At 42.7% G+C, this 57671-nt stretch carries 58 protein-coding genes, 2 tRNA genes and 2 pseudogenes (2 of these 62 running past the window's edge); 58 read left to right on the top strand and 4 right to left on the bottom strand.

The window, feature by feature from the left end:
* The 7 genes from atpE to IGI69_RS12115 form a co-directional block, all read left to right on the top strand.
* Positions 1-97: the end of an ATP synthase F0 subunit C gene (gene atpE / locus IGI69_RS12145; protein ID WP_005228705.1), read on the top strand. The gene continues 116 nt to the left of window position 1, outside the view; the window shows 97 of its 213 coding nt (coding positions 117-213); its start codon lies beyond the left edge, outside the window; the stop codon is at positions 95-97.
* Positions 98-185: 88 nt separating this feature from the next.
* On the top strand, positions 186-710 hold the full coding sequence (gene atpF, locus IGI69_RS12140) for a F0F1 ATP synthase subunit B (RefSeq protein ID WP_005228706.1): 525 nt from the start codon (positions 186-188) through the stop codon (positions 708-710).
* Complete coding sequence (locus IGI69_RS12135) at positions 697-1239, top strand: F0F1 ATP synthase subunit delta (protein ID WP_010749797.1); 543 nt, start codon at positions 697-699, stop codon at positions 1237-1239. The genes atpF and IGI69_RS12135 overlap by 14 nt, the downstream gene beginning before the upstream one ends.
* A gap of 23 nt (positions 1240-1262) precedes the next feature.
* Complete coding sequence (atpA, locus tag IGI69_RS12130) at positions 1263-2819, top strand: F0F1 ATP synthase subunit alpha (protein WP_005228708.1); 1557 nt, start codon at positions 1263-1265, stop codon at positions 2817-2819.
* 15 nt (positions 2820-2834) lie between these two features.
* On the top strand, positions 2835-3737 hold the full coding sequence (locus IGI69_RS12125; RefSeq protein WP_005228710.1) for a F0F1 ATP synthase subunit gamma: 903 nt from the start codon (positions 2835-2837) through the stop codon (positions 3735-3737).
* Positions 3738-3763: 26 nt separating this feature from the next.
* Positions 3764-5170 (top strand): F0F1 ATP synthase subunit beta, encoded by a 1407-nt coding sequence (gene atpD, locus IGI69_RS12120; protein ID WP_005231864.1) that lies wholly within the window; start codon positions 3764-3766, stop codon positions 5168-5170.
* 31 nt (positions 5171-5201) lie between these two features.
* Complete coding sequence (locus IGI69_RS12115) at positions 5202-5624, top strand: F0F1 ATP synthase subunit epsilon (protein ID WP_005228716.1); 423 nt, start codon at positions 5202-5204, stop codon at positions 5622-5624.
* Positions 5625-5692: 68 nt separating this feature from the next.
* On the opposite strand, the gene IGI69_RS12110 is transcribed toward IGI69_RS12115, so the two are convergent.
* Complete coding sequence (locus tag IGI69_RS12110) at positions 5693-6994, bottom strand: ISL3 family transposase (RefSeq protein WP_438740869.1); 1302 nt, start codon at positions 6992-6994, stop codon at positions 5693-5695.
* A 302-nt stretch (positions 6995-7296) separates the two neighbouring features.
* Between IGI69_RS12110 and IGI69_RS12105 the strand changes: the two genes are divergently transcribed.
* The 16 genes from IGI69_RS12105 to IGI69_RS12030 all read left to right on the top strand — a co-directional run bounded on the left by IGI69_RS12105 (position 7297) and on the right by IGI69_RS12030 (position 17462).
* Entirely contained in the window at positions 7297-7530 is a 234-nt protein-coding gene (locus IGI69_RS12105) for a DUF1146 family protein (protein ID WP_008380880.1), read from the top strand.
* Positions 7531-7620: 90 nt separating this feature from the next.
* Positions 7621-8913: a UDP-N-acetylglucosamine 1-carboxyvinyltransferase gene (murA, locus tag IGI69_RS12100; protein WP_016608772.1), complete on the top strand. Its 1293-nt coding sequence runs from the start codon at positions 7621-7623 to the stop codon at positions 8911-8913.
* A gap of 20 nt (positions 8914-8933) precedes the next feature.
* Positions 8934-9110, top strand: a complete 177-nt coding sequence (locus IGI69_RS12095) for a DNA-directed RNA polymerase subunit beta (RefSeq protein ID WP_005228723.1) — start codon at positions 8934-8936, stop codon at positions 9108-9110.
* A 91-nt stretch (positions 9111-9201) separates the two neighbouring features.
* Positions 9202-9477, top strand: coding sequence for a membrane protein insertion efficiency factor YidD (gene yidD / locus IGI69_RS12090; RefSeq protein ID WP_438740954.1), 276 nt, complete (start codon positions 9202-9204; stop codon positions 9475-9477).
* Between the two features lie 39 nt (positions 9478-9516).
* Positions 9517-9975: a GNAT family N-acetyltransferase gene (locus IGI69_RS12085; protein WP_438740952.1), complete on the top strand. Its 459-nt coding sequence runs from the start codon at positions 9517-9519 to the stop codon at positions 9973-9975.
* 125 nt (positions 9976-10100) lie between these two features.
* A complete protein-coding gene (locus tag IGI69_RS12080; protein ID WP_438740950.1) occupies positions 10101-10982 on the top strand; it encodes an ROK family protein in 882 nt (293 codons plus the stop codon).
* A 284-nt stretch (positions 10983-11266) separates the two neighbouring features.
* Complete coding sequence (locus IGI69_RS12075; RefSeq protein ID WP_438740947.1) at positions 11267-12454, top strand: ABC transporter substrate-binding protein; 1188 nt, start codon at positions 11267-11269, stop codon at positions 12452-12454.
* Between the two features lie 108 nt (positions 12455-12562).
* Positions 12563-13441: a branched-chain amino acid ABC transporter permease gene (locus IGI69_RS12070; RefSeq protein ID WP_005228742.1), complete on the top strand. Its 879-nt coding sequence runs from the start codon at positions 12563-12565 to the stop codon at positions 13439-13441.
* Positions 13442-13450: 9 nt separating this feature from the next.
* Positions 13451-14428, top strand: coding sequence for a branched-chain amino acid ABC transporter permease (locus IGI69_RS12065; protein ID WP_005228744.1), 978 nt, complete (start codon positions 13451-13453; stop codon positions 14426-14428).
* Positions 14409-15185 carry an ABC transporter ATP-binding protein gene (locus IGI69_RS12060; RefSeq protein ID WP_015510179.1) on the top strand — a complete coding sequence of 259 codons (777 nt, stop codon included), beginning with the start codon at positions 14409-14411 and terminating at the stop codon, positions 15183-15185. The genes IGI69_RS12065 and IGI69_RS12060 overlap by 20 nt, the downstream gene beginning before the upstream one ends.
* Complete coding sequence (locus IGI69_RS12055; RefSeq protein WP_015510178.1) at positions 15185-15886, top strand: ABC transporter ATP-binding protein; 702 nt, start codon at positions 15185-15187, stop codon at positions 15884-15886. Before IGI69_RS12060 ends, IGI69_RS12055 begins: the two co-directional genes overlap by 1 nt.
* A gap of 3 nt (positions 15887-15889) precedes the next feature.
* Entirely contained in the window at positions 15890-16537 is a 648-nt protein-coding gene (locus IGI69_RS12050) for a CBS and ACT domain-containing protein (protein WP_010749788.1), read from the top strand.
* A 126-nt stretch (positions 16538-16663) separates the two neighbouring features.
* Positions 16664-16897 carry a DUF2969 domain-containing protein gene (locus IGI69_RS12045; RefSeq protein ID WP_005228752.1) on the top strand — a complete coding sequence of 78 codons (234 nt, stop codon included), beginning with the start codon at positions 16664-16666 and terminating at the stop codon, positions 16895-16897.
* Positions 16898-16982: 85 nt separating this feature from the next.
* Positions 16983-17066, top strand: a tRNA-Tyr gene (locus IGI69_RS12040).
* Positions 17067-17070: 4 nt separating this feature from the next.
* Positions 17071-17142: transfer RNA gene (locus tag IGI69_RS12035), tRNA-Gln, on the top strand.
* Positions 17143-17294: 152 nt separating this feature from the next.
* Positions 17295-17462 carry a hypothetical protein gene (locus IGI69_RS12030; protein ID WP_005228760.1) on the top strand — a complete coding sequence of 56 codons (168 nt, stop codon included), beginning with the start codon at positions 17295-17297 and terminating at the stop codon, positions 17460-17462.
* Positions 17463-17511: 49 nt separating this feature from the next.
* Here IGI69_RS12030 and IGI69_RS12025 read toward each other — a convergent pair whose 3' ends face one another.
* On the bottom strand, positions 17512-18117 hold the full coding sequence (locus tag IGI69_RS12025) for a TetR/AcrR family transcriptional regulator (protein ID WP_005228762.1): 606 nt from the start codon (positions 18115-18117) through the stop codon (positions 17512-17514).
* Between the two features lie 174 nt (positions 18118-18291).
* On the opposite strand from IGI69_RS12025, the gene IGI69_RS12020 reads away from it, so the two are divergent.
* Positions 18292-22518, top strand: coding sequence for an acyl-CoA dehydratase activase-related protein (locus IGI69_RS12020; protein ID WP_438740944.1), 4227 nt, complete (start codon positions 18292-18294; stop codon positions 22516-22518).
* A 198-nt stretch (positions 22519-22716) separates the two neighbouring features.
* Positions 22717-23424, top strand: a complete 708-nt coding sequence (locus tag IGI69_RS12015) for a GntR family transcriptional regulator (RefSeq protein ID WP_005228765.1) — start codon at positions 22717-22719, stop codon at positions 23422-23424.
* Positions 23425-23606: 182 nt separating this feature from the next.
* On the opposite strand, the gene IGI69_RS12010 is transcribed toward IGI69_RS12015, so the two are convergent.
* Entirely contained in the window at positions 23607-24248 is a 642-nt protein-coding gene (locus IGI69_RS12010; RefSeq protein ID WP_438740942.1) for a YigZ family protein, read from the bottom strand.
* A gap of 110 nt (positions 24249-24358) precedes the next feature.
* Between IGI69_RS12010 and IGI69_RS12005 the strand changes: the two genes are divergently transcribed.
* From IGI69_RS12005 to cls, 16 genes and pseudogenes are all read left to right on the top strand, one after another.
* Positions 24359-24652, top strand: a complete 294-nt coding sequence (locus IGI69_RS12005; RefSeq protein ID WP_005228767.1) for a DUF7662 domain-containing protein — start codon at positions 24359-24361, stop codon at positions 24650-24652.
* A 72-nt stretch (positions 24653-24724) separates the two neighbouring features.
* Positions 24725-25045, top strand: a complete 321-nt coding sequence (locus IGI69_RS12000) for a PTS sugar transporter subunit IIB (RefSeq protein WP_005228768.1) — start codon at positions 24725-24727, stop codon at positions 25043-25045.
* Positions 25046-25151: 106 nt separating this feature from the next.
* Positions 25152-26462, top strand: coding sequence for a DEAD/DEAH box helicase (locus IGI69_RS11995; RefSeq protein WP_438740940.1), 1311 nt, complete (start codon positions 25152-25154; stop codon positions 26460-26462).
* Entirely contained in the window at positions 26452-27135 is a 684-nt protein-coding gene (locus tag IGI69_RS11990; RefSeq protein WP_438740937.1) for a phosphoribosyltransferase family protein, read from the top strand. Before IGI69_RS11995 ends, IGI69_RS11990 begins: the two co-directional genes overlap by 11 nt.
* Positions 27136-27272: 137 nt before the next feature.
* Positions 27273-27830 (top strand): ribosome hibernation-promoting factor, HPF/YfiA family, encoded by a 558-nt coding sequence (gene hpf, locus IGI69_RS11985; protein WP_005231866.1) that lies wholly within the window; start codon positions 27273-27275, stop codon positions 27828-27830.
* Positions 27831-28014: 184 nt separating this feature from the next.
* On the top strand, positions 28015-28962 hold the full coding sequence (locus IGI69_RS11980; RefSeq protein WP_438740935.1) for a LacI family DNA-binding transcriptional regulator: 948 nt from the start codon (positions 28015-28017) through the stop codon (positions 28960-28962).
* A gap of 156 nt (positions 28963-29118) precedes the next feature.
* The gene (locus IGI69_RS11975) at positions 29119-30384 is read left to right on the top strand and encodes an extracellular solute-binding protein (RefSeq protein ID WP_015510171.1); all 1266 of its coding nucleotides are present in this window, start codon (positions 29119-29121) and stop codon (positions 30382-30384) included.
* Positions 30385-30544: 160 nt separating this feature from the next.
* Positions 30545-31834, top strand: a complete 1290-nt coding sequence (locus tag IGI69_RS11970; protein WP_142964651.1) for a carbohydrate ABC transporter permease — start codon at positions 30545-30547, stop codon at positions 31832-31834.
* Positions 31835-31836: 2 nt separating this feature from the next.
* The gene (locus IGI69_RS11965; protein ID WP_016608756.1) at positions 31837-32670 is read left to right on the top strand and encodes a sugar ABC transporter permease; all 834 of its coding nucleotides are present in this window, start codon (positions 31837-31839) and stop codon (positions 32668-32670) included.
* A 10-nt stretch (positions 32671-32680) separates the two neighbouring features.
* Positions 32681-33496 carry a DUF1189 family protein gene (locus IGI69_RS11960; protein WP_010749776.1) on the top strand — a complete coding sequence of 272 codons (816 nt, stop codon included), beginning with the start codon at positions 32681-32683 and terminating at the stop codon, positions 33494-33496.
* A gap of 248 nt (positions 33497-33744) precedes the next feature.
* Positions 33745-36129: pseudogene (gene secA / locus IGI69_RS11955) on the top strand (preprotein translocase subunit SecA); the annotation flags it as partial.
* 45 nt (positions 36130-36174) lie between these two features.
* Positions 36175-36249 (top strand): annotated as a pseudogene (locus tag IGI69_RS11950) (SEC-C metal-binding domain-containing protein); the annotation flags it as partial.
* An 88-nt stretch (positions 36250-36337) separates the two neighbouring features.
* Positions 36338-37445 (top strand): peptide chain release factor 2 gene (prfB, locus tag IGI69_RS11945; RefSeq protein WP_101495161.1). Its coding sequence is split into 2 segments (ribosomal slippage): positions 36338-36409 and positions 36411-37445, totalling 1107 coding nucleotides; the frame shifts between segments, so codons are not numbered across the junction.
* Positions 37446-37557: 112 nt separating this feature from the next.
* Positions 37558-38244, top strand: coding sequence for a cell division ATP-binding protein FtsE (gene ftsE, locus IGI69_RS11940; protein WP_005237293.1), 687 nt, complete (start codon positions 37558-37560; stop codon positions 38242-38244).
* On the top strand, positions 38237-39121 hold the full coding sequence (gene ftsX / locus IGI69_RS11935; RefSeq protein ID WP_005237292.1) for a permease-like cell division protein FtsX: 885 nt from the start codon (positions 38237-38239) through the stop codon (positions 39119-39121). The genes ftsE and ftsX overlap by 8 nt, the downstream gene beginning before the upstream one ends.
* A gap of 123 nt (positions 39122-39244) precedes the next feature.
* Positions 39245-40690 (top strand): cardiolipin synthase, encoded by a 1446-nt coding sequence (gene cls, locus IGI69_RS11930; protein ID WP_005237291.1) that lies wholly within the window; start codon positions 39245-39247, stop codon positions 40688-40690.
* 62 nt (positions 40691-40752) lie between these two features.
* Here the strand turns inward: cls and IGI69_RS11925 are convergent, their stop codons facing one another.
* On the bottom strand, positions 40753-40872 hold the full coding sequence (locus IGI69_RS11925) for a DUF4044 domain-containing protein (RefSeq protein WP_005237290.1): 120 nt from the start codon (positions 40870-40872) through the stop codon (positions 40753-40755).
* A gap of 332 nt (positions 40873-41204) precedes the next feature.
* Between IGI69_RS11925 and IGI69_RS11920 the strand changes: the two genes are divergently transcribed.
* The 17 genes from IGI69_RS11920 to ileS form a co-directional block, all read left to right on the top strand.
* Positions 41205-41573, top strand: a complete 369-nt coding sequence (locus IGI69_RS11920; protein WP_005237289.1) for a DUF3397 domain-containing protein — start codon at positions 41205-41207, stop codon at positions 41571-41573.
* Positions 41574-41771: 198 nt separating this feature from the next.
* Positions 41772-42203: a division/cell wall cluster transcriptional repressor MraZ gene (gene mraZ / locus IGI69_RS11915; RefSeq protein ID WP_005228792.1), complete on the top strand. Its 432-nt coding sequence runs from the start codon at positions 41772-41774 to the stop codon at positions 42201-42203.
* A gap of 25 nt (positions 42204-42228) precedes the next feature.
* Positions 42229-43188: a 16S rRNA (cytosine(1402)-N(4))-methyltransferase RsmH gene (rsmH, locus tag IGI69_RS11910; RefSeq protein WP_008377332.1), complete on the top strand. Its 960-nt coding sequence runs from the start codon at positions 42229-42231 to the stop codon at positions 43186-43188.
* 5 nt (positions 43189-43193) lie between these two features.
* The gene (ftsL, locus tag IGI69_RS11905; protein ID WP_005228796.1) at positions 43194-43613 is read left to right on the top strand and encodes a cell division protein FtsL; all 420 of its coding nucleotides are present in this window, start codon (positions 43194-43196) and stop codon (positions 43611-43613) included.
* Positions 43614-45809 (top strand): penicillin-binding transpeptidase domain-containing protein, encoded by a 2196-nt coding sequence (locus IGI69_RS11900; RefSeq protein WP_087627818.1) that lies wholly within the window; start codon positions 43614-43616, stop codon positions 45807-45809.
* A gap of 19 nt (positions 45810-45828) precedes the next feature.
* Positions 45829-46791: a phospho-N-acetylmuramoyl-pentapeptide-transferase gene (gene mraY, locus IGI69_RS11895; RefSeq protein WP_010749769.1), complete on the top strand. Its 963-nt coding sequence runs from the start codon at positions 45829-45831 to the stop codon at positions 46789-46791.
* Between the two features lie 12 nt (positions 46792-46803).
* Positions 46804-48162 (top strand): UDP-N-acetylmuramoyl-L-alanine--D-glutamate ligase, encoded by a 1359-nt coding sequence (gene murD, locus IGI69_RS11890; protein ID WP_128431585.1) that lies wholly within the window; start codon positions 46804-46806, stop codon positions 48160-48162.
* Between the two features lie 15 nt (positions 48163-48177).
* Positions 48178-49272 (top strand): undecaprenyldiphospho-muramoylpentapeptide beta-N-acetylglucosaminyltransferase, encoded by a 1095-nt coding sequence (gene murG / locus IGI69_RS11885; protein WP_010749767.1) that lies wholly within the window; start codon positions 48178-48180, stop codon positions 49270-49272.
* An 86-nt stretch (positions 49273-49358) separates the two neighbouring features.
* Complete coding sequence (locus tag IGI69_RS11880) at positions 49359-50342, top strand: cell division protein FtsQ/DivIB (protein ID WP_015510164.1); 984 nt, start codon at positions 49359-49361, stop codon at positions 50340-50342.
* Positions 50343-50495: 153 nt separating this feature from the next.
* Positions 50496-51818, top strand: coding sequence for a cell division protein FtsA (ftsA, locus tag IGI69_RS11875; protein WP_005228814.1), 1323 nt, complete (start codon positions 50496-50498; stop codon positions 51816-51818).
* Positions 51819-51849: 31 nt separating this feature from the next.
* Positions 51850-53094 carry a cell division protein FtsZ gene (gene ftsZ / locus IGI69_RS11870; RefSeq protein WP_005228816.1) on the top strand — a complete coding sequence of 415 codons (1245 nt, stop codon included), beginning with the start codon at positions 51850-51852 and terminating at the stop codon, positions 53092-53094.
* A 12-nt stretch (positions 53095-53106) separates the two neighbouring features.
* Complete coding sequence (locus tag IGI69_RS11865; RefSeq protein ID WP_438740929.1) at positions 53107-53778, top strand: YggS family pyridoxal phosphate-dependent enzyme; 672 nt, start codon at positions 53107-53109, stop codon at positions 53776-53778.
* A gap of 16 nt (positions 53779-53794) precedes the next feature.
* Positions 53795-54448: a cell division protein SepF gene (locus IGI69_RS11860; RefSeq protein ID WP_010749764.1), complete on the top strand. Its 654-nt coding sequence runs from the start codon at positions 53795-53797 to the stop codon at positions 54446-54448.
* 26 nt (positions 54449-54474) lie between these two features.
* Positions 54475-54738, top strand: coding sequence for a YggT family protein (locus tag IGI69_RS11855; protein ID WP_005228822.1), 264 nt, complete (start codon positions 54475-54477; stop codon positions 54736-54738).
* Between the two features lie 18 nt (positions 54739-54756).
* Entirely contained in the window at positions 54757-55539 is a 783-nt protein-coding gene (locus IGI69_RS11850; RefSeq protein ID WP_005228823.1) for an RNA-binding protein, read from the top strand.
* 20 nt (positions 55540-55559) lie between these two features.
* The gene (locus IGI69_RS11845) at positions 55560-56315 is read left to right on the top strand and encodes a DivIVA domain-containing protein (RefSeq protein ID WP_005228824.1); all 756 of its coding nucleotides are present in this window, start codon (positions 55560-55562) and stop codon (positions 56313-56315) included.
* A 669-nt stretch (positions 56316-56984) separates the two neighbouring features.
* Positions 56985-57671 carry the beginning of an isoleucine--tRNA ligase gene (gene ileS, locus IGI69_RS11840; protein ID WP_438740927.1) on the top strand. 2109 nt of this gene lie beyond the right edge of the window, so the window shows 687 of its 2796 coding nt (coding positions 1-687); the start codon lies at positions 56985-56987; the stop codon falls past the right edge of the window.

The following is a 57671-nucleotide window of genomic DNA, read 5'->3' as shown; positions in this document are numbered from 1 at the left end:
AGGTCAACTACGTTCAACAATGTTTATCGGGGTAGCGTTAGTCGAAGCTGTACCGATTCTAGGGGTAGTTATCGCGCTGTTATTAGTCTTCCGATAAGACAAGCACGAAAAGGCAGAAACGAACAATTGCACTCGTTTTTGCTTTTTTCTAATGAAACAATGACTTTCAGAAAGGAAGAATCGTTATGCTAAATCAGTTGGTTATAGCGGAAGTTCAAAATCCAATGCTTGGCAATATTATCGTTGTCAGCGGATCAATTCTTCTATTGCTATTCTTATTGAAACATTTTGCATGGGATGCCATCAGCAGCATGATGCAAAAACGGGAAGATAAAATCGCCAATGATTTGGATTCAGCGGAACAATCACGCTTGAATGCAGCAAAATTAGAAAAAGAACGCCAAGAAAAATTGGCACGTTCTCATTCTGAAGCTGCGGAGATCATCAAGAGCGCCAAAGATAGCGGGGAATTGAGTCGGCAAAATATTTTGAGCGAGACCAAAGAAGAAGTGGCTCGTTTGAAAGAAAAAGCAAACTCAGATATCACCCTTGAAAAAGAAACTGCGTTAAAAGAAGTGAAAGATGATGTTGCAGAACTTTCGCTTCAAATCGCAGAAAAAATCTTAGGCCGCGAATTGACTCCCGAAAATCATGAATCCCTAATCAATCAATATATCGAAGGATTGGGTTCAGTTAATGAAACTCGATAAATTTACAGTGGGAAAACGCTATGGAAAAGCCTTGTTCGAATTGGCGATGGAAGAACAGCGCTTGACAGAAGTTTACCAAGAATTAATGACCTTGCGTCAGATTTATCAAGAGATTCCAACATTCGGTCAGATCGTGACGGATAACCGCTTGGATCTCCATGAAAAAAGACAATTAGTCGATCAATTGCTGAAGGGCTTTGAAGGCTTGGTCAGAAATTTCTTAGAGATCGTTTATGAATATGATCGCATGGATGATCTATTGCTGATCATTGATGAATACGAACGTCGTTACGATGAATATCAAGGTCTTGTTCTCGGAACGATCACAACGGCTGTTGCTTTGTCAGCAGAACAAAAAAGCAAAATCGAAAAGCAAATCGCCGATAAGCTTGGGTACAAGCAGGCACAATTGAAAGAAACGGTCGATCCAACGATTTTAGGCGGAGTCATCGTTGAAGCAAATCATCAAGTGATCGACGGTAGTATTAAGAGCCAACTGGATTATCTGCGACAAAAAATCGGCAGATAAACAAGAGATAAGAGGTGAATCGGATGGCCATCAAAGCAGAAGAAATTAGTGCCTTGATCAAAGAGCAAATTAAAAATTATCAGAACGAACTTTCTGTAGAAGAAATCGGTACTGTCACATATGTTGGGGACGGGATCGCCCGCGCCCACGGTTTAGAAAATGCCATGAGTGGAGAACTGCTTGAGTTTTCAAACGGTTCTTATGGGATGGCACAAAACTTAGAATCAAACGATGTCGGTATCATCATCCTAGGTGATTTTGAAACCATTCGTGAAGGAGACAAAGTAAAACGAACCGGTAAAATCATGGAAGTTCCTGTCGGCGATGCATTAATTGGCCGGGTAGTAAACCCATTAGGGCAACCGATCGATGGCTTAGGTCCGATCGAAACAGACAAATCACGCCCAGTTGAAGCAGCTGCACCAGGTGTAATGCAACGGAAATCCGTATCGGAACCAATGCAAACAGGGTTGAAAGCTATTGATGCTTTAGTGCCAATCGGACGTGGCCAACGGGAATTAGTCATCGGTGACCGGAAAACCGGGAAAACAACGATTGCGATCGATGCGATCATCAACCAAAAAGGGCAAGACATGATCTGTATCTATGTCGCTATTGGTCAGAAAGACTCAACGGTTCGTGCACAAGTAGAAACATTACGCCGTTACGGTGCACTTGATTACACGATCGTTGTTTCAGCAGGTGCTTCACAACCAGCACCATTGCTTTACATCGCACCTTATGCTGGGGCAGCAATGGGAGAAGAATTCATGTATAACGGCAAACATGTTTTGATCGTCTTTGATGACTTATCAAAACAAGCAGTCGCTTACCGTGAACTTTCTCTCCTTCTACGCCGTCCGCCAGGTCGTGAAGCATACCCAGGGGATGTCTTCTACTTGCACTCTCGTTTATTGGAACGTGCAGCGAAATTAAGTGATGAACTAGGTGGCGGATCAATGACGGCACTGCCATTCGTTGAAACGCAAGCGGGGGATATCTCAGCCTATATCCCAACCAACGTGATTTCTATCACAGATGGACAAATTTTCTTAGAAAATGACCTGTTCTATTCAGGTGTGCGTCCTGCCGTAGCGGCTGGATTGTCCGTTTCACGGGTTGGTGGTTCTGCACAGATCAAAGCGATGAAGAAAGTTGCTGGAACCTTGCGTTTGGACTTGGCAAGTTACCGCGAGCTAGAAGCCTTCACACAATTTGGGTCTGATCTAGATGCTGCGACACAAGCCAAATTAAACCGCGGTCGTCGCACCGTTGAAATCTTAAAGCAAAAACTACATGAACCATTGGCAGTCGAAAAACAAGTCGTGATTCTTTATGCGTTGACGCATGGATTCATTGATAGTGTACCTGTCAATAAACTATTGGACTTTGAAGCAGAATTATTTGAGTATATCGAAGCAAACGCAGCAACGATTTTTGAAACCATTCGGACAACGAAAGACTTGCCAGAAGAAAGCTTGTTAGATGACACCATTAAAGCATTCAAAGATATTTTCATGGCATCCAACAGTTCTCGGGTGACACCGCAAGATAAAATATCGACAATGCAAAACGCATAAAAGAGGTGAGAGAAAATGGCTGCTTCATTAAATGAAATCAAGCAACGAATTGCCTCAACAAAGAAAACCAGCCAAATCACAAAGGCCATGCAAATGGTTTCAGCTGCAAAATTAACAAAATCTGAAGCTCATTCGAAACAGTTTCAAGTGTATGCCAACAAAGTACGTGAAATCGTTACGCATTTGACTGCGCAGCAGCTTTCCGATCTTGCAGGTTCTGGTCCTAAAGATGGTGTGAACTATAACAGTATGTTGGTTAGTCGTCCGGTCAAACGCACAGGCTATATCGTCATCACTTCTGATGGCGGTCTAGTGGGCGGCTATAATAGTTCCATCTTAAAACAAATGATGACCATGCTGGATGAAGATCATGCAAAAGAAGAAGAGTATGTCATGATTGCCATTGGTGCAACTGGCGCTGACTTTTTCAAAGCACGGGGCATCAATTTGGCGTACGAGTTAAGAAACCTTTCGGATCAACCAAGCTTTGATGAGGTACGTAAAATCGTAACATTGGCAACCACGATGTACCAAAACGAGGTCTTCGATGAATTATATGTGTGTTATAACCATCACATCAATTCATTGACTAGCCAATTTCGTGTGGAGAAAATGTTGCCGATATCCGATTTAGATCCTGAAGAAGCCGAAAGTTATGAACAAGAATACTTGTTTGAACCTTCCAGAGAAGCGATTTTGAATCAATTACTGCCTCAATACGCTGAAAGCTTGATTTATGGTGCGATTGTTGACGCAAAAACAGCCGAGCATGCTGCCGGAATGACAGCGATGAAAACAGCAACAGATAATGCCAAAAATATTATTGGGGACTTGACGATCTCATACAACCGAGCGCGCCAAGGAGCGATCACCCAAGAAATTACTGAAATTGTGGCGGGGGCATCCGCGTTAGAATAGTTTCAAGAACGAATGGAGGAATACGAATGAGTTCAGGCAAGATTGTTCAAGTCATTGGTCCCGTTGTTGACGTGGAATTCTCTCTAGACCAATCATTACCAGATATCAACAATGCGTTGATTGTTTACAAAAAAGATGAGCAGAAAACAAAAGTTGTGTTAGAAGCTGCCTTAGAACTTGGCGACGGCGTTATCCGTACGATTGCCATGGAATCAACAGATGGCTTACAACGAGGAATGGAAGTAATCGATACAGGCGCCTCCATCTCTGTTCCAGTTGGGACAGAAACATTAGGACGGGTATTTAATGTCTTAGGGGATACCATCGATTTAGAAGCACCATTTCCTGAAGAGGCACCCCGCAGTGGGATTCACAAAAAAGCACCTGACTTTGATGAATTGTCAACAAGTACGGAGATCCTTGAAACTGGGATCAAAGTCATTGATTTGTTAGCTCCTTATTTAAAAGGGGGGAAAGTTGGACTTTTCGGTGGTGCCGGTGTTGGTAAAACCGTCTTGATCCAAGAATTGATCCACAACATCGCCCAAGAGCATGGTGGGATCTCTGTCTTCACAGGTGTTGGTGAACGGACACGTGAAGGAAATGACCTTTATAATGAAATGAAAGAATCTGGCGTTATCGAAAAAACAGCCATGGTGTTTGGACAAATGAATGAACCACCAGGTGCCCGGATGCGGGTAGCCTTGACTGGTTTGACATTAGCCGAGTACTTCCGTGATGTGGAAGGACAAGACGTGCTCTTGTTTATCGATAATATCTTCCGCTTCACTCAAGCAGGTTCAGAAGTATCTGCCTTACTAGGTCGGATGCCGTCTGCCGTTGGGTATCAGCCAACATTAGCAACTGAGATGGGGCAATTACAAGAACGGATCACATCGACGAAAAAAGGTTCCGTTACATCTATTCAAGCCATCTATGTCCCTGCCGATGACTATACAGACCCGGCACCTGCGACTGCTTTTGCCCATTTGGATGCAACAACCAACTTGGAACGTAAATTGACCGAACAAGGGATCTATCCTGCCGTTGATCCACTGGCGTCTTCTTCTAGTGCGTTAGCACCTGAAATCGTTGGTGAAAAACATTATGAAGTAGCGACTGAAGTACAGCATGCGTTGCAACGTTATCGGGAATTACAAGACATCATCGCCATCTTAGGGATGGATGAACTGTCTGATGATGAAAAAACTTTAGTTGCCCGCGCACGCCGCATTCAATTCTTCTTGTCACAAAACTTCCACGTAGCGGAACAGTTTACGGGACAACCTGGTTCTTATGTGCCAGTTGAAGAAACCATCAAAGGATTTGCAGAGATTCTTGAAGGAAAATATGATGATCTTCCAGAAGAAGCCTTCCGTAGTGTTGGACGAATTGAAGATGTCATTGAAAAAGCGAAAAAAATTGGCTATTAATTAACCAGCCTTGAAGAAAGAGGGGAACCTCATGGATCAATTTTTAACAGTCAATGTGGTGACACCTGCTGGTTTGGTTTACGATCATCACGCGAAAATCGTGGTTGCACGTACGACAGATGGCGAGATCGGTATTTTGCCGCATCATGCCCCAATCATCGTTCCTTTGACGATTGATGAAGTTCGGGTCAAACGGATCGATTCAGATACCCACGTCGACTGGGTCGCTGTCAACGGCGGTATATTAGAAGTGCGAGACAATGTTGTCTCGATCGTAGCTGATAGTGCGGAACGTGATCGCGACATCGACGTTTCACGTGCAGAAAGAGCAAAACAGCGTGCAGAACGCCAAATCGAAGAAGCCAAACAAGTCGAGGATATCGACCAGCTTCGGCGCGCAACGGTTGCTTTGCACCGCGCCATCAATCGAATCAACGTGTCAAAACATTCCTAAAAAACAAGGGCTCTTCGACATTTAGTGTTGGTAGAGAAAGATACAACTGAAAATTTAGTCATAACCAGTTAGGCAGAGTGCTTAACTGGTTTTTGTTTTACTTGGAAGATCAATCCTTGAATGAGATAAATTCTTGCTCGAAAGTTATGGAAATTTCGATAGCCGTAGGCTACTCGTTTTATCACTTTTATCTTGTTGTTTGTTCCTTCTAATGCACCATTACTATACCTGGTTTTTAAAGCATATTGAATCCCTAATTTGTATTTATTTAAAAACGTCAGCTTCTTACAAAACCATTGTGGGAGGCGTTGATCTAAGCTGTTGATCGTATCGAAAAAGCTTTGGCTGTCCTTGTGTTTAAGGTGATAGAGGAGGAGCTGACAGGTCTCGTAAGCCCTTGTTAATTGCTCGTCATAACTCAAAAGTTCATCGACGATCGCTTTTTGCGTCATTGGTCTACGAAAGGATCGATCATATTGATAATTGGAACTATCCAGATCATAGGCATGCTTAAGGAGTAATTTCCAGAATCGCTTCAATCGTCGATACTTTGTCGGTTCCGTTTTTTGAAAGCTATTCATTGTTTTAATTCGCAACTGATTTAACGCACGAGTGATTTGTTGGACAATGTGAAAGCGATCGGTCACGATTTTGGCGTTTGGGAAGACCGCCTTTACAAGTTCAAAATAAGGGGCATTCATATCCATCACGACGTATTTCACGTTCGCTCGTGCTTTTCGAGTGAATTTAAGGAAATATGGTTTTAAGAAAGCCAGGCGACGATTCTCCAATACACCGATTAATTGCTGGGTCTGCCCATTCATAAAGACAAAACTCATTTTTCCACTGCAGGACTTCATCGATTTGAACTCGTCAAAACAAAGGACCGAAGGTAATGTATCAAAACGAGGATGATACGTTTTTAAACAGGTGTGTAGGACACGCAGAACGGTTACGTCAGAGACAAAATAGCGATCGGCAATTTCTTTTCTTGTTGTATTCTTCGCCAGTTCCAAGGCAATTTGAACCTTTAATTCCTTTGAAAGATAGCAGTTTTCATCCACCAAATTGGTCTGAGCGTTGAATGTCGACTGACATTCTTTACAGTAAAAGCGCGTACGTACCAAGCGTAATTCTGTTTTGATGTCTCGATAAGGCAAAAGTTGGACTTTTGTTTTATGTGAGCCATTCTTGATGATTTGTCCTTCATTTTTGATACCACATTTACGGCAATGGCTTGGTATATAGCTAAGTTTGGCATGGATAAGATTGGTGCGAAACCCCTCTTCTTCTATAGTCTCTAACCATTCTTCTTCGAAGAATAAATTTTCATCTGTTAAACCTAACAAGTTTCTAGTACAATGATCCATGGAGATATCCTTTCTTGGTGTGGTTTTGTTTTAGTCGACTAAATTCTACCAGTTAGGCTATCTCTTTTTCTATCTTTTTTTACAAAAAAAGTGTCAGTAGAAAATCCGTAGATTTTCCACCAACACTAAATATTGTAGAACCAAAACAAGGGCATCTTGCCTTTGTTTTTTTGTTTCTTCAAGAAAACGTTTTAAAAACTTTTTAAAGTCTTTTCATGAAGGTTTCAAGAAAGATTATTTTTTATCTTGACATCTTTGTGGTATGATAGGAATGTTCAATTATGAAAAAAGGAGCAGGAAGTATGCAAGTGTATGGAATTGATGCAATCATTCGAATCGTGAGTCATTTAGCGTTCATCTATTTAGCATTTTGGGCATTGCAATCTGTGCGGATCGATGCTTTTTTTAAAGCTTTACGAACGACTCAGATACGAATGGTCATGGTGTTTCTTGCGATTGCATTAGGCTACACCGCCAGTACTTTTTTCCTTGAGTTGATTGCGCTATGTCGTAATTTATTTTTAACAGGTTTTTAAGAATTTCATTAATATATGCAAAAACACCGAATATTATGCTATAATTGGCAAGATTTGTGTGAGTCACTGCATTATTTGGAGGGAACATAAATGGAAGAGATGATCGTTCAAGGTGGTAATCGATTAACTGGAACAGTGAAGATCGAAGGGGCAAAAAATGCTGTTCTACCTATCTTAGCGGCAAGCTTATTAGCGGAAGAAGGAACAACGACATTAACAAATGTACCGATCCTTTCCGATGTATTAACAATGAAAGAAGTGATTCGGCATTTAAATGTCGCAATCGATTTTGAAGAAGAAAACAACACAATGACGATCGATGCGTCACAAGAATTAGCAATCGAAGCACCGTATGAGTATGTGAGCCAAATGCGCGCTTCAATCGTAGTCATGGGGCCTTTGTTAGCTCGTAATGGACATGCCAAAGTGGCAATGCCTGGCGGCTGTGCAATCGGCAAACGACCAATTGATTTACATTTGAAGGGATTTCAAGCACTAGGCGCGCAAATCATCCAAAAAGATGGATACATAGAAGCGATCGCCGATGAGTTAAAAGGCAATAGCATTTACTTGGATTTCCCAAGTGTCGGCGCAACGCAAAATATCATGATGGCTGCCGTAAAAGCTAAAGGCATCACCATCATCGAAAACGTCGCTCGTGAGCCAGAAATCGTTGATTTAGCAAACATTTTGAATAAAATGGGTGCCAAGGTCTTTGGTGCAGGAACCGAAACGATGCGTATTGAAGGTGTCGAACACCTGCATGCAGTAGATCATTCGATCGTGCAAGACCGTATCGAAGCAGGAACCTTTATGGTTGCAGCAGCGATGACTCAAGGAGACGTTATTATTAAAGATGCGATCTCAGAGCACAATCGTCCATTGATTTCAAAATTGATCGAAATGGGTGCAGAAGTGACTGAAGTCGCTGAAGGGATTCGTGTGGTCGGACCAGAACGCTTGAAAGCGACTGATGTAAAAACGATGCCACATCCAGGTTTTCCTACGGACATGCAAGCGCAAATGTCTGCTATTCAATTATTAGCGCAAGGAACGAGTGTTGTGAATGAAACGGTATTTGAGAATCGTTTCCAACATTTAGAAGAAATGCGTCGCATGAATGCCCATGTAAAAATTGACGGCAACGTTGCAGTGATCGAAGGCGGTCATGAATTACAAGGTGCGCTGGTCTATGCGACAGATTTACGTGCCGCAGCAGCGTTGATTTTATTAGGTTTGCGTTCAACGGGACGGACGCGTGTTCGCAATCTAAAATATTTGGATCGCGGCTACTACAAATTCCACGAAAAATTGCAACAATTAGGGGCATCTGTTGAACGAGTTTCTGACGCAGTAGAAGAAGTCGTACCAGTTAACGCCTAATAGGAGTAGGAGAGAAAAAAGTGAAGTTGAACCGTTATATTTTAACTAGCTTGATAAAAATTTTAATCGTCATTTTATTAGCTATTTTATTGTTCCTAGCAGGAACGATGATTGGTTATGGAGTGATCGGTGACGGCAGTCCTTTTAAAGTATTCTCTCCAAGTCTTTGGAATCATATCTTTGAGTTTATGAAATAAACCATAACTAGGACTTACGCCACGTGCTGAGTCCTAGTTTTTTCTATCTATCTTTACTGAATCGTACGCTAAAAAGAAAGGCTGGCAAGGAATGAGTAAACTTTTGATCGGCTTTGTTCGTTTCTATCAACGTTTTATTTCCCCATTATTTCCTCCTAGCTGTCGTTATTATCCGACTTGCTCAGGATACATGATCCAAGCCATCCAAGTCCATGGAGCAGCCAAAGGAGGCTTGATGGGGGTAGCTCGTATCTTACGCTGCCATCCCTTTGTAAAAGGCGGAATAGATTACGTACCCCAGACGTTTACTTTAAAACGAAATGCGAAAGACAAAGTCAAACCAACGTACCGTTATCGGAAAAGTTAAAAGGAATCAACAGAAATATAAAAAAGGAGCCAAAAAGCCATGATTCGTCCAATCGCCCCTAATGAAGCGTATCCTTGGGCGTTGCTGCTGGATGCAGATCCTGATAAAGCAGTCGTAGAAAGCTATCTATATAATAGCCAAACACTTGTTTATGAAGAAGCTGGAGAAATGATTGGTGTGCTAGTTTATCAAAATCAAGGCAAGAACTGGGAGATCATGAATGTAGCCGTTTCGCCAGAAAAGCAAGGAATGGGCATCGGTCGTCAATTGCTGCAAGCTGCCGAAGAAGCGATCCTCAGTCAGCGCCTCGGGGCAAAACGGCCGATCGTAGTGATCAAAACTGGTAGTCTGCCCTCTGCAGCCTTGACTTTGTACCAAAAGCAAGGCTATGTTGAAAAAGAGTGGGTGAAGAATTATTTCACCACCCACTATGTCGAACCGATTTTTGAGAATGGGCAGCAGCTGTTCGATCAAGTGATTTTGGAAAAACAACTCTAATGGATGAAGAGACAGTCTAAGTGAATGAGACTGTTTTTTTTCTTGTCCTCGGAAATCGCTTTCTTCAAGCGCTGACTTGCGGTAAAATAGACAGTATCAGAATAATAAAGGATTGAGGGAAAAAAATGGCGATTTTAGTCTTTGATATGGGTGGTTCAGCAGTAAAATATGGCGTCTGGGCACAAGATTCTTTGGTGAGTAAAGGGAAGTTCGCTACTCCAAATACTTGGGAGGAAATGAAAGAACAGCTGCAGCAAGTGAGGGCAAGCGTAGATGAAGAGATTGAAGGCGTTGGAATCAGTGCGCCAGGTGCGGTCAATGCACAAGAACGGCGGATCGACGGCATTAGTGCGATCCCTTATATCCATGGGTTTGATATTTACTCAGAACTCGAAGCAGCGTTTGGGGTACCCGTAACCATCGAAAATGATGCCAATTGCGCTGGGATGGCTGAGTTTTATCAAGGAGCGGGCAAAGAGTATCAGCAAGCAGCCTTCGTTGTGATCGGAACAGGCGTTGGCGGTACCCTGTTTCAAAATGGTGAGCTAGTCCGTGGGGCACATTTATACGGTGGCGAATTTGGGTTGATGATCCTAGATCAAGGCAAAACATTTTCGCAACTAGGGACAGCGGTTCAGATGGCCTGGCGGTATTGTGATCGGATCGGAGTGGATCGAACGACGATTACCGGTGAAGAGGTCTTTCAACGTGCAGAAGATGGCGATGCCATTGCGATCGAGGAAGTCAATAAATTTTACAACTATTTAGCACAAGGACTGTTCAGTATTCAGTTTGCTTTTGATCCTGAAGTGATCATTATCGGCGGTGGTGTCAGTGCCAAAAAAGGCTTGTTAGAAGAAGTTGACCAGCGCTTGAAAAAAATGTTGGCGGATCAAGCATTAAATGATTTCGTCCCACTGATCAAGTTATGTGACTATCGCAATGATGCCAATTTAGTTGGGGCGGCGGCAAATTTTCAAGCATTGTATCCACGAAATAGCCGCTAACATGAGGATGTAATGTTTTCAAACGTCCGTTTGAAGAAAAAAGTATCAAATCAAAGCGTATCGGAAGCAAGCAAAGGGGAAAAACCTTTGCTTGCTTTTCTTTTTATCCAAAAATTAGAAAAGCGATTCCATTGTTGCTGGATCAATGTTTTAAAAGCACCATTTTTTATCGGCGAAAAAAATAAATTCTGAATAGGTGAAATATTCTGATAATTCGTTGACATTTCCTAGATTTTTCAGTATATTGGATAACATATTCAGGGGAAGTAAAGGAGAGGAAAATTATGAAAAAGAAATTTGCATTTTTGTTTGCGAGTTTGTTTTTATTGACAGCTTGTAGTGCAGGACCAACAGGTGGACCAACGGATAGCAGTGGTGCTGCTGAAGGTGGCAATAAACAAGAGGGAGATACCATTAAGATTGGTGCCAACTTAGAATTGTCTGGAGCAGTTGCTGCTTATGGGACGGCTGAAAAAGAGGGGATCGACTTGGCAGTCGAAGAAATCAATGCTGCCGGCGGCGTTCTTGGAAAACAAATTGAAATCATTTCGAAAGATAACAAATCAGATAACAATGAAGCCGCGACAGTAGCAGCCAACTTAGCAACCAATGATAAAGTCGTTGCCATTATTGGACCAGCAACTTCAGGTGCCACAAAGGCGGCTTTACCGAATGTGACGAGAGCCCAAGTACCGATGGTCACTCCTTCAGGTACCGATGATGCAATTACTTACACCAGTGGAAAAGTCCAAGAATTTGCGTTCCGTTCTTGTTTCCAAGATAGCTTCCAAGGAACAATCTTGGCAAAATATGCAGCAGAAAATTTGGATGCTTCAAAAGCCGTAATCTTGGGTGATAACTCAAGTGACTACGCAATTGGTTTGACGGAAGCATTTAAAGAAAGCTACCCAGGCGAAATCGTCTTAGAGGATAACTTTACCGAAGGCGACAAAGATTTCCAAGCAGTTCTTACAAGAATCAAAGATGTCGACTTCGATGTCTTGTTCATTCCAGGCTACTACACAGAAGCTGGTTTGATCATCAAGCAAGCGCGAGAATTAGGAATTGATCAAGCAATCATTGGTGCGGATGGATTCGGTGATGAAAAAATGGTTCAAACAGCTGGTGTAGAAAATGTCAGCAATGTTTACTATACAGGTCACTTCTCTACCAAAGCACCAGCAAACGACAAAGTTGAGCCGTTTGTGGCAGCTTTCAATGAAAAATATGGCAAAGAGCCTTCTGCTTTTAATGCATTAGCCTATGATGCCGTTTATATGATCAAACAAGCGATCGAAGATCAAAACTCAGCAGATTCATTGGCGATCGCAGCTGGTTTGTCTGAACTGAAAGACTTTGTCGGTGTGACCGGTGAAATCACGATGGATGAAAATCATAACCCTGAAAAATCAGCAGTTGTTTTAGGATTGACTGACGGGAAAGAAACCTCAGCAGACACTGTGGAACCTTAAAAAACCCGCAGTTGTTTGGCAGTGAAAACTGGGACAGACCTGATGTGTTTGTCTCAGTTTCTTTTCTCTAAAAGAATGACCATAATAAATGATATTGGAAGTGAGTATATGGAAATGATGATCCAACAATTGATCAACGGCTTGTTTCTAGGCAGTATCTATGCCTTGTTAGCGTTGGGTTATACGATGGTGTATGGCATCATCAAGTTGATCAACTTCGCCCACGGAGAAGTTTACATGATCGGTAGTTTTATCGGTTACTTTTTGATCAATCAATGGCAATTAGGGTTTTTCCCCGCGTTGTTCATTTCAATGATCGCCAGTGCAGCTCTTGGGGTAACGATCGAATTTTTAGCGTATCGTCCCTTACGCAATTCCACGCGAATTTCGGCACTGATCACGGCAATCGGGGTTTCTTATTTTTTGCAAAATGTCATGATCTTTTTCTTTTCAGCCAATGTGCGCCCCTTTCCGCAAGCGATTGAACGACAAACTTATTCCATCGGGTTTGTTCAAGTAAGTAATGTCCAGTTATTGATCTTGGCTGTTTCGGTTACCTTAATGATTCTCTTGCAATTGATCGTGAAAAAGACCCGTATGGGAAAAGCGATGCGGGCAGTAAGTGTTGATGCAGATGCCGCGCGTTTGATGGGGATCAATGTCAATCGAACGATTTCCTTTACCTTTGCCTTAGGCTCGGCTTTGGCTGCAGCTGGCGGGATGCTGATCGGTTTGTATTATAATTCCATTGATCCATCAATGGGCGTCGTTCCTGGTCTGAAATCTTTTGTTGCAGCGGTTCTTGGCGGGATCGGGATCATTCCTGGAGCAGCCTTAGGTGGCTTTGTGATCGGTTTGGTGGAAACAGCAGCGACAGCGCTTGGTTTTTCTGATTATAAGGATGCTTTAGTGTATGTCATTTTAATAATTATATTGTTGGTTCGTCCAGCTGGGATCCTCGGCAAAAATATCAAAGAGAAAGTGTAGGTGGCAGAAATGAAAAAGAATTTACGTTACAACTTAATCTGGCTCGCTCTGGCAGCTATTCTTTATTTTGGATTATTTGCAGCCTACAATGGCGGAATGATCAATTTGTTCTCTGATGCCATCATCGTCAATATCGGAATCAATATCATCTTGGCAGTCAGTTTGAATCTGATCATCGGCTTTTCAGGGCAATTCTCCTTAGGACATGCTGGATTTATGGCAATCGGTGCTTATGCTGGCGCGATCCTGTCGGCAAGCAATCCAACCTTTGGTGGCTTTTTAACTGGTTTACTGGTGGGGATGTTGGTTTCTGGTGCAGTCGCATTAGTGGTTGGGATTCCGACCCTCCGTTTAAAAGGCGACTATCTAGCGATCGCTACCCTAGGTGTGGCAGAGATCATTCGGATCTTGTTGGTGAACCTACGAGGCTTGACCAATGGTCCTGCAGGAATTTTCGGATTGCCCCAATTCAGTAATTGGCAGATCGTCTTTCTCTTTGCCGTTTTATCGATTCTTGTCGTGTCAAACTTTATCCATAGCGGACCAGGTCGGGCGACTTTAGCGATTCGGGAAGATGAGATCGCTGCAGAATCAATGGGGGTCAACACAACGAAATACAAGGTAATTGCGTTTGTAATGGGGGCAGTGATGGCAAGCATTGCTGGTACCCTTTATGCCAGCTATCAGCAGTCGGTTTTCCCACGAGATTACGGTTTTATGAAATCGATCGATGTATTGATCATTGTCGTTTTTGGAGGGCTTGGGAGTACCACAGGAGCAGTTGTTTCGGCAGTAGTGCTAGGAATCTTAAATATGTACTTGCAAGGCTTCTCTGATTTGCGCATGATCATTTATGCACTGGCTTTGATCATCATCATGATCTTTAAACCAAGCGGACTTTTAGGGACATGGGAATTCTCCGTAAAAGGACTGCTGGATAAATTTAGAAAAAAGGGGGATGACAACGATGCCTCTATTAGAAGTTAAAAGCTTAACGAAAAACTTTGGCGGTTTAGCTGCTGTTTCTCATGTAGACCTCCATTTAGATACCAATGAGCTGGTCGGATTGATTGGACCAAACGGTGCAGGCAAGACAACGCTCTTTAATCTCCTGACAGGTGTGTATGAACCTAGTGAAGGGGAAGTACTTTTTGAGACCCAAGGTAAGCCAAAACGTTTAAATGGCGTGAAGCCCTATAAAATTGCGGATTTAGGTCTTTCAAGAACCTTCCAAAACATTCGCTTGTTTAAAAATTTGACTGTGATGGACAACGTCTTGATCGCTATGAACAGTAAGCATAAAGAAGGACTGCTGACCAGCATCCTGCGTTTGCCAAAGTACTACAAAAACGAAGCGTCCATGAAGAAAAAAGCCTTAGAGCTGTTACGGATCTTTGATATGGATGGCAAAAGTCAAACGTTAGCGAAAAATTTGCCTTATGGCGAGCAGCGTCGGTTAGAGATCGTACGTGCATTGGCTACAGAACCAAAAATTCTGTTTCTTGACGAACCGGCTGCGGGGATGAATCCTCAAGAAACAACAGAACTGACAAAGCTGATCTACAAGATCCAAAAAGATTTTCAATTGACGATCCTCTTGATTGAGCATGATATGAGTTTGGTCATGGAAGTGTGCGAACGGATTTATGTGCTGGAATACGGCCAAGTCATCGCCCACGGTGAACCAGAAGAGATCAAAAACAATCCTCGGGTGATCGAAGCTTATCTAGGAGGGGAAATCTGATGCTGGAAATTCAAAATTTAAGTGTACACTACGGCATGATCCAAGCGGTCCATGATGTTTCCTTCCACGTCAATCAAGGGGAGATCGTTTCACTGATTGGTGCCAATGGTGCAGGGAAAACCACGATTTTAAGGACGATTTCTGGATTGATCCGCCCCTCAAATGGCTCAGTCACTTTTGAAGGAAAACGAATTGAGAAAGAAGCACCGCAAAAAATCGTCGCAAACGGCTTGTCGCAAGTGCCAGAAGGGCGGCACGTCTTTTCAGGATTGACGGTTCAAGAAAACTTAGAGATGGGCGCCTTCTTGCGTAAAGACAGTGGTGTCAAAGAAGACTATGAACAAGTTTACCGCAAGTTTCCTGTATTGAAAGAACGCCTCTCGCAAGATGCGTCGACATTATCTGGCGGTGAGCAGCAGATGTTGGCAATGGGGCGGGCATTGATGTCAAAACCGCGCTTGCTTTTGCTGGATGAGCCCTCGATGGGATTGGCACCGATTTTTATCAAAGAAATTTTTTCAATCATTCAAGAAATCAAGCAGCAAGGAACGACTGTGCTGCTGATTGAACAAAATGCAAAAATGGCTTTATCGATTGCCGATCGCGGCTATGTATTAGAAACGGGGAAAATCGTTTTAGAAGGTACTGGAGAAGAATTACTAGCAAGTGATGAAGTAAGAAAAGCGTATCTAGGAGGCTAAACAATGAGTGTAAGTGATTTTATGACGAAGACGGTCGTCACCGTCGATTCGCAGACACCGATCTTTGATGCAGTAGATTTAATGAAGCAGCACGATATCCACCGTTTGCCCGTCGTTGACGATGGTAAATTAGTAGGGTTGATCACAGAAGGAACGATCGCTGAAGCAACTCCCTCAAAAGCGACAAGCTTAAGCGTTTATGAAATGAACTATCTCTTAAATAAAACGACTGTCGCTGATATCATGTTGAAAAAAGTGACCACGATTGAACCAGATGCACTATTAGAGGACGCCATTTCCGTCATGCGTAGTGAAAACGTGGGGGTTTTACCAGTCATGGATGATGATACCCTAGTGGGAATCATTACCAACAATGATATTTTCGATGCCTTTTTGAAAATCACTGGCTACCATGATGGTGGAACCCGAGTGTCCATCGAGATCACGGATGACCATGTAGGCGTGTTAGCAGACGTGACCAAGCTGCTTGCCGATCATCAGATGAGTATTTTGACCATCGTAGTCAATCGGATGGCGCTAAAAACGATTGTTGAGATCCAAGTAGAGTCGCGCCAAGTCGCAGCGATTGAGAAAATCTTAAGCGATGCGGGGTATACCGTAACCAGTGCTGTCTTGACGAACCAGAAATGAGACAAAGCAGCAAAAGTAGTCGATCGTAACGATTGACTACTTTTTTTCGTTCCAGATGAGATTTTCTTTTTCTTTTGCTGGTTTTCTGTTAAAATAGGAAGGTGCTGTAAAGAAAGAGGTGCAATCATGTCTAAGAAAAATAAAGATATCGAAGTCCGTATTGAAGAAACAACGAAAGCCATTCATGGCAAAGACTATACCGTTAATGAATTATTTATTGGTAAAAAACGTATCGGTGAGATTTTAACGACTGGACCGAAAGAATTTCAAAGCTTTTTAGGGGATGAAGATCTAGGTTCAAGCAGAAGTTTAGAAGCTGCGATCGAGATGATTATTCGCCAATGGAATTTACATGAATAATTTCTAGAAAAATTTACTTTTTGCTCTTGCAATTTGTTATCTTTTTCGGTATTATAACTATTGTCAGGTTTGAGAAAAACCTTTTGGAGGAGTAGCGAAGTGGCTAAACGCGACGGACTGTAAATCCGTTCCTTAGGGTTCAGTGGTTCGAATCCACTCTCCTCCACCATTATTGGGGTATAGCCAAGCGGTAAGGCAACGGACTTTGACTCCGTCATGCGTTGGTTCGAATCCAGCTACCCCAGTTATATGAATACGCAGAAAAAAACAGCAAGTAGTTTTGCTGTTTTTTTCGTTATTTAACCATTATTTTTTTTGGTTTGAGGAAGGGCTATAAGTTGAAGATTTTTTTTATTTGCGATACGCTAGTAGTAAAGCATTCGGGAGATGAAAACACATGAAATTTAAACTGAATCTGAAAGAAAAAGTAACGGAAGTTGCAGAGCATGTCTATGACGTTGTCAAAAAGGAAGACTATGCGATTCGTGTGGCTCCAAAAGGAATCAAAGTAACAAAACAGCGTAAGACAAAAGACACGATCAAATGGCGCGCAAAAAATCATTGATTAAAGGGCAATCAGCATGAGAGAAACTGCATATAGGCAGTTTCTTTTTTTATTCCTCAATTTCAATCCCCAAGACAGTCAGGTGACCGTTTGCCACTAGTTTGATGACAAGTTTTGCTAAATGGTCGGCGTGCATCGTTGTTTCTGCCGTTAGCCACCAATGCAAGGTACCAACAAATATCGAGGTCATATAGTCAATGATGAAGTCTAAGGGCACTTCAAGATCGCCTTCTGTGATCTTCAACGTTGAAAAGATCTCTTGATACCGTTCCGTTAAAATCAGCCCCAGTTTTTTACGAATGATCTCAATGGCAGAGGCATCCATGATCGTCAAATAAAAAGAGCGATTCTTTTGAATGTGTAAAAAAAGTTCGGTCATGGCCGCTTCGATTTTACGGATCTTGATTCGATTGCCTTGGACGAAATCTTCAAAGTCAAGGATCGAGGTAAAAGATTCGACGGCCAAGTCAAATATTTTTTCATACAAGTCTTGCTTGTCTTTGTAATGGGCATAGAAGGTCGCGCGGTTGATCATGGCTTCGTCTGCGATATTTTGGACAGTCACTTGCTCGAAGCCTTTTTCTTCAACTAAGCGAATAAAGGCTTCAATAATGTACTTATTGGTTCGTTTAACACGTAAATCCAATTTTTTCATATTGTGAATTTCCTTTCAAAATAAACGACAAAAAACGTCTAATTGTTGTTTATCCCACACCTTCGTTGGAATTGTTTGTTGAATTATCAATTAAAAGAATTACAATGAACATAAGTATTATAACAAACGGCTTGTTAGATAATCAACAAAGTGTTGTTTAGATGGAGGCAACAAATGAAAAAATATAAGGCGGGCATCGATGTCGGTTCAACAACGGTCAAGATGGTTCTGTTAGATGAACGCAATCAAACGTGTTTTTCAAGGTATGAACGACACTATGCAGACATCCAAAAGGCAGCGGAAAAAATTATTAAAGAAGCGCAAGCAGTAATCCAAGATCAGCCAGTTGCGCTGGCGATTACCGGATCAGGCGGAATGGGGCTGGCAGAAGTTTTGCGGATCCCTTTTGTCCAAGAGGTCATCGCTTGTACCAAAACAGTCGAGACAGTGATCCCAGAAACGGATGTGGCGATCGAATTAGGCGGTGAAGATGCGAAGATCACCTTTTTTGAAGGGGCATTGGAGCAGCGGATGAATGGCAGTTGTGCCGGTGGGACCGGTGCGTTTATTGATCAGATGGCGGTTTTATTGAAGACGGATGCCAATGGGGTCAATGAGCTAGCCAAGGGATACCAAACCCTTTATCCGATTGCTTCACGCTGCGGGGTCTTTGCCAAAACTGATGTGCAGCCGCTGATCAATGAAGGAGCGGCAAAAGCGGACATTGCGGCGAGTATTTTTCAAGCGGTGGTCAATCAAACGATTGCTGGCTTAGCTGCTGGTCGTAAAATCAAAGGCAAGGTAGCCTTCTTAGGCGGTCCACTGACGTTTATGTCGGAATTGCGTCAACGATTTATCGATACGTTGAACCTGCAAGAAGCAGATATCATTTTTCCCGAGAATCCAGAACTGTTTGTGGCGATGGGGGCTGCACTGTATGCAGAAGAAGCGCAGCAGCTTTCTGTACTATGCGACCGCTTAGCCAATGAAGAAGACGGCACACTTGCGCCAACAGATACGCTAGATCCTTTATTCAAAGACGAAGCAGAACTGGCTGCTTTTCGTGCCCGCCATGCCCAAGCGGTTGCCGCAGAAAAAGCGTTGTCTGAGCATACAGGCGCTGCTTATCTAGGCATCGATGCAGGATCAACCACAACGAAAGTGGTTTTGATCAATGATGCAGGGGAATTGTTGTTTTCTTTTTATGGCAACAATGAAGGGGAGCCGTTAGCGACAACGATGGCGGTTTTACAAGAGCTTTATCGTCAGATGCCTTCTGACGTTTACATCGCAAAGTCAACGATCACAGGGTACGGTGAGCATCTGATCAAACATGCACTGAAGGTCGATATCGGTGAAGTCGAAACGATGGCCCATTACAAAGCTGCTGAACATTTCCAGCCAGGGGTTGATTTTATCTTGGACATTGGTGGGCAAGACATGAAGGCGATGACAGTCAAAGACGGTGCACTTTCTTCGATTCAGCTAAATGAAGCCTGTTCGTCAGGATGCGGCTCGTTCATTGAGACCTTTGCCAAATCTATGAATCAGGATGTCAAAGAATTTGCGCTGGCAGCGACAAAAGCCCAAGCGCCGGTTGACCTGGGTTCGCGTTGTACCGTCTTTATGAACTCAAAAGTCAAACAGGTCCAAAAAGAAGGAGCGTCTGTTGGCGACATTTCGGCTGGCTTGTCTTACTCGGTCATAAAGAATGCTATCTATAAAGTGATCAAGGTTCGGCGCCCCGAAGATCTTGGCGAGAAAATCGTCTGCCAAGGAGGGACTTTCTATAATGAAGCGGTTCTGCGCGCCTTTGAATTGATCAGCGGCCGTGAAGTCGTACGACCATCGATCGCTGGCTTGATGGGCGCTTATGGGGCGGCGTTGATCGCGTTAGAAGAAGCGGCGATCGACGATGTCAGTACGTTGTTGTCTCCTGCAGAAATGGCCGATTTTCAAGCAGAAAAAGAATTTACAAATTGCGGTCTTTGCGAAAACAATTGTTTATTAACCGTGACCCTCTTTTCGGATGGTCGAAAATTCATTACGGGGAATCGCTGCGAACGTGGTGCGCGGATCAAAATCAAAAAAGAAGACCGCAAAGTCAATCTCGTGGATGAAAAATACCGCCGCTTGTTCAAGTACCGTTCTTTGCGTAAAAAAGATGCCCTCCATGGGAAAATCGGCTTACCAAGAGTGTTGAATCTTTATGAAAATTATCCGCTATGGCATACCTTTTTCACCCAGTTAGGGTTTCGGGTAACCTTGTCGCCGCGTTCTAATAAAGAACTATATGAGCAAGGGATCGAAACGATCCCTAGTGATACCGTTTGTTACCCAGCCAAACTGGCCCATGGACACATCCAAGCACTGATCGATCAAAACATACCGTTGATCTTTTATCCAGGTGTCATTTTTGAGCGAGTAGAGAACACTGCTGCTGAGAACCATTTCAACTGTCCAATCGTACAAAGCTATCCAGAAGTGATTCGCAACAATGTCGATGCGATTCGTGAAGGGGCGGTTGACTACCGCTGTCCGTTTTTGAATTTGGCGGATGAAGCCTCAATGGTCAAAACCTTAATGGGGACGTTTCAAGATTTTGGTTTTTCTGAAGACGAAATTGCCCAAGCGCTGCGTAGCGGATTCGAGGAACTAGATCAGTTCAAAGCAGATATTGCGCAACGGGGAGAAGAAACGCTGCGAATGCTGATGACGACCAATCAAAAAGGGATCGTTTTATCTGGAAGACCATATCATTTGGACCCTGAAATCAACCATGGGATAGCGGAAGTCATTACCCAAGAAGGCTTCCATGTATTGACTGAGGACAGTATTGCTCATTTAGCAAATGTCGGCGATCTGCGGGTCGTGGATCAATGGGTCTATCATTCACGGTTGTATGCGGCAGCACGAGTGGTGGCGAAAAACAAGCAGTTGGAATTGGTTCAATTAAACTCCTTCGGCTGCGGGATCGATGCAGTGACCACCGATCAAGTCGAAGAGATCATGGCGCAATATGGCAAGCTGTATACGGTGTTGAAAATCGATGAGGGTGCAAACCTTGGAGCGATTCGGATTCGGTTACGTTCCTTGAAAGCAGCAGTCAACGAACGGGATAAACAGCACTTTGTTCCTAAAAAGCAATACGAGGAACCAGCAAAGATTATTTTTACCAAGGAAATGCGCAAGCAGCACACGCTCTTATTGCCGATGTTGAGTCCCATCCATCAAAGCGGATTAGTAGATGTCGCTTTGCAGGCTTCTGGGTATCAAGTGGTCTGTCTGCCCAGTGAAGATCGAGAAGCAGTCAATGTCGGTTTGCGCTTTGTCAATAACGATGCCTGCTACCCGGCCATCATTTCCATTGGACAGCTGGTAGAAGCGTTACAAAGCGGGGAATATGACGTCGAAAACACCAGCGTATTGATGACTCAGACGGGCGGCGGGTGTCGCGCAACGAACTATATTCCCTTGTTACGTAAAGCATTGAACGATGCAGGATTTCCGCAAGTACCGGTGGTATCTATTTCGATGGGGAATACTGGTGTTGAATCAAATCCGGGCTTTCGCTTTACCTTGCCGATGATGAAACGCTTGGCGGTGGCATTTTTATACGGGGATCTCTTTGAACGAGTCGTTTATCGCACCCGTCCCTATGAGCAAGAAGCAGGGGCTGTCGATCGGCTCCACCAAGAATGGCTGGAAAAAATTGCCAAAAATGTCCGCACTGGCTCCTTCAGTCTCTTTAATCGCAATATGAAGAAAATCATTCAAGACTTTGATCAAATGCCGATAAGAGCTATCAAGAAGCCGCGTGTCGGTGTCGTGGGAGAGATTTTAGTGAAGTATTCACCGACTGCCAATAATGATGTCGTTCGCCTGTTAGAAGCAGAAGGAGCGGAAGCGGTCGTACCAGATATTGTCGGCTTCATGAATTATTCCCTCTACAATCAGATTTGGCGCTACGAGCATTTGGGGATGGCGAAGAAAAGCAAAATGATCGCTGATTTTGCGATCATGGCGATTGAACGGCTCCAAAAACCAATGGATAAAGCGTTGCGGGCGTCAACGCGCTTTGAGGGCATTCATTCGATCCATCAGCTTGCCGAGCAAGCGAGCGAGATTGTTTCCATTGGTAATCATACGGGAGAAGGCTGGTTCTTGACCGGTGAAATGATCGATCTGTTGGAAAATGATGTCAACAATATCATTTGTCTGCAACCATTTGGCTGCCTGCCTAACCATGTAGTAGGAAAAGGCGTCATGAAAGAGCTGCGTCGCCAGTACCCACAGGCGAACATTGCAGCGATTGATTACGATCCAGGTGTCTCGATCGTCAATCAATTGAATCGCATTCGCTTGCTCATGGCAACTGCCAATAAAGCGCTGGCTGAATAAATTCCCAAGCCAACGACTGAACCAATTTAAAAGCAAAGAGACTGCTCTTGTTTGGACAATTTGTGATAACTTCTTTTTCTGCCTATAAAATGGGGAAAGAGTTCGCACAAATTGAGAAAAACTGAGCAGTTTTTGCTTTTTTTATTAGCTATTTAGGTATATACCAGTTATAATAGGAGGGGAACGGAGGAATGTGTAGTGGTGGAAAAATTACCTGTTTATATCCAGATTCATGATCAAATCAAAGCCAATATCGAAAACAATACATACAAAATCGGGGATCGACTGCCTTCAGAACGGGAGTTGTCAAAACAATTCGGCGTGAGTCGCATGACGTTGCGGCAAGCGATCCAAACCTTAGCGGATGAAGGGATTCTTGAGCGCAAAATCGGTTCTGGCACTTATGTGGCTCGCCAAAAAGTACAAGAGAAAATGACGGGCACGACGAGTTTTACCGAAATCATGAATTCTCTTGGTCGTAAGCCTTCCAGCAAAGCGGTCGCTTATTTCTTGACGGCACCTAGCTCCAGTGAGATGGAAAAGCTGCAATTAGAAGGACACGAAACGATTTTACGGATGGAGCGGATTCGGTATGCGGATGATGTGCCGATCTGTTTTGAAGTAGCGAGTATCCCTGAAAAGTTTATTCATGACTTTAGCAAGGAGGAGATCATCTCTTCCCTCTATAAAGTGTTGGAAGAAAAAGGACAGCGGAAAATCGGCGGCGCTTCGCAAACGATCTCAGCTATGGTCGCTTCCGAGCAAATTGCTGATTATTTACAAATCAAACGCGGCGATGCGATTTTACGTATGCGGCAAATCACTTCATTTGAAGATGGGCAACCATTTGAATATGTGCGCACCCAATATGTCGGCAATCGTTTCGAATTTTATATGGAAAAATAAGCTGCCTGAGACGGCTGGAAACAAAAAAGACGCGAAAAAGCCGAAAGGACACTGCGAGCATACGTGCTGTTGCTCCGCATCGGTCAATTCGGTTTTTCAACGATTGGGCCGCTGCAGCAAGCGGCATTAGAGTCCGTGCTTTGAGGAAAAGAGCAAACCTGACAGGTGCTTGTCCTGCATAGTTACTCGGTTGGCTCCTCGATGAGGCGCTCTACATATTCGGTCTTGCCTTTGTTTAGCTGCACTTGCCCTTGCAGCAAATCAATCAAAGCGGCTTCTTGGTCGGTAAGCGTTGCTTCAGGAATCATTAAGGTAACAACGATTTTCTCGGTATAAGCAATGTCTTTTACGTAGATGTTCTGCAGTTCTAAATAGTTTTGCAGCTTACCTAAAAGGGGATAATCAATGGTCAATGCAAGCTCTTGATGCAAAACGCCTTCGACGATTCCCACCGCCTTGATGCCAGCGGAAGCTGAACTGGAATAAGCGCGGATCAATCCGCCAGCGCCAAGTTTCGTTCCACCGAAGTAGCGGGTAACGACAGCGACCATATTGATCAAGTCATTTTTCTTCAATACTTCTAAAATCGGTACTCCAGCGGTGCCGCTAGGTTCACCATCATCACTGCTGCGTTGGATCTCATGGTTTACACCCAATACATAGGCGCTGCAATGATGATTCGCCTTCCAATGTTCTTTTTTGAGGGCTTGTATAAACGCTTTGGCTTCATCTTCTGATTGGATTCGTTTTAACGAACAGATGAAACGCGATTTTTTGATTTCTATTTCCGTGTCTCCATCTTGTCGGATCGTTCGATAAGTCACGCGTACGATCGCCTCCTTTATGTTTCTAGTATAGGCAATCGGAAGGAAAGTTACAAATAGAAGAAAGAAAAAGGCACCAACACAGACCTGAAAAAGAGGAGGCAGTTGCTTTGGGTAGACGCAAAAAGTACGATACGATCACACACTATTTAAAAAACAACGGCGGTTCACAAATTACGTTAACCTTTACCCAGTTTGATGAATTTCTTTTCCCAGCATCCGGTTTGCCCAAAAGTGCCCGCACGAGTACGGATTGGTGGGCAAATGATTACCGACATCCTGAAAACGGGGCCTATGCGTGGCTGAATGCCGGCTATGAGGTAGTCCTCGTCAATTTAAAAAAAGAGTATGTCGTTTTTAACCGTTTAGTAAAATCAAACTGGCTGCTGGATAGAAAGCGTTGACAAATTTCAAACTTGTTCTATACTAGAGATAGGAAATGTTATCTTATTCTTAAAATTCAAGGAGTGTTCGATATGGCGAAAAAAACAATTATGTTAGTTTGTTCTGCAGGAATGAGTACAAGCTTATTAGTAACAAAAATGCAAAAAGCAGCTGAAGCAAAAGGATTAGAAGCAGATATTTTTGCAGTTTCCGCTTCAGAAGCAGATCAACATTTAGAAAGCAAAGACGTAAATGTTTTATTATTAGGACCACAAGTTCGTTTCATGAAAGGCGATTTTGAGAAACGTCTAGCGCCAAAAGGAATTCCTTTAGAAGTAATCAACATGGCAGATTACGGTATGATGAACGGCGAAAAAGTCTTAGATCAAGCATTGACATTGATCGGCGAATAAGCAAGACCTGCTGTTGAAGCAAACAAGAAACCTGTAATCGGTTCAAGTACTTTTCAAAAAGTGCTTGAACCGATTTTTTTGCGTACTTAAAACTGAGGTGTATGTTATGACTAATCAAAAAGGAAAACAATTTTTTGTTTTAGATGAAACAATGAGTGTAGGAAAACCCCATGATTCTCGACCGGCAATGCTTGAGCAGGGGAAGAGAATCGTTTGTCAGCGTTGCGGTTCTTCCCACCACAAGTCGTCGGTGCAATTACCGATAGGCAGCTATTACTGTCTAACCTGTATTCGCTATGGTCGGATCACATCAAATGGGCGCCTGGTGATTCAACCTACGGAAAGTCCAGCCATTGATCACCACATCGTCTGGCCAGGAGCATTGACGCCGTTTCAGCAAAAAATTTCCCAGCAATTGGTGTCTAATTGTCGACAAAAGCGATCTTCGCTTGTTTGGTCGGTCACGGGTTCAGGGAAGACCGAAATGATCTTTGAAACGATCCGCTACGTTCGGCAAGAAGGTGGTCGAGTGGCGATCGTCTCACCGCGGATCGATGTTTGTCGTGAATTGTTTCCGCGGATTCAGCAAGCATTTCCACAAGAGGAAAGCTTACTCCTTTATGGAAAATCAGAAGAGCCTTATCGCTACACAAACATCCTTATTGCCACCACCCATCAGCTACTGCATTTTTATCGTAGCTTTCAACTGATCGTGGTGGATGAGGTAGATGCATTTCCCTACGAGGGCGATGCGCAGCTGCGTTACGGATTATACAATGCCTTAGCCAAAAACGGGTGTCTGATCTACTTAAGTGCGACGCCTTCAGAACGACTGCTGCAAGAAATTCGTGGGAAATTCGCTGTCTTGAAAATGCCGTTGCGGTTTCATCAGCGTCCATTGATCGTTCCCCAACCTGTTCATTATAGTCACTGGGCGCAGGCTTATCGCAGAAAACGTTGGTTGCGACCGTTGCTCCAGCACTTGCAGCGGCTGGTTCAAAAAAATTTTGTCTTGGTGTTTTGTCCAAGCATTTCGCTGATGAAGGAAGTAGAAGCGGCTGTCCGCAAACAAAGGACGTCATGGTCGTTGACTAGCGTTTCGTCGCAAGATCAAAAACGGAGCGAAAAAGTAGCATCTGCGCGCAAACAGATGTACCAGGTGTTGTTTGTAACGATGATTTTAGAACGTGGAGTGACGATTGAAAACGTCTCAGTCATCGTATTGGGCGCTAATCATCCAGTCTTTACAAAATCGGCGCTCGTGCAAATCGCTGGCCGTGTCGATCGTAAAGGGGCCTATACTGAAGGGGAGGTCATATTTTTCTACGACCAAATGACGGAAGCGATGCGAAAAGCAATCAACGAAATCAAGGAAATGAACCAATTGGCAAAAAGCTGGCTGACCGATGGTGTGTAGTTGGTGTAAAAGGACTTTTCCTAGAGAACGAACGATCATTGAGGTGTTGGCTCCTTGGCGTATCCCAGAAAATGAATTGTGCCCGCAATGTGCCCAACAGTTTTCAGTGATCGATTGGCGAACCTGCTGTCCTTCATGCGGAAAAAAAGCATCTGTGTTTTGCAGCGATTGTCTCTATTGGGAAAAAACGTGTCCCATGATTCAATTGCAGCACCGAGCGCTATTTGCTTACGATCAAGGAATGAAGGATTGGCTTCACGAATACAAATTGATGGGAAACTATCAGTTGCGGGGGACGTTTGCGCCTGTGATCAAACAGAAACTCAACAGGTTTGACTATGAGTGTTTGATTCCCATCCCACTATCGGCAGAGCGTTACCAACAGCGAGGGTTTAATCAAGTCACCGCTGTGCTGGAAGCCGCCGGAGTCAGATTTCAAGAGTTACTGGAGAAAGTTGTTGATACCGCACCACAGGCACAACGTTCTCGCAGGCAACGATTAGTAGAGGCGCAACCCTTTGCAGTGAAGCCAGATGTAGCGTGTGAAATCAAAGGGAAAAAATTATTGTTGATCGATGATGTGTATACTACCGGTAGAACGTTATATCATGCAGCTGAAGCACTGCAGTCCTTTGGCCCCCAGTCGATTCGTTCTTTTTCTATTGCTCGTTGAAACGTTATTTTGAAAACGCTTAAAGAAAATTGTTCGATTTACTAGGCAAATGACCAAGAGTTCGATATAATAGAGTTAAGAAGAAGAAAAGAGTGGTCCTTTTCCTTCTTTACTGGTAGACGAAAGGGGTAATTTTTATGTTTAGATATAATGTGCGTGGCGAAAATATCGAGGTAACAGAAGCGATCCGTGATTACGTCGAGAAAAAAGTAGGTAAATTAGAACGTTATTTTAATGATGTGCCAGAAGCAACAGCACACGTTAATTTGAAAGTTTATACAGAAAAAACTGCAAAAGTAGAAGTAACGATTCCTTTACCATTCCTAGTTCTACGTGCGGAAGAAACTTCACCTGATCTATATGCTAGTATCGATTTGGTTGTTGACAAATTGGAACGCCAAATCCGCAAATTCAAAACAAAAATCAATCGCAAATCTCGTGAGACAGCGTTGGTTCCGCCAACAGATGGTGATTTGTTCACAACTGAAGCAAACGATGAAGAAACCAATGGTTCTGATTTAGACATCGTACGTACAAAACGTTTGTCTTTAAAACCAATGGATAGTGAAGAAGCTGTTTTACAAATGAACATGCTTGGACACAACTTCTTTATCTTTGAAGATGCGGAAACGAATGGAACGAGCATTGTGTATCGTCGGAAAGATGGTAAATACGGGTTGATCGAAACAGATTAACACGTGTGGGATCCTTTTGGCGACACCCCAAAAAAAGTCTTTTTTGACAGAGTAGCTGAGAAGCTGCTCTGTTTTTTTATCTTTTGGAATGAAGCAATAAATCTTTCTATATAAAAGTTGGCTTTGTTTCTCTTTCGTTTTATTGTGTTATACTATAGATGAAATCATACAGGGAGAGTGAATCATGACTACGTTAGCAGATGTCGCCAAAAAAGCAAATGTTTCCGCAATGACCGTTTCTCGAGTGATCAACCATCCAGATAAAGTGACCGAAGAGCTAAAGCAGCTCGTTCATCAAGCAATGCTGGAACTGGATTATCAACCGAATATTGCTGCCAAATCATTAGTTTCCAAGCGTTCCCATATCATCAAAGTGTATATCTTAGAGGAGATGGACACGACGGAGCCATACTATATGAATTTATTAGTGGGGATCGCTCGTTCCGTCGGCAAAGCGCATTATTCGTTGCAGCTGGTTACGACGGATGGCGTGGATCGTGGCCCAGCAGATGGTTGTATCATCACGGGATTTCGCCAAAAGGATATGGACTGGATAAAAAATTTGAAGAAACCCGTCGTTCTATTTGGTGAAAATGAAGCTGGACTCAGTTTTGTTGACAGTGACAACTATCAAGGGATCGTTTCTGCTTGTAAACACGCCCTCGATACTGGCTATCAACACTTGGTCTATATTGGCTTAGAGTTGGAAGAAGCGTTTACGAAAAGCCGAGAAAAAGGGTACATAGATACAGTCACAAAAACAGGGCAAGCACCAAAAATCCATCGTTTTGAAAACCGTTCTTCCGCAGCCCGCACGTTTATCACAGCACAGAAAGAGCAATTTGCGGAAAATACTTGTTTTATCTGTGCGACGGATCGTTTAGCACTAGGCATCAATCAAGGCTTGCAGTCGATTGGCGCGCAGATACCAAAGGATTTTGGGATTGTCGGCTACGATGGGGTATTCCTGGATCAGGTCAGCTCGCCCAAGTTGACGACTATGAAGCAAGCCATCGTTGAGATGGGCGAAGCTTGTGGTGAATTACTGATCCAAAAAATTGAACAGAACGATACGAGCCAGCGACAACAGCGCTTTTTACCGCAACTCGTGGTTCGTGAATCCACAAGGTGAAAAATTAAGCAAATGGTTGCGCAATTTCTTTTCAATTCCTCAATATCTTAATTTAAAGGCTTTTTCAATTTTTGTTATCGCTAACATTTAGAAAATGTTTGCCATTTTAAGAAACCGGTTGCATAATAGAGTTACAAATTGCAGGAGGTAAACAGGATGAAAGTGAATTGGAAAAAGGCAGCTCTAGGATTAGTTTCAGGAAGTGCGTTGTTAGCGCTTGCAGCATGTGGCGGCAACGGCGGTAGTACCGATGGTAGTAATGCAGATGCAGGTTCAGGTAGCGATGAAAAAACGATCACGGTCTCTGTAGGCGCAGACTATATTGATTATATCAATGAAGTGAAATCTGACTTTGAATCTGAAAATGATGTCACCATCAACGTTGTGGAAATGGACATGTTCGATCAAATGGATGCGCTTCAACTAGACGGTCCTGCTGGGAAAGGCCCAGATGTTACGATGTCTCCTTATGACCGTGTGGGTCAAGTAGGCTCCCAAGGGCATTTGGCAGAAATGACTTTGCCAGATGATGGACGGTACAGCGATACCGACAAGCAACAAGTGACCATCGATGATAAGATCTATGGCGCACCAGCAATGATTGAAGCGGTTGTCATGTTCTATAACAAAGACTTGATCGATGAAGCACCAGCAACTTTTTCTGATTTAGAAGAACTAGCGAAAGATGATCGTTTTGCAGAAGGCGATGACAATGTTGGTTTCTTAGCTCGTTGGACGGACTTTTATTATACGTATGGTCTATTAGCGGGGCATGGCGGGTATGTCTTTGGTGATGAAGGAACAGACCCATCTGATCTAGGGCTGAACAACGAAGGTTCTGTTGAAGCAATCACGTATGCAACTGATTGGTTCCAAAATGTCTGGCCGCAAGGAATGCTGGATGTATCAGCCAACGAAAACTTGATGTTGGATTACTTCAATCAAGGCAAAACAGCAGCTATCATTTATGGACCATGGGGCGTGAACGGCTTTGAAGAAGCAGGCATCAACTATGGTGTAGCGAAAATCCCAACACTAAACAACGGCAACGACTATGAAACATTTGGCGGCGGAAAAGCGTGGGTAGTATCTAACTACTCACAAAACAAAGACGTTTCTCAACAATTTGTCGAGTATTTGACCAACGAAGCCAATCAAGAGAAATTATATGACATGCGTCATGATATTCCAGCGAACATTATGGCTCAAGAAACAGTCGCTGCTTCAGATGATCCAGTAGCAAAAGCAGTGATCGAGCAATACAGTGTTTCACAACCAATGCCAAATATCCCTGAAATGTCTGAGGTTTGGGTAGGGGCTGAAAACATGCTGTTTGATGCAGGTTCAGGCAATATGACTCCTCAAGAAGCAGCGGATAATGCTGCCAAAACAATCGAAGAAGCGATTGAGCAGAAATACTAATAATTAGCCGATTACGGTCTGTCATTCATGTCGACGATTCTATAGAGGATGTTTGTCAAAAGGATTCCTTGCAACGTAGCACGCAAGAAATTGCTTGACGAGATTGTTTTCTATCGATCGTCGGCCGCTTGGCAGACTTTCGATTTTAAGGAGGATACATATGAGGACGAATTCACAAGCCATGCAGACTGCGCTTCTTTCAATCATCCCTGGTGGGGGACAATTCAAAAATGGTCAGAAATTCAAAGCGGGTCTCTTTTTTGCGGCCTTTCTGATTTTTCTGGTGGAAATGCTTTTGTTTGGTGGACAAGCACTTTATAATTTTGTCACACTCGGATCAGTACCGATGGAAGACAACTCTTTGTTTTTGTTGATTGAGGGAACACTGCAGGTCATCGTTACCGTTATTTTCATTATCTTTTGGGTTTTAAATATCAAAGATGCCTATCAGGTTCGACAAAGCATTGAAAAAGGCTTCCCGGTAGCTGTTACGAGAAAAGAATTTTTCAAAAAATTATACGAAGATGGTTTCGCGTACTTACTGACGATCCCTGCCTATCTGGTAATGATCGTAGCAATTATTTTTCCAGTAATGGTGACGCTCTTTATGGCATTTACCAACTATGATTTTCGACACATTCCGCCAGCAAACTTAATCGACTGGATCGGTTTTTCGAATTTCACGAATATTTTCACCTTAAGTTCTTACCGCGACACCTTTGTAAAAGTATTCAGTTGGACGGTGATTTGGACCGTTTTAGCAACCACTTTGCAAATTACACTCGGCATACTGACAGCAGTTGTAGCCAATCAAAAATTTGTGAAGTTTCGTCGCGTCTTTGGGGTGATTTTCTTGCTTCCTTGGGCGGTGCCAGCGTTTATCACGATCATGAGTTTTTCAAATATGTTTAATGATACCGCAGGAGCGATCAATACACAGGTGATCCCGCTATTGAACAATTTGCCCTTTGTTGATATTGGGAACATTGCTTGGAAGACCGATCCGTTTTGGACGAAAACGGCGATTATTTTGATTCAGGGTTGGTTAGGGTTCCCCTACATTTATGTAATGGTTTCGGGGATTTTACAATCCATTTCCGAAGATTTGTATGAAGCAGCCAAAATGGATGGGGCAAATGCGATTCAGCGTTTTCGAAATATCACGCTGCCGGCGATCTTTTTGGTGGCAGCCCCAACCTTTGTTACGCAATATACAGGGAACTTTAATAACTTCTCGATGATCTATCTCTTTAACGAAGGCGGACCAGGAAGTTTAGGCGGAAATGCTGGATCGACAGATATTTTGATTTCTTGGATCTACAAACTGACGACCGGCGGCTCACCACAATACTCGATCGCTTCTGCATTGACCTTGATCATTTCCTTTGTGGTGATCTCCATTTCATTACTGGTGTTTAAAAAGACGAATGCATTTAATATGGAGGATTGAGGATGAAAAAGAAGAAGTTTTCTTTCAGCAAATTATTTACCTACTTGTTTATGATCGCGTTATCGATCATTATCATCTATCCCTTGTTGATTACCGCAACCTCAGCCTTCAAGGCAGGGAACATGATTGCTTTTCGCTTAGATTTTGATGCGGATTGGACATTGAACAACTTTCGACGTTTATTCAATGAAACCCCGTATTTGACATGGTATAAAAACACCTTGATCGTGGCAGTTTCGACAATGATCATTCAAGTAATGATCGTAACGTTAGCAGGGTATACTTACAGTCGTTACCGTTTTGCTGGTCGTAAAAGTAGTCTGATGGTGTTCTTGATCGTTCAAATGGTACCGACAATGTCGGCGTTGACCGCTTTTTATGTCATGGGCTTATTAGCAAACGGTCTAGATAGCTTCTGGTTCTTGACACTGATTTATATCGGTGGTGGGATTCCGATGAATACTTGGCTGATGAAGGGGTACTTTGATACGGTACCCATCGACTTGGATGAATCAGCAAAACTTGATGGTGCAGGGCATTTTCGTATCTTTTGGCAAATCGTTTTGCCCCTCGTAAAACCAATGGTTGCCGTCCAAGCATTGTGGGCCTTTATGGGACCATTCGGCGAATTCTTGCTGGCGCGATTCTTGCTTCGCTCACAAGAGCGTTTGACCGTCGCAGTCGGGCTACAAACCTTTATCAATGATGCCCGTAACCAACGGGTCGCACTCTTTGCGGCAGGGGCGATTTTGATCGCCGTACCGATCGCTGCACTGTTTTTCTTCTTACAAAAATACTTTGTTTCAGGTTTGACCTCTGGCGGAACAAAAGGATAGGAATGATAGGATGTCTGAACAACGATTTCCCTTAACGTACTTTGGGGCCATTTTTTCTCCAACAAAAGTCTATGCATGGCGTAAAAAATTAAATCGCTGGCAGCAAGTGTTCGTCTATGTTTTCTTGATGTCCTTGCTGATGATCCCGTTGACCTTAATGATCAGCAAGCAAACGGATCAAGCCTTTGCGGCATTTTTTCCCCATGCAAAAACACTCGTGACGGCAGAAACGGCAGCAAAATACAATGAGTTGCAGCTGGAAGATGGCAAACTTTTAGCGGATGAGTCACAAGTCTTTTCCCAAACAGAAGCGGGGATCATAGGCGTTGCGCTTTCAGAAGCGGCTCTTGAAAAAGCGAAATACGCCATCAATTTTCGGGAAACAGACTGGACCATCAAAGAAGAAATCGATGGACAAACTTATCACTATGAAATGCGTTACACGGCGGAAATGGCACCTGATCAAGTAGATGATGCGGCTTCGTTTCAAAAAGCAATCGAAGACGGCTTCTATCGCAACAACGAGACAGCGATTTTCTTCAGTCAGACGATCACAGTGGCATTTTTATTGGTGGCAATGAATAGTATTCTAGTCATAGGCGCAGCGTTTTTCCTCTGGTTGACGAAAAAATCACGACTATCGACAATCGGCAGCTTCAAAGAAAGTACGAACGTGATTTTAAATGCACTGGGGGCAGGCTCTCTCGTTGCGATGTTGGCAGGATTTATTGGCGCTGATATCGTCTTGATGATCGGGATTCAGTCTTTAGGCATGCTACTGATGCTCTTCTTAGCTTTCTTAAAAACCCGTTTTAAAACGGCATAATTTGCAAACCTTCGCAACAAGACGTTTGGGCGTGTGCTGGACTTTCAGCGCCGATCAATGGCTTGTTGCGTGTTTTTTTTCCTGCGTTTCTTTAAAATCTGTGAAAAAAGGTTAAGAATCCGTTTATCACGCAAGATTGATGCGATAGTTCTATCGAAAAATATTTCATTTATGGTGAACTAGTGCTAAAATAGTTAGGAGAGTTTCCAGCTAGGATAATGCAGAAGTAAAAGGAGAATTATTAAGGTATGGCCAATTTTTTTAGAAAATTAATCGAAAACGACAAAAAAGAATTAAAACGTCTTGACCATATTGCGAATCAAGTTGAATCACATGCGGATGAAATGGCCGCTTTATCTGATGAACAATTACGCGGGAAAACCGATGAATTTCGTCGTCGTTTCCAAGAGGGAGAGACTTTGGATAAATTATTACCTGAAGCCTTTGCAGTAGTACGTGAAGCTGCAAAACGCGTTTTGGGCCTTTATCCTTACCACGTCCAATTAATGGGTGGGATCGTCTTGCATGATGGGAATATCCCAGAGATGCGTACGGGTGAAGGGAAAACCTTGACGGCGACATTACCTGTTTATTTGAATGCTTTGAGCGGTCAAGGTGTCCACGTCGTAACTGTCAATGAATACTTGGCAACTCGTGACTCGACTGAGATGGGGGAGCTGTACAACTTTTTAGGGTTGACGGTCGGCTTGAACATCAACTCAAAATCAGCAGAAGAAAAACGTGCGGCATATGCTTGTGACATCACTTATAGTACAAACAATGAATTAGGGTTTGACTATTTGCGGGACAACATGGTGGTTTACCGTCATCAAATGGTACAGCGTCCATTAAACTATGCCATCGTCGATGAGGTCGATTCGATCTTGATCGATGAAGCGAGAACACCGTTGATCATTTCAGGACAAGCAGAAAAATCAACTGCGCTATACAATCGGGTCGACAATTTTGTCAAACGCTTGACGGAAGAAGAAGACTACAAAATCGATATCCAATCAAAAACGATCGGTTTGACAGAACGTGGGATCGAAAAAGCGGAAGAGACCTTCGGCTTAGAAAACTTGTATGATATTGAAAACACGGCATTGACCCATCACTTGGATCAAGCACTACGAGCGAATTACATTATGATTCGCGATATCGATTATGTCGTGCAAGATGGGAAAGTAATGATCGTTGACCAATTTACAGGTCGGATCATGGATGGTCGCCGATATTCTGATGGGCTCCATCAAGCGATCGAAGCGAAAGAAAGTGTCGAAATCGAAGATGAAACCAAAACGATGGCGACGATCACATTCCAGAACTACTTCCGGATGTACAAAAAACTGTCTGGGATGACCGGTACAGCAAAAACGGAAGAAGAAGAGTTTCGAGAAATCTATAACATGCAAGTCATTCAGATTCCTACGAACAAACCAATCTTACGGGATGATCGTGCGGACTTGCTTTATCCAACGCTTACGAGCAAATTCCAAGCAGTCGTTCAAGACATCAAAGAGCGTCACCGCAAAGGACAACCCGTGCTTGTAGGGACGGTCGCTGTTGAGACTTCTGAATTATTGTCATCAATGCTTGATCGTGAGAAAGTTCCTCATGAAGTATTGAATGCCAAGAATCACTTTAAAGAAGCAGAAATCATTTTGAATGCGGGACAAAAAGGTGCTGTAACGATCGCGACCAATATGGCTGGTCGGGGAACGGATATCAAGTTAGGTCTTGGTGTTGCAGAACTAGGCGGCTTGGCAGTTATCGGTACTGAGCGTCATGAATCGCGACGGATCGATAATCAGTTACGGGGACGTGCGGGACGTCAAGGAGATCCAGGAATGTCGCAATTTTACTTGTCGCTAGAAGATGATTTAATGAAGCGTTTTGGTTCTGAACGAATCAAAGTTTTCTTGGATCGGATGAAGATTGATGAAGGCGACGCCGTGATCCAAAGCAAGATGCTTTCAAAACAAGTAGAATCTGCCCAAAGACGAGTGGAAGGAAATAACTACGATACTCGGAAAAATGTCTTGCAATACGATGATGTAATGCGAGAACAGCGGGAAGTTATTTACGGACAACGTCAAGAAGTAATCATGGAAGAAACGGATCTTTCACCACAATTAATGAATATGGTGAAACGTTCCATCAGCCGGGTCGTTGACAGTCATACGCAATTAGAAGAAAGCAATTGGAATTATGAAGGAATCGTTGATTTTGCTGCCAATGCACTTGTTCATGAAGATACCATCAGTATTGAAGACATCAAGGGCAAATCAGCTCAAGAGATTAAAGATTATCTAAACCAACGGGCAGAAGAAGTCTTTGAACAAAAGAAAACACAACTTAATAGTCCAGAACAATTACTGGAATTTGAAAAAGTAGTGATTTTACGAGTCGTTGATACGAAGTGGACCGACCACATCGATGCCATGGATCAATTGCGCCAATCGGTTGGGTTACGGGCTTATGGACAAAACAATCCGTTAGTTGAATACCAAACAGAAGGATTCAATATGTTTGAAAACATGGTTGGAGCCATCGAGTATGAAGTAACTCGTCTGTTTATGAAGGCAGAAATCCGCCAAAACGTTCAACGGGAACAAGTAGCCCAAGGAGAAGCACAAGGGGTAGAAGAAGCACCGGCTGCCCAAGCACCAAGTTTCAAAAACGTGGGCCGCAATGATCCTTGTCCTTGCGGAAGCGGGAAAAAATTCAAGAATTGCCACGGGAAAAATATGTAACAAGTTTTGAAAAAGGTGAGAGTAGGCTGGCAGACGTTTTTGTCCAGTCTACTTTCGTTTGTAAGAAAAAAAGAAAGAAGGAATTTTAATGGAAATCGCAGATATTCGGAATCAATTGACCCAGATGAATGAAAAAATAATCAGTTTTAGGGGGTCTCTTTGACTTAGATCAGTTAGAAGAGGACATTGCGGAAGCGGAACACCAAATGGCAGATCCTACCTTTTGGGATGATTCAGAAAAAGCTCAACAAGTCATTAACGCCAACAATGCCAACAAAGAGACTTACGATCAATTCAATCAGCTAGCAGAAGAATTGGAAGAACTCGAAGTGATGTTGGAAATGATTCAAGAAGAAGCCGATCCGGAAATGGAAGCAGAACTTGATGCGCGAATCGGTAAGTTAAATGAGAAAATGGCTTCTTATGAATTGTCGATGTTGTTAGATGAACCCTATGATCGAAACAATGCCATCATCGAGCTGCACCCGGGAGCAGGCGGTACCGAGTCGCAAGACTGGGGCAGCATGCTGTTACGGATGTATACTCGTTTTTGTGAACAACATGGGTATCAGGTGGAAACTTTGGACTATCAAGCCGGTGATGAAGCGGGGATCAAAAGTGTCACTTTACTTGTAAAAGGCCACAACGCCTATGGCTATTTGAAGTCGGAAAAAGGCGTGCATCGCTTGGTCCGTATTTCACCTTTTGATTCTGCTAAGAGACGGCATACGTCATTTTGCTCGGTGGATGTGATGCCAGAATTAGATGGGGCGATCGATGTGGAGATCAACTCAGATGATTTGAAGATCGATACGTACCGCGCAAGCGGCGCTGGTGGACAGCACATCAACAAAACCGAATCTGCTGTGCGGATCACTCACATTCCAACAGGTACAGTGGTCGCTAGCCAAGCCCAGCGTTCACAGCTGAAAAACCGTGAGCAAGCGATGGGGATGTTGAAAGCTAAGCTGTATCAATTAGAAGTCGAAAAGAAAGAACAAGAAGCAGCAGCCTTGCGAGGCGAGCAATTAGAGATCGGCTGGGGCTCGCAAATTCGTTCTTATGTCTTCCATCCCTATTCAATGGTCAAAGATCACCGAACGAATTTCGAAACTGGGAATGTACAGGCAGTCATGGATGGCGATTTGGACGGCTTTATCGATGCCTATTTGAAGCTGAAACTGAATCAAAAATAACCTGGTATGACTTAAACAGATTGAAACACAATTGTAATCTGTTGCAAGCAAGGTGAAATATATTCATGCTATAATAAGCCAGAATGAAAATTTGAGATGGAGAGATAGCTGTATGATAGAAATGAAAGATATAATGAAAAAGTACTCTAATGGTACGACTGCTATCCGTAACCTTTCGATTTCAATTGATCAAGGGGAGTTTGTCTATGTCGTTGGACCATCCGGCGCCGGAAAATCAACCTTTATCAAATTGATGTATCGAGAAGAAAGAGCAACAAAAGGCGTTTTGAATGTCGCAGGATATGATTTGGTCGGCATGAAAAACCGTGAGATCCCTTTGATGCGCCGGGAAATCGGCGTGGTCTTCCAAGACTACAAACTTTTACCGCGGAAAACGGTCTTTGAAAATGTTGCTTATGCAATGCAAGTTATCGGACGCAAACCCCGTGATATCAAAAAACGGGTGATGGAAGTTTTGGATTTGGTCGGACTGAAACATAAAGTTCGGGTCTTTCCAAGTGAACTTTCCGGTGGGGAACAACAACGGGTGTCGATCGCTCGTGCCATCGTAAATACACCGAAGGTATTGATTGCGGATGAACCAACCGGAAATCTAGATCCTGAAAACTCATGGGAAATCATGAAATTGCTTGATCGAATCAATGCACAAGGAACAACGGTCGTTATGGCGACCCATAATAGTACGATCGTAAATACGATTCGTCATCGCGTGATCGCGATTGAGAATGGCCGCATTATTCGCGACCAAGCGGAAGGAGAATATGGTTACGATGATTAGAACATTTTTCCGTCATCTCCTGGAGAGTATTAAAAGTTTAAAGCGTAACGGCTGGATGACTATCGCGTCATTGAGTGCCGTGACGATCACATTAACATTAGTCGGTATTTTTCTAGGTGTAATCTTAAATGCAACAAAACTAGCCGAAGATATTCGTGAGAATGTGGACGTGTCGGTTTTCGTTGATATTGGTACAGAACAAGAAGACATGGATGCTTTAGAACAGGCCTTAAATGATCTGCCGAACGTTTCAGAAGTGACATTTTCTAGTCGAGACGAAGAATTGCAGAAGATCCAGGATGCCATGGGGGATTCATGGAACTTGTTCGAAGGCGACAGTAATCCACTGTATAACGTATTTGTTGTAAGTGCCACAGATCCAGAGTATACGACAGAGATCGCAGAACAAGCTGGGGATTTGCCGAATGTCTTTAAAGCCGATTACGGTGGAGATTCTTCTGACCGAATCTTTGAATTGTCTGCGGCTGTGCGGACTTGGGGCTTAGCTGCTGCTGTCTTACTGATTTTTGTGGCAATGTTCCTAATCTCTAATACGATTCGGATCACGATTTTGTCCCGTCAAAGAGAAATTCAAATCATGCGTCTGGTTGGGGCGAAAAACGGCTACATTCGTTGGCCATTCTTCCTTGAAGGAGGCTGGATCGGACTCTTAGGATCAATTGTCCCAATTGCGTTGATGTACTTCGGGTATCATCAAGTTTATGCAATGGTCAATCCATCCTTGCTACGTTCAAATTACAGCTTAATTGCACCAAATATGTTTCTAATACAAGTGTGCGGTGTGATGGCACTGATTGGTATCGTGATTGGTTCGCTTGGTTCCGTCTTATCAATGCGCCGATTTTTAAAATTCTAAACGTATGTTTTATTAAAGTCGATCGTCAGATCGGCTTTTTTTGTTTCATCACAGTGTTTCTTTACTTTAGGTACTATTTTTTGATATGCTTTAGTAGCGGGAAATCGGGGAAGAGGTGGAAAAATGGTTGTAATGGATAATTTGGTAACCATTTTATTTATAGTTAATATTTTGTTATCAATCATTATCATTTTCAGAGAGAGACGTCAGACTGCTCAGACATGGGCCTGGCTTTTGGTCTTGATGTTCATCCCAATCGTTGGTTTTGTGCTTTACTTTTTCTTTGGTAGAGGAATTTCCAAGGAAAAGATTTTCGATATGCGCTCACAAGCAAAGATTGGTCTAAACGTTGAATTAGAAGAACAAAAACAAGCGCTCGCGCGTCATTTGTTTCCGCATCCGCCGACTGCTCAAGTAGAAGTCCAGCAGTTAGTCTATCTGTTGACGGTCTTTGGTCAATCCCTCTATACGACAGCCAATAGCATGACACTTTATACCGATGGGCGGCAGAAATTTGATGCCTTGATCGCGGATATCGAACAGGCAAAAAATCACATTCATATGGAATATTATATTTATCGCAGTGATGCATTGGGAAATGAGGTCAAAGAAGCATTGGTACGAGCCGCAAAGCGAGGCGTAAAAGTAAGAGTCTTGTTAGATGCTTGGGGCAGTACCCAGGTATCATTGAAGTTTTTTGATGAATTGCGTCTGCATGGCGGGCAAATTGCCTTTTTCTTTCCTTTGTTCGTTCCTTATGTCAATCCGCGAATCAATTATCGGAATCATCGTAAAATCGTGGTGATTGATGGTGAGATTGGTTATACAGGCGGTTTTAATGTGGGAGATGAATATCTAGGACAAGTGGAAAAATTTGGTTATTGGCGAGACAATCACTTGCGAATTGCCGGTTCAGCTGTCTATTCGCTGCAAAATCGGTTTTTGATGGATTGGAATTCACAACATGCCTTGGAGATCAAATATGATCCTTCTTTGTTTCCTGAAATCAAACAAGCGGGGACAGTCGCAGCCCAAGTTATCACTAGTGGTCCTGATACGGAACATGAAGAAATAAAAATGACGTATTTGAAAATGATCAATTTAGCCAAAAAAGAAATTCTAATCCAAACGCCCTACTATATTCCGGATGAAGCTATTCACAATGCCTTAAAGTTGGCACTGCTTTCTGGGGTGAAAGTCCATATCCAAATCCCTAATAAACCGGATCATCCCTTGGTATATTGGGCGACCTATTCCTTTGCGGCTGAGCTGCTTCATTTTGGTGCAATCATTGAAACCTATGAGAAAGGGTTTATGCATGCGAAAACGATGATTATAGATAGTGGACTTGTATCGATTGGTTCAGCAAATATCGATGTTCGATCCTTTCGCTTAGATTTTGAAGTCAATACGATTATCTATGATGCGCAACTTGCGACTCAAACAAAAGAAGCGTTTCTGGCGGATTCGATCGATTCCAAACCGTTAACGATCGAAGCGTATCAACAAAGAAAATTGACGATCAAGATCAAGGAAGGCCTGGCACGTCTTGTGTCACCGTTACTGTAAAAAAATGCCCTTTTCCAAAAGATGGAAGCCATCATTTTGGAAAAGGGCATTTTTTAATAGGATTAACCCATAATACTTGTGTACGCTGCTAAGAAAATCGAGCCGACAGTGAGAATAAGCATGGTCCAGATCACGACTTGCGTGATTTTTGCAAAGGTACTTTTTGGTTTTTTCTCGTTCATTCTAATCCACCTTTTAGAGTTATTCTAGTGACAGTTTACCCTCAATTTCTCAAGAACTCAAGTTGATCCAAGGAGAAATTAAGAAAATTTCAATTTCACTATAAAAAAATTCGTTAGAATGGCAAGATAGGCTTGTTGAAGCTACTCCCTTCTGTTTTAATAGGTAAAGAAATACATTCTTTAAAACTTTCAAAAGTTAGTTGTTGAAATAAGAGCCTCCTTAAAAAATTTCATGGCTGTCTTATTCCGGCTTAAATTTTTAAAAGAACTGAAACATGGATGTAAAGAAAATAAAGTATAGTGACACTAGTTGTTAGAAAGGATTTTGCTGTATGTCTGGATTTAATCCAATCGTTTTGTTTTGGTATATTTTTCCTGTTCTCGTTTATTTTGCTTGTCGTTTTATCGTTTCTGCACTTTCGTTGAATGATCGTTTCCATGTGAAGGCACCGGATTTAGCGGTACCATTTTTAATGGTGGGGATTCATCAATTATCAAAATATACTTTTGATCAAGCAATCACATTGTATTATTTGATCTCCATTTTTTTATTAGGCATTCTACTGGCCGTCTTTCAGGCGTACTACTATGAAGAGATCCAATATGGTCGCTATTTTAAGATGTATTGGCGCAGTATTTTTCTATTTACGATCATTTTTCATGTCGTTTTGATCATTCTAAATATCGTAAGTTACTTATAGTGTTTTGCCCCTTGATAAACGTCCATTTTTTCACTTAAAGTTTTTTTAAAGACTTTAAGGAGTCTGATTTCCTCTTTTTGTTCATTTGGTAAAGAAAAGTCAAACAACTTCCCTTTCAAATTTCATATAATTTGTGGTAGAAAGTGGGGGATTGTGGTAGACTGTGAATATCAGGTGGAGATCGGGGGTTATTTATCGATGTTTATGGGTGAATTTCAACATTCGATAGATGCAAAAGGCCGACTAATCGTCCCTTCAAAACTACGAGAAAAACTCGGAGAAAAATTTGTTGTGACACGTGGATTAGATGGCTGTTTATTTGGCTATCCCTTATCTGAATGGGAAAAACTTGAAGAAAAACTAAACGAAATGCCTTTAGCGAAAAAGGATGCTCGGACATTTGTCCGCTTCTTTTATTCTGCTGCAACAGAGTGCGAGATCGATAAACAAGGACGAATCAATATCCCTGTTACATTGAGAAATCATGCAGACCTTACTAAAAGCTGCGTGATCATCGGGGTTTCAAATCGAATCGAGATTTGGGATGAAACGCGTTGGCAAGCATTCTCTGAAGAAGCAGAAGAAAACTTTGATGAAATTGCTGAAACAATGATCGACTTTGGCTTATAGGCTTGATAGGAAGAGGAAAAAACACATGGCAGATTTTCAACACTACACCGTTATGCTACAGGAGACCGTTGATGGATTATCAATTCGTCCAGAAGGCGTCTATGTCGATTGTACATTAGGTGGAGCTGGTCATAGTGAATATTTATTGTCACAACTGTCTGAAGAAGGACATCTCTTTGCTTTTGATCAAGACCAAACCGCCATCGACCATGCAAAAGAACGTTTAGCACCTTATGTTGCTAAAGGGATGGTCACGTTTATTAAAAGTAATTTCCGCTATTTAAAGGAAGCATTGAATCAACACGGCGTAAGCCGAGTCGATGGTATTTTGTATGATTTAGGTGTTTCCTCACCCCAATTAGATGAAGCCGAACGTGGCTTTAGCTACCACCAAGATGCACCGCTGGATATGCGGATGGATCAAACTGCAGCATTGACTGCCTATGAAGTGGTCAATCAATTCGACTACCATCAATTAGTCAAAATCTTCTTCCGTTATGGAGAAGAAAAATTCTCAAAACAAATCGCTCGGGAAATCGAGCGGGTGAGACAAGATCATCCCATCGAAACAACGGGGGAATTGGTTGATATCATCAAAACAGCCATTCCAGCTCCAGCAAGAAGAAAGGGCGGTCACCCAGCAAAACGGGTTTTCCAAGCCATTCGAATTGCAGTCAATGATGAGCTAGGTGTAATTGAAGAATCACTTGAACAAGCCATTCATCTTTTAGCAGTCAACGGACGTGTCAGTGTGATCACGTTCCACTCATTAGAAGATCGCATTGTGAAATCGATGTTCAAGGAATACAGTACACCAAAGGATATGCCACCAGGTCTGCCGATGATACCAGAAGAATTTCAACCAACATTAAAACTTATAACAAGAAAACCACTGCTTCCTACTGAGGAAGAAGTAGCTGAAAATAATCGTTCTCGTAGTGCGAAACTACGAATCGCGGAAAAAATCAAGGAAAGCGAAGGGTAACAACTATGGCAGAACTAAAAGTTCATGACTATGAATTCAGAGAACCACTTGAATCACAACCTATGGAACACTCTGAACCGACAACTGAAAAACTGCCTACTGATCCCCAGCGTCCTGAGGTCATCCGCGTACCAGCATCTCCGGCTCGTCGGTTAAAAAGCATTTCTACTCTGGAAAAACTGATCGCTGCCTTTGTGATCATCTCTGTATTGACGTTGGCGATCTTGACCATCAATATTCGAACCAATATCAGTCAAGTCGAACACGATATTTCTTTGATCCAATCGGATATCAATGAAAAAACAACACAAGCAGAACAGTTGGAACAAGAGAAAAATGAACTTTCTAAAACCGAGCGCATCCAAAAGATTGCTGAGGATAATGGATTGTCGATCGATGACGGCAATTTAAGGAAAGTGGACTAAATGAAGTTAACAGATAAATTCAAGCAATACTTAAAAAAGAACAATCAAACTACAACGAACAATCGCAAAAAAGTAGGTATTATTCTCTTTGCTACGAGTATTGGATTGTTCTTTTTGTTTGTCACGCGTTTGAGCTACATCGTCATTGTCGGAGATGTCGCTGGGACTTCCTTAGCTGAAAAAACGAAAAATCTTTATGAAGGCAGTGAAGTCATCAAAGCGAAACGTGGAACGATCTATGACCGCAATGGGATTCCAATTGCTGAAGATGTGACTTCCTATTCAATTTACGCTGTTTTGAACCAAAATTACAAAGATGGCAAAAAGAATCTTTTTGCAGAAAAAGCAAACTTCAATAAATTAGGCAAAATCTTGTCGGATGTATTGTCCATCGACCAAGAAACAGCAGTCAATACATTAGAAGAAGGGCTTGAGCAACAATTATGGCGTGTTTCTTTTGGAAGCAAAGGGAACAATATTACATTAGAACAAAAGAATGCGATTGAAGATGCAATGGAAAAAGAAGGGATTGCTGGCTTTCATTTTGACAGTCATCCAGCTCGTCTTTATCCGAATGGTGTCTTTTCTTCTCACTTTATCGGGTATGCTGTTGCCAATGATGACGATACTGGTCTAGTTGGGAAAACCGGGCTAGAAGCTGCGTACAATGACGTGCTTTCAGGGACCGATGGCGAGATCGTTTATCAAAAAGACAACAATCAAAATCCGTTGCCAGGAACCGTAGCCGAAACTGTTGCAGCGGTGGATGGGAAAGACGTCTATACGACCATCGATAGTCGGATCCAAAGCTACTTGGAAACGCTGATGGACAGTGTCTTTAAAGAAAACAAACCAGAAAACTTAACAGCGAACTTAATGGATGCAAAAACGGGTGAAATCGTGGCGATGGCGCAACGACCAACCTATAATCCAGAAAATTTGGATTCCATCAATGATTGGCAAAACCTATTAGTTGAGGACAACTACGAGCCAGGATCAACCATGAAGATCTTGACGACGGCAGCAGCGATCGATCAAGGGATCTTTAATGAAAACGAAACTTTTACCCCAAGCCCTGATGGAATGAAACTTTATGATGCAACCATCAACGACTGGGACTTCGGTCAAAAAGGAACACTGACGATGCGCCAAGCACTTTCATGGTCGAGTAATATTGGAATGGTGACCTTGGAACAGCGAATGGCAGATCGTTGGCAGCAATACTTAAAAGAATTTGGTTTTGGTCGCAGTACCTATTCAGGATTGCCTAACGAAAATACTGGGATCACACCAGAGGATAACCCTGTCAGCCAAGCGATGACGTCATTTGGTCAAGCGATTGGTGTGACGAATTTCCAAATGATGCAGGCCTTTACGTCGGTGGCAAATAACGGAACGATGTTAAAACCACAATTTATTAGTAAAATCGTTGATGGCAATACAGGAGAAGAAACGGTCACACAACCAGAAGAAGTTGGCCATCCCATCACAGCAGAAGCGGCAACAAAAGTACGGGAATATATGCGTGATGTTGTCGAAAGTGAAAATTACGGAAGTGCTTATGGTGTCTATGAACTACCGGGCTACAATATTTCCGCGAAAACGGGGACAGCCCAAGTAGCCGATCCAACGACCGGTAAGTATTTGTCTGGGGGTACCAATTATCTGTATTCTGTTGTTTTGATGTTTCCTTCAGAAGAACCTGAATATATTTTGTATTTGACGATCAAATTGCCAGAGAAGCACGAAAGCACCGTGTTGGGTGAAATTGCCAATCCATTGATGAAACGAGTCATGGATCTGAAAAATTCTGCATTAGAAGATAGTACAACCTCAGGTAGTGAAACGACTGTAGGGGATTATCGTAATCTTGATACAGAATCAGCGGCAACTGACGTTCAAAAAGCTGGGTTGACCCCTGTTGTCATCGGTGATGGCGAGAAGGTCATCGCACAGTCCGTTGACAGTGGCACTTCGATCATGCCTGGCGGACGAGTACTGCTGATTACGGATAGCGACAAGTATTACATGCCTGATACGACCTCCTGGTCCAAAGCAGATTTGATCAAATTTGGCAGTCTGTTGAATGTGGACGTCAGTTTTGAAGGGGACGGCTATTGTACCAAACAGAGCGTGGAGCCTTATACTGAGTTATCGGGACAATCGATCAAGTTTACACTAAGCGAAAACGAATAGAATAATAGGAGAGAACGATATGGAATGGACAGAGATGATATTACCTTTGGCAAGTGGCTTTGCGATCGTAACAGCCGCAATGCCTTTGTTTATCGGCTATTTTCAAATGAAGAAATACGGACAGGAAATACGTGGTGACGGCCCTAAATGGCATAACGTAAAGGCTGGTACACCAACGATGGGTGGGTTTGTATTTTTGATTTCTGCAATGATCACTGCAATTTGGGTAGGGGCATGGCAAAATCAACTGACTGCTTCATTGTTCATTCTTTTGTTCATTACCTTGGTTTATGGTGCATTAGGATTTCTTGACGATTTCATCAAGATTTTCCGCAAAAGAAATATGGGCTTAAACTCGCTGCAAAAATTGATTGGACAAATTTTAGGCGGACTCGTCTTTTACTTTGTTTTTCGAGCGGAAGGCAATGCAGACGTGTTAAATTTCTTTGGGATCGATGTGCCACTGTCGATCTTTTACGGAGTGTTCGTCATCTTTTGGCTGGTCGGTTTTTCAAATGCAGTCAACTTGACCGACGGTATCGATGGTCTGGTCGCAGGACTGGGCACGATTTCTTTTTCAACTTACGCACTGATTGCTTGGCGGCAAGATCAAATTGATGTATTGATCGTTTGTCTAGCAATCATTGGCGGATTGATCGGCTTCTTTCCGTACAATCGCAAACCGGCTAAAATTTTTATGGGGGATGTCGGCTCGCTGGCTTTAGGCGGTCTGCTGGCAGCAATTTCGATTCTTTTACACCAAGAATGGACCCTCTTGCTTGTCGGACTGGTCTATGTTTGTGAAACAGCAAGCGTGATGCTGCAAGTTGCCTCATTCAAATTAACGGGCAAACGAATCTTCAAGATGTCACCCATCCACCATCATTTTGAAATGAGCGGATGGTCTGAGTGGAAGATCGACACTGTTTTTTGGTGTATTGCGTTAGGTTGCTCGTTGCTCACAATAGCCCTTGTATGGTAGGAGATGAAGAAAATGAAAAAAATTAAAACATATCAAAATAAAAAAGTTCTTGTGCTAGGATTAGCGCGTAGTGGATTCAGTGCGGCCAAATTGTTACATGATTTGGGCGCACTTGTGACCGTTAATGACGGCAAGCCATTTGCTGAAAATCCCGAAGCACAAGATCTTTTGGCGTTAGGGGTCAAAGTGATCACTGGCAGCCACCCAATCGAATTATTGGATGAAGGCTTTTCGTTAGTTGTGAAAAATCCAGGAATCCCTTATTCACAGCCCCTTGTTCAAAAAGCTTTAGAGAAAAAAATTCCTGTAATCACGGAAGTGGAGCTAGCGTATCAAATCTCTGAGGCTCCGATTATCGGCATTACTGGTACGAACGGAAAAACCACCACAACGACCATGATCGCCAATGTCTTAAACGCAGGGATGCAAAAAGGGCAGGCACTGCTTTCTGGGAACATTGGGTTTCCTGCAAGTTCCGTTGCTCAAACGGCCAAAGCGGAAGACCGATTAGTCATGGAATTGTCTAGCTTCCAATTGATGGGGATCGATACTTTGCGACCAAAAATCGCCGTGATCACCAATATTTATGAAGCCCATATCGATTACCATGGCAGTCGTCCAGAGTATGTCCTAGCAAAGTGGCGGTTGCAACAGCGAATGACTGCAGATGATTATTTGGTGATCAACTGGAACCAGCCAGAACTAGAAGCACTGTCGGCAAAATCAAAAGCGCAAATCATTCCTTTTTCCACCAAGGAAAAAGTAGCAGGCGCGTACATGCTTGACGGTATCCTCTATTATAAAGAAGAAGTGATTATGGCAGCTGATGAACTTGGCGTGCCAGGAGATCATAATATTGAAAATGCATTAGCAGCGATTGCTGTCGGTAAACTTTGCGATATGCCAAACGAAGCCATTAAGCAAGCGTTACAAACCTTTACAGGCGTGCCCCATCGGACTCAGTATGTCACCACCATCAATCAGGTGAAATTTTTCAATGACTCCAAAGCAACAAACATTCTGGCCACAGAAATGGCATTAGGCGGCTTTGACAATGAGAAACTGATTTTATTGGCAGGTGGTCTGGATCGGGGGAACAGCTTTGATGACTTAGTTCCCGCACTAAAAGGGCTAAAAGCCATCGTGTTGTTTGGTGAAACAAAGGAAAAATTAGCCGCTGCTGCTCAAGCAGCAGGGGTAAAAACAATTGAAATGACAGACAATGTTGAAACAGCCGTCCCATTAGCCTTTTCTTTAAGTGCTGCTGGAGATACGATTTTATTGTCACCTGCGAATGCAAGTTGGGATCAATACCCTAATTTTGAAGTTCGCGGCGACAAATTTATGGCGGCAGTAGCAGAACTTAAATAGAAATGAGTGACGGATATGAAAATACTTGTGACTGGCGGCGGTACTGGCGGACATATTTATCCAGCGTTGTCTTTTGTCGATTATGTAAAAGAGATTGACCCGACAGCCGAATTTTTATACATTGGTGCAACAAGGGGCTTGGAAAATAAAATCGTCCCTCCAACAGGTATTCCTTTTAAAACATTAGAAATCCAAGGCTTTAAGCGTAAGTTGTCCTTCGATAATGTAAAAACGATCCAACTTTTCATGAAAAGTTATTACGCAGCCAAAAAAATCATCAAGGAGTTTCAACCGGATGTGGTGATCGGCACCGGCGGCTACGTTTCTGGCGCGGTGGTCTTTGCTGCAGCGAAGTTGAAAATTCCTACAATTATTCATGAACAAAATAGTGTTCCCGGGATCACGAATAAATTTCTAACCAAATATGTGGACAAAATCGCCATTGCCTTTCACGATGCGTCCCAGTACTTTCCAGCGAAGAAAACGGTGCTGGTGGGGAATCCCAGAGGTCAAGAAGTACGCAACAGTCAAAAGTCAGCGATCTTGTCTTCCTACGATTTAAATCCGGCGAAAAAGACGGTCTTGGTTTTTGGTGGGAGTCAAGGAGCACTGAAAATCAATCAAGCGATCATTGATGCGCTGCCGCTGTTTGCTCAAAAAGAGTATCAGCTTCTCTATGCGTCAGGTGAACGGTATTACAAAGAGATCGAAGAAAAAATCGGCATGTCAAAAGATGCCTTTCCTAATATCAGTATTCGCCCTTACATTGATCAGATGGCAGAAGTGATGGCAAATAGTGATTTGTTGATTGGACGAGCAGGAGCCACATCGATCGCAGAATTCACTGCATTAGGGATTCCAGCGATTTTGATTCCTAGTCCTTATGTGACCAATGACCACCAAACGAAGAACGCCCAAAGTTTAGCCAATGCAGGAGCAGTCAAAATGATTGCCGATCATGAACTAAACAGTCAAAACCTCGTGGAAGCAGTAGACAGTATCATGCAAGATGAAGCCCTTCGTAGTAAGATGGCAAAAGCCTCAAAAGAACAAGGGATCAGCGATGCCTCAGAACGATTATTTCGACTTGTGCAAGAGGTAATCAAATAGTACAATGTGTGGGATAGAAAGGAGCGATTATCATTAGTAAAGACAAAACACCTCATGATGATCAAACCCCCTCGTCAACGGAAGAGTTGACCCCTTGGCAAAAAGAAAATCTAAAGTATTTGCAAGAAAAAGGCAATCAGCCAGCTTGGTCTTCTCCTGCTCCTGAAGAAACAGAAGATACGTCCAAAGACCATGAAGACGAGCAAGAAGAAACATTTTTTGAAGCAGATGAAGCAATGGAAGAGTCCGTTGATGAGAAAGAAGCATTGCCAGAGCCAGAAAAAAAGGCCCGCTCCTTTGCTGATCGGCTGCCTAACCTAAAGGCGTACCGCAACCAAGTGTTGATTCGCCGTTTAGCCTTGATTATTGGATTGTTGATGATTCCTTTATTGATTGTTTTGTATTTCGTTTCGCCCCTTAGTCGTTTGGCGAATGTGGTCGTCAAAGGCAATCATGAAGTATCCGCAGAAGCAATTCTCGAAAATTCGGACCTAACCGTCAATGAAGAGATGTGGCCGCAATTTTTCGAACGTAATCAAAGCGTGTCTGCCATCAAAAAAGAATTGCCACGTATAAAAAATGCCTCAATTTCTCTATCTGGTATCAATCGCTTCGATATCACTGTCACTGAATTTCAAGAAGTTGCTTTACTAGCTCAAGATGGTGGCTATGCGCCGGTTTTAGAAAATGGCGTTGTGTTAGATGAAATCAGTGAGCAGCCAGTGGAAGGATTGCCGGTTTTAGAAAATTTTTCGGCTGAAGATAAAATCAAAGCAACACTTAGTGCCTATCAAGAATTAAGTTCAGAAATTCGCGATGGCGTTTCTCAAATCAAATATACCCCCCGTGACAGCAATGATGAGCTGCTGACTCTCTTTATGAATGATGGCAATCAAGTGATCGTCAACATTTCGAATATGGTGAGTCAAATGCAGTATTATCCGCAAATTGCCAAAGATTTGACCGAGGACAGTATTGTGGATATGGAAGTTGGAATCTTTACTTACCCAATTTCAAATACACAAGAAGACGATGCAGACGAAAATCAAACAGCTGATAGTGATTCTTAGGAAAAATTCAAGAGTTTTTTTCATTAACTTGTTTCTAAAAAGCGCCATTATATGGTAGAATTGGTAACAGTGAACAAATTATTCGAATGAACTCTAAAAACGGACTGTGATGGTTCGCTATATATCCAATTTAAGTAGGAGGGAACCCCATCCATGGCAAAAACGGGAATGTATGTTGGCCTTGATATCGGTACGACATCTGTAAAAGTTGTAGTAGCCGAATACGTTGACAGCCAAATGAATATCATTGGTGTAGGTAATGCAAAATCAGAAGGAATCAACCGTGGGATCATTGTAGATATCGATAAAACGGTACAAGCCATTCAAAGAGCAGTAAGACAAGCAGAAGAAAAAGCAGGAATTCAAATTCGCAGTGTAAGTGTTGGTGTACCAGCCAATCTTCTTGAAGTGGAAAATTGTCAAGGAATGATCGCTGTCAATAGTGAATCAAAAGAGATCACCGACGAAGACGTGCGTAATGTTGCCTCCGCAGCACTCGTTCGTTCTACCCCTCCTGAAAGACAGATCATTGCTATTTTACCGCAGGAATTTACCGTTGATGGTTTTGAAGGAATCAAAGATCCTCGTGGCATGATCGGGGTTCGCCTAGAAATGTTTGGTGTTGTGTATACAGGACCAAAAACCATCATTCACAACATTCGCAAATGTGTTGAAAAATCTGGTTTGATTGTTAATGAAGTAGTCATTACGCCATTAGCACTAACAGAATCGATTTTATCAGACGGTGAAAAAGATTTTGGTACGATCGTCATCGACATTGGTGGCGGCCAAACAACCACAGCAGCGATGCACGACAAGCAATTGAAATTCACCCATGTGAACCAAGAGGGCGGCGAATTTGTCACAAAAGACATTTCGACGGTTTTAAATACCTCTTTCAACAATGCAGAAGCATTGAAGATCAATTATGGGGATGCGTATCCTGAACGCACTTCAGCCAGCGAAGAATTTCCGGTTGATGTGATCGGAAAATCAGAACCAGTGAAAATCGATGAACGCTATTTATCAGAAATCATTGAAGCCCGTATGGAACAAATCTTCACCAAATCAAAAGAAGTCCTAGACGAAATCGATGGACTTGATTTACCGGGTGGCGTGATCTTGACTGGTGGCGCTGCAAGTCTTCCTGGTGTCGTAGATCTTGCTCAAGAAGTATTCGAAACAAACGTCAAGCTTTACGTTCCTAATCATATGGGACTTAGAAATCCTGTTTTCACGAATGTGATCAGTATCGTTGACTATTCGGCAAACTTAAGCGAAGTGTACCAGCTTGCCAAAAGTGCGATCACTGGTGAAAAAACAGTGGCGCAACAGCCCGTTGCTATTCAACAACAAGAAGTGCATTACGAACAATATGAAGCGCCAGAAGAAACTTATGAAGAAGCAGAAGAAGAGAAAAAAGGTGAGTCGATCACAAACCGAGTAAAAGATTTCTTCTCAAATATCTTTGAATAATCTAAAACGATTCTCAGGAGGAAGATAAATTATGGAATTTTCAATTGATAATAACATCAATGACGGCGCTGTGATCAAAGTCATCGGAGTCGGTGGCGGTGGCGGCAACGCAGTTAATCGTATGATCGAAGAAAATGTCAAGGGCGTAGAATTTATTGCAGCCAACACTGACGTTCAAGCGTTAAAAAACTCAAAAGCAGAAACAGTCATTCAATTAGGCCCTAAATATACCCGCGGACTTGGTGCTGGCTCTCAACCAGAAGTTGGTCAAAAAGCAGCGGAAGAAAGTGAAGATTCTATTCGCGAATCATTAGAAGGCGCAGACATGATTTTCATTACCGCTGGTATGGGTGGCGGAACCGGAACAGGTGCTGCACCGATCGTAGCGAAAATCGCTAAAGAAATCGGCGCGTTGACAGTCGGTGTCGTTACTCGTCCGTTTACATTTGAAGGACCAAAACGTGGCCGTTTTGCGGCTGAAGGCATCGCTAAATTAAAAGAGAATGTCGATACCTTATTGATCATCTCAAACAACCGTTTATTAGAAGTTGTTGACAAGAAAACGCCAATGCTTGAAGCATTCCGTGAAGCAGACAATGTCTTGCGTCAAGGGGTTCAAGGGATCTCAGACTTGATCACTGCACCTGGCTATGTCAACTTAGACTTCGCTGATGTGAAAACAGTAATGGAAAATCAAGGCACAGCCTTGATGGGAATCGGTGTTGCTAGCGGGGAAGAACGTGTGATCGAAGCAACGAAAAAAGCGATCTCTTCACCATTACTAGAAACGTCGATCGATGGCGCAGAACAAGTGCTATTGAACATCACTGGCGGATTGGATATGACTTTATTTGAAGCACAAGATGCTTCTGATATCGTCGCTCATGCGGCAACAGGCGACGTAAACATTATCTTAGGTACATCAATCAATGAAGACTTAGGCGATGAGATCCGTGTGACAGTCATTGCAACCGGCATTGACCCTTCAAAAAAAGAACGGGGTTCTCGCTCTAGCAGACAAAGCCAAGGTCAAATTCATTCTATCCCTCAAAAACCAACATTAGATATGGATCAAGCACGCCCAGCGCAAGCAGAAGAAAGCAATGGCTTTGGTGATTGGGATATCCGCAAAGAACAAAATGTACGACCTAAAGTAGAAGAAAACACATTTGAAAATGTAGAAAAGAAAGAATTCGATACCTTCAGCCGTGATGAAGTACGTTCGAATGATGACGACGAATTAAGCACACCACCATTTTTCCGTCGTAAACGCTAGGGGGCAGAGCACATGATTTCTGAGAACTTGCACAAGATTCAGCAAGAGATACAGGATTCCTGTGCTCTTGTTTCTAGAAATGCCAATGATGTCTGTTTGACAGCTGTGACAAAATCCGTCGATACAGAAACAACAAGAGTCCTTTTAGAAAATGGTGTGCGGGATTGTGCAGAAAATCGAGTAGAAAAACTACTTGAAAAGAAGGCAGCACTAAAGGATTATCCAGATGTCCGTTGGCATTTTATTGGCAATTTGCAACGCAGAAAGGTAAAATCAATTATAAATGGGATTGATTTTTTCCATGCGTTAGATTCAATCAAACTGGCACAAGAAATTCAAAAACGAGCAGAGCATCCGATCAACTGCTTTGTGGAAGTGAATGTTTCGCAGGAAGCAACGAAACAAGGGATTTTTGTTGAAGAGGTAATGGCTTTTATTGAAGCACTTGCTTCGTTCGACAAAATTCGTGTTGTTGGATTGATGACGATGGCCCCGCTCACTGCTTCCAAAGACGAGCAGCATCAGATTTTTAAAGAATTAAAAAGAATTCAACAACAGATCGCTGACCTGCATCTTACACATGCCCCTTGCTTAGAAACGAGTATGGGAATGAGTAATGATTTTCCCATTGCGATTCAAGAAGGTGCAACATTTATTCGTGTAGGAACAGCATTATTTCAATAAAAAAGGAGGTTGACCGATGTCGCTCAAAGAGAAACTGACCAATTTTTTTGGATTGACTGACGAAGAAGATTACTACGAAGAAACATTTGCCACGGAAGAACCGGCACGCACAGCGTCTAAACAAGCTGTGAACCAAGGAGGAGCTTTTACAGCCCCCAGAGCAACCACGAATACGTATGCATCTGGCCAAGCGGCAACACGTACAACAAGTCAACCACAAAATCAAGCCTATCAATACAGACAGCAACCACAAGCAGCTGTCTATCAACAAGCCTCAGCTGCGGCTGAACGGGTAAGACCGGTGACGAAGACGGAAGAAAAAGTCGTTCCGATGGCACAACAAAGAAGCAATACGAGAGTCAAAGAAACAAAAGCAAAAGAAACACCCGCACAAGCAGCTGGTAAAATAACGATCGTAGAGCCACGCGTCTATTCCGAAGCGATGGGGATTGCCAAGCAGGTCATCAATGGGGATGCTGTACTTGTTAATTTTCATTTAATTGAAGAGTACCAAGCTCGTCGAATAGTTGATTTTTTAACAGGAACAGTGTACGCTGAAGATGGTGATATCAAGCGTGTTGGCGATGAAATTTTTCTTTGCACGCCTAAGGGTATGGAAATTGAAGGCACTGCCCAAACATTAGCAGATACCAATTTTTTTGATATCTAAAGTGAGGAGGAACGCCAATTTTATTTTTGAGATTCGTTAAATTACTAAGTGATGCTGTTTATCTGTATACCATTTTATTAGTGATCTATGCACTTTTGTCTTGGTTTCCAGGAGGGTATCAATCCGCTTTTGGCCGTTTCTTAGCAAAAGTGTGTGAACCGTATTTGAGTTTATTTGATCGATTGAAATTAAGTTTTGCTGGTATTGATTTTACGATTGCGTTTGCAATTATCGTCTTACAGCTAGCATCACAAGCATTGATATTGATCTTACAATCAATTTTATTTTAACGTAAGGGGTGGTTATCGGTGAACGCAAATGTCTATCAACATTTTCGAAACGATGAACGCCCTTTTATTGATTCCGCTCAAGGATGGATCGAACAAGTGCAAATGCAGTATGCGCCTTACTTAACTGATTTTTTAGATCCGAGACAAGCGTATATTTTAGAAAGCTTGATTCGTCAATCAACGGATTTAAGCTTCCGCTTTTTTGGTGGTTACGAAGCTGCTGAAAGACGACGTTGTTTGATTTATCCCGATTATTATGAGCCCACCACCGATGAGTTTGACATGACTTTGTTTACGATTCAATACCCGAAAAAATTTACGGTGTTGAGTCATGGAAAAGTTTTAGGCACGTTAATGGGGACTGGAGTCAAGAGGGAATACTTTGGAGACATTCTTTCCGATGGTGAAATATGGCAAGTATTCGTTGCTACTGAAGTCAGTCATTTTATCCAACTCCAAGTGGATAAAATCGGAAACGTCTCGGTGCGCTTGGAAGAAACAAAATACACCGAGTTGATCGTTCCTAAAGATGGCTGGACCGAGGAAAGAGAAACGGTTAGTTCATTGCGTCTTGATACAGTGATCTCTGCCGTATACAACATCTCACGTCAGCGTTCGAAACAGTTGATCGAATCAGGAAAAGTAAAAGTAAACTGGACAGAAGCACTACGACCAGATTTTGTTCTGGATTTACTGGATATCGTTTCAGTAAGAGGATTTGGTCGGATTCAAATACAGGGGTTAGAAGGAACCACGAAAAAAGAAAAAGTTAGATTGTTATTAGGTGTATTACGTAAATAAATCAAAGAGGTGTATAGAATATGGCATTAACTCCATTAGACATTCAAAATAAAAACTTTTCAGTAAAAATGAGAGGATACAACCAAGACGAAGTCGATGACTTTTTGGATATGATCGTCCGCGATTATGAAGAAGCGGTTCAACGCAATCGCGAGTTAGAGAAATCATTGAAACACGCCGAAGAAAAACTAGAGTATTTCAATGAACTGAAAGACGCCTTGAACCAATCCATCATCGTGGCTCAAGATACCGCGGATAAAGTAAAAACAAGCGCAAGCAAAGAATCAGAAGTGATCGTTACGTCTGCCCAAAACCGTGCGGATGAAATGGTTGCTACTGCAGAAAAACATGCCCATGCCTTGATGACCTCAGCGGAAGAAAAAGCCAAAGAGATTTTAACGGATGCAACAGACAATGCCCGTCAATTGGCAACAGAAACAAATGACTTGAAGAAGAAAACCAGAGTCTTCCACAACAACTTATTGGTTATGTTACAAACCCAATTAGAACAAGTGAAGAGCCCCGAGTGGGAAGAGATTTTGGCGCCATTTTCAAGCTACGTGCAAGATTCCCATCAAGTAATCAGAGAAGTTTTATCAAAAGAACTTGACAGTGAAAATGGTTCTGGAGTAAACTCAGAAGCAGTGGACACATTTGATGTGGACGTTGTTGAATCAGATGAAAAAATCGTTGATGTAAGCGAAAGCCCTGAAGTGAAAACATTAGATGATGCGAGAAACTTATTAGACGAATTGAACAAAACAGATAACAACTAAGACACAGAACAGAAAAATTTCTTATATTTTTCAAGCGAGTTTGGGAGAGTGGAAGCCAAATAAAACCCTGTAAGAAATCAGATCATCTGTGAGTTGCGTTCTTTAAAGAGCCGATTATCCAAAGACTCAAGTAGAGAACGACGCCTGATCCCGTTACCGATCATCAAAGAATTGTCTAACGACAATAAAAATTTGGGTGGTACCACGAACACGTTCGTCCCTTGCCAGGGACGGACGTGTTTTTTGCTGTGAATCACTATGATTGGCTTGCGAAGCAAGACAGAATAGATGATGAACAGTACTAGGCGACCATAGGGAGCGTAGTAACCCTACTAGGAATCACTATGATTGGCTTGCGAAGCAAGACAGAATAGATGATGAACAGTACTAGGCGACCATAAGGAGCGTAGTAACCCTACTAGAAATCACTATGATTGGCTTGCGAAGCAAGACAGAATAGATGATGAACAGTACTAGGCGACCGTAGGGAGCGTAGTAACCAAACGAGGAATCACTAGGATTGATTTTTAAAATCAGTGAGACCTAAACACAAGGAAGTCATGGCAACCAATCCATTTTGATACGTTCAATAGAAGCAATTGATTGGTCGAGTCAATGGATTTAGAAATTATACGGAAACGTAGTGAGACGAAAAGGAGCGAAACAAGAATGAAAATGAAAGAAACACTGCATCTTGGAAAAACCGCTTTTCCAATGCGAGGCAACTTGCCGAACCGCGAAGTGGATTGGCAAAAAGAATGGGAAGAAAATCGATTGTATCAACGCCGTCAAGAATTAAATGAAGGCAAGCCAACCTTTGTCTTACACGATGGTCCTCCTTATGCAAATGGGAACATCCATATCGGACACTCATTGAACAAAATCAGTAAAGACATTATCGTACGTTCCAAATCAATGTCAGGTTTCCGTTCCCCTTATGTACCTGGTTGGGATACCCATGGTTTGCCGATCGAGCAAGTGTTGACAAATAAAGGAATCAAGCGCAAAGAAATGAGCTTGGCAGAATACCGCAAAAAATGTGAAGAATATGCTTTGACACAAGTGGATACACAAAGAGCTGACTTCAAACGTTTAGGGGTTTCTGGTGACTGGGAGCACCCATACATCACACTGACGCCCGATTATGAAGCTGCAGAAATTCGCGTTTTCGGAAAAATGGCAGAAAAAGGCTATATCTACAAAGGATTAAAACCAATCTACTGGTCACCATCTAGTGAATCATCACTAGCAGAAGCCGAGATCGAATACAAAGATGTGAAATCACCATCGATCTATGTTGCTTTCCCAGTCGCAGATGGCAAAGATTTGCTTGATTCAGATACATCTTTTGTTATC

The organism is Enterococcus sp. DIV1083b, assembly GCF_051713705.1.
Classification (GTDB): domain Bacteria; phylum Bacillota; class Bacilli; order Lactobacillales; family Enterococcaceae; genus Enterococcus_D; species Enterococcus_D casseliflavus.
This window is presented reverse-complemented; position numbering and strand designations above follow the sequence as displayed.

What these genes read in the sequence shown, in the direction of transcription:
- IGI69_RS12080 (WP_438740950.1), top strand. Translation starts at nt 10,101, where the DNA reads ATGGCGATTTTAGTCTTTGATATGGGTGGTTCAGCAGTAAAATATGGC.
- IGI69_RS12060 (WP_015510179.1), top strand. Translation starts at nt 14,409, where the DNA reads ATGCCTCTATTAGAAGTTAAAAGCTTAACGAAAAACTTTGGCGGTTTA.
- IGI69_RS11900 (WP_087627818.1), top strand. Translation starts at nt 43,614, where the DNA reads ATGAAGTTAACAGATAAATTCAAGCAATACTTAAAAAAGAACAATCAA.
- IGI69_RS12020 (WP_438740944.1), top strand. Translation starts at nt 18,292, where the DNA reads ATGAAAAAATATAAGGCGGGCATCGATGTCGGTTCAACAACGGTCAAG.
- IGI69_RS11925 (WP_005237290.1), bottom strand. Translation starts at nt 40,872, where the DNA reads ATGAACGAGAAAAAACCAAAAAGTACCTTTGCAAAAATCACGCAAGTC.
- atpD (WP_005231864.1), top strand. Translation starts at nt 3,764, where the DNA reads ATGAGTTCAGGCAAGATTGTTCAAGTCATTGGTCCCGTTGTTGACGTG.
- IGI69_RS11980 (WP_438740935.1), top strand. Translation starts at nt 28,015, where the DNA reads ATGACTACGTTAGCAGATGTCGCCAAAAAAGCAAATGTTTCCGCAATG.
- IGI69_RS11970 (WP_142964651.1), top strand. Translation starts at nt 30,545, where the DNA reads ATGAGGACGAATTCACAAGCCATGCAGACTGCGCTTCTTTCAATCATC.
- mraZ (WP_005228792.1), top strand. Translation starts at nt 41,772, where the DNA reads ATGTTTATGGGTGAATTTCAACATTCGATAGATGCAAAAGGCCGACTA.
- IGI69_RS12050 (WP_010749788.1), top strand. Translation starts at nt 15,890, where the DNA reads ATGAGTGTAAGTGATTTTATGACGAAGACGGTCGTCACCGTCGATTCG.
- IGI69_RS11845 (WP_005228824.1), top strand. Translation starts at nt 55,560, where the DNA reads ATGGCATTAACTCCATTAGACATTCAAAATAAAAACTTTTCAGTAAAA.
- ftsA (WP_005228814.1), top strand. Translation starts at nt 50,496, where the DNA reads ATGGCAAAAACGGGAATGTATGTTGGCCTTGATATCGGTACGACATCT.
- IGI69_RS12115 (WP_005228716.1), top strand. Translation starts at nt 5,202, where the DNA reads ATGGATCAATTTTTAACAGTCAATGTGGTGACACCTGCTGGTTTGGTT.
- mraY (WP_010749769.1), top strand. Translation starts at nt 45,829, where the DNA reads ATGGAATGGACAGAGATGATATTACCTTTGGCAAGTGGCTTTGCGATC.
- IGI69_RS11920 (WP_005237289.1), top strand. Translation starts at nt 41,205, where the DNA reads ATGTCTGGATTTAATCCAATCGTTTTGTTTTGGTATATTTTTCCTGTT.
- IGI69_RS11860 (WP_010749764.1), top strand. Translation starts at nt 53,795, where the DNA reads ATGTCGCTCAAAGAGAAACTGACCAATTTTTTTGGATTGACTGACGAA.
- IGI69_RS12075 (WP_438740947.1), top strand. Translation starts at nt 11,267, where the DNA reads ATGAAAAAGAAATTTGCATTTTTGTTTGCGAGTTTGTTTTTATTGACA.
- IGI69_RS11990 (WP_438740937.1), top strand. Translation starts at nt 26,452, where the DNA reads ATGGTGTGTAGTTGGTGTAAAAGGACTTTTCCTAGAGAACGAACGATC.
- ftsX (WP_005237292.1), top strand. Translation starts at nt 38,237, where the DNA reads ATGATTAGAACATTTTTCCGTCATCTCCTGGAGAGTATTAAAAGTTTA.
- hpf (WP_005231866.1), top strand. Translation starts at nt 27,273, where the DNA reads ATGTTTAGATATAATGTGCGTGGCGAAAATATCGAGGTAACAGAAGCG.
- IGI69_RS12105 (WP_008380880.1), top strand. Translation starts at nt 7,297, where the DNA reads ATGCAAGTGTATGGAATTGATGCAATCATTCGAATCGTGAGTCATTTA.
- ftsZ (WP_005228816.1), top strand. Translation starts at nt 51,850, where the DNA reads ATGGAATTTTCAATTGATAATAACATCAATGACGGCGCTGTGATCAAA.
- IGI69_RS11995 (WP_438740940.1), top strand. Translation starts at nt 25,152, where the DNA reads ATGACTAATCAAAAAGGAAAACAATTTTTTGTTTTAGATGAAACAATG.
- IGI69_RS12045 (WP_005228752.1), top strand. Translation starts at nt 16,664, where the DNA reads ATGTCTAAGAAAAATAAAGATATCGAAGTCCGTATTGAAGAAACAACG.
- IGI69_RS12065 (WP_005228744.1), top strand. Translation starts at nt 13,451, where the DNA reads ATGAAAAAGAATTTACGTTACAACTTAATCTGGCTCGCTCTGGCAGCT.
- IGI69_RS11975 (WP_015510171.1), top strand. Translation starts at nt 29,119, where the DNA reads ATGAAAGTGAATTGGAAAAAGGCAGCTCTAGGATTAGTTTCAGGAAGT.
- IGI69_RS12110 (WP_438740869.1), bottom strand. Translation starts at nt 6,994, where the DNA reads ATGGATCATTGTACTAGAAACTTGTTAGGTTTAACAGATGAAAATTTA.
- IGI69_RS12025 (WP_005228762.1), bottom strand. Translation starts at nt 18,117, where the DNA reads ATGAAAAAATTGGATTTACGTGTTAAACGAACCAATAAGTACATTATT.
- IGI69_RS11960 (WP_010749776.1), top strand. Translation starts at nt 32,681, where the DNA reads ATGTCTGAACAACGATTTCCCTTAACGTACTTTGGGGCCATTTTTTCT.
- atpF (WP_005228706.1), top strand. Translation starts at nt 186, where the DNA reads ATGCTAAATCAGTTGGTTATAGCGGAAGTTCAAAATCCAATGCTTGGC.
- atpA (WP_005228708.1), top strand. Translation starts at nt 1,263, where the DNA reads ATGGCCATCAAAGCAGAAGAAATTAGTGCCTTGATCAAAGAGCAAATT.
- rsmH (WP_008377332.1), top strand. Translation starts at nt 42,229, where the DNA reads ATGGCAGATTTTCAACACTACACCGTTATGCTACAGGAGACCGTTGAT.
- yidD (WP_438740954.1), top strand. Translation starts at nt 9,202, where the DNA reads ATGAGTAAACTTTTGATCGGCTTTGTTCGTTTCTATCAACGTTTTATT.
- murG (WP_010749767.1), top strand. Translation starts at nt 48,178, where the DNA reads ATGAAAATACTTGTGACTGGCGGCGGTACTGGCGGACATATTTATCCA.
- cls (WP_005237291.1), top strand. Translation starts at nt 39,245, where the DNA reads ATGGTTGTAATGGATAATTTGGTAACCATTTTATTTATAGTTAATATT.
- ftsL (WP_005228796.1), top strand. Translation starts at nt 43,194, where the DNA reads ATGGCAGAACTAAAAGTTCATGACTATGAATTCAGAGAACCACTTGAA.
- IGI69_RS12135 (WP_010749797.1), top strand. Translation starts at nt 697, where the DNA reads ATGAAACTCGATAAATTTACAGTGGGAAAACGCTATGGAAAAGCCTTG.
- murD (WP_128431585.1), top strand. Translation starts at nt 46,804, where the DNA reads ATGAAAAAAATTAAAACATATCAAAATAAAAAAGTTCTTGTGCTAGGA.
- IGI69_RS12000 (WP_005228768.1), top strand. Translation starts at nt 24,725, where the DNA reads ATGGCGAAAAAAACAATTATGTTAGTTTGTTCTGCAGGAATGAGTACA.
- IGI69_RS12085 (WP_438740952.1), top strand. Translation starts at nt 9,517, where the DNA reads ATGATTCGTCCAATCGCCCCTAATGAAGCGTATCCTTGGGCGTTGCTG.
- murA (WP_016608772.1), top strand. Translation starts at nt 7,621, where the DNA reads ATGGAAGAGATGATCGTTCAAGGTGGTAATCGATTAACTGGAACAGTG.
- IGI69_RS12055 (WP_015510178.1), top strand. Translation starts at nt 15,185, where the DNA reads ATGCTGGAAATTCAAAATTTAAGTGTACACTACGGCATGATCCAAGCG.
- IGI69_RS11865 (WP_438740929.1), top strand. Translation starts at nt 53,107, where the DNA reads ATGATTTCTGAGAACTTGCACAAGATTCAGCAAGAGATACAGGATTCC.
- IGI69_RS12030 (WP_005228760.1), top strand. Translation starts at nt 17,295, where the DNA reads ATGAAATTTAAACTGAATCTGAAAGAAAAAGTAACGGAAGTTGCAGAG.
- ftsE (WP_005237293.1), top strand. Translation starts at nt 37,558, where the DNA reads ATGATAGAAATGAAAGATATAATGAAAAAGTACTCTAATGGTACGACT.
- IGI69_RS11965 (WP_016608756.1), top strand. Translation starts at nt 31,837, where the DNA reads ATGAAAAAGAAGAAGTTTTCTTTCAGCAAATTATTTACCTACTTGTTT.
- IGI69_RS12070 (WP_005228742.1), top strand. Translation starts at nt 12,563, where the DNA reads ATGGAAATGATGATCCAACAATTGATCAACGGCTTGTTTCTAGGCAGT.
- IGI69_RS12125 (WP_005228710.1), top strand. Translation starts at nt 2,835, where the DNA reads ATGGCTGCTTCATTAAATGAAATCAAGCAACGAATTGCCTCAACAAAG.